Below are 43036 nucleotides of genomic sequence, written 5' to 3'. Positions count from 1 at the left end.
CAGAGTGTGTCAAGCGTTTATTTTGAAGTTTTTCGTTTAACTTCAACCACTTGACTCGCTGCGATCTCTCGTCAGCGGGAGGCGAATTCTACAGCATTTCAAACCGCTGTCAACTACCTTTTCACCGCTGCCGATCTTTCGATCGAAGCCCTTCCGGCACCACCTGAAACATTTAACTCGTTGATTTTCAAGGAGTTTTCCGTTTCGACTACGCCGGAAGTGGGGCGAATTATAGAGAGATTAAATCGAGCGTCAAGCGCTAATTCAAAAAAGAGTCAGCCAAAAGAAAAATGCGCACTATATTGCTCAACATTATGACTTTGCGCATCATAAGCCTCCGCATCCAGCGCAAGTCCCTCTCTATAAGGAACACCGATCCCCAATGAACGCCCAACCCCGCAGCCTGGCCGCCACGCTGTTTCCCATCGGCCTGCTGATGATCGCCATGGCTTCGATACAATCCGGCGCCTCCCTGGCCAAGAGCATGTTCCCCGTGGTGGGCGCACAAGGCACCACCGCCCTGCGCCTGGTCTTCGCCAGTATCATCATGCTGCTGCTGTTGCGCCCCTGGCGGGCGCGGCTGACTGCCAGCACCCTGCGCACCGTGATCATCTATGGCGTGGCCCTGGGCGGCATGAACCTTCTCTTCTATATGTCCCTGCGCACCGTGCCTTTGGGAATCGCCGTAGCGCTGGAATTCACCGGCCCTCTCGCAGTGGCGCTCTATGCCTCGCGCCGGGCAGTGGACTTCCTCTGGATCGGACTTGCCGTGGTGGGGCTGTTGCTGCTGGTCCCGGTTGGACAGACCGGCAGCGGTATCGACCTGCTGGGTGCAAGTTACGCATTGGGCGCCGGAGTGTGCTGGGCGCTGTATATCCTGTACGGCCAGAAAGCGGGGGCCGAGAACGGCATACAGACCGCAGCGCTGGGCGTCATGATCGCAGCACTCTTCGTTGCGCCGATCGGCATCGCCCACGCCGGCAGCGCCTTGCTCACCCCGGCACTGATCCCGATCGCCCTGGGTGTTGCGATACTCTCCACGGCCCTGCCCTACAGCCTGGAAATGGTCGCCCTGACACGTATGCCCGCCAGGACCTTCGGCACCCTGATGAGCATCGAACCGGCCTTCGGCGCACTGAGCGGGTTACTGTTCCTCGGGGAAGTGCTGACCCCTGCGCAGTGGTTGGCCATTGGTGCAATCATTACCGCGTCGGTAGGCGCCACCTTATCGATGCGCAAGGAAAGCCCGGCCCTGGTAGCGGCCGACTGATTTGAGAATTATTTTCATTTAAAACCAAACTGGCCATTGTGCCGCGCACCCACCCTCTTTAAGCTGTCATGTAACGTCAACCTTGAAGTTATCTAATTGACAAGACAGGGACGCGAAAGCATCAGGAAGACGCAACAGAAATTAGACCCGGGCGCCAGATCCGGAACCTATTAAGGACGGGAATGAAACGAATTTTGCTCATTCTGGCCGTATTGGCCATCGCCGGGTGCGCGGCGACTGCAAAGACTGAAGTCAAGCACGGTAAAAAGGGCCTGCACATCAACTGCTCCGGCCTCACCTCATCCTGGGACAAGTGTTATGCCAAGGCTACCACTGCCTGTGGCAGTAAAAACTACAAGGTGATCGCCCGCTCCGGTAATGACGACACCGAGCCCGGCGACTACCCGTTCGGGCTCAATCCCGCCGGGTACACCAGCCGCAGCATGATCGTCATTTGCAAATAGCGATCATCTGACACAAAGGGCAGCCCATGGGCTGCCCTTTGTGCTTTCACCTTCGTTTGCGGCTCAGAGCGCCACGGTTCGCTCGCGCAACCACTGCAGCGCCTCACCCTCGAGCAAGGGTGCCAGACGCTCGCAAACCTGTTGATGATAGGCATTGAGCCAGGTGCGTTCCTGCTCGCTCAACAGTTCCGGCAGCAGGCAGCGCGTGTCGATCGGACACAAGGTCAGGGTTTCGAATTGAAGGAAGTCGCCGAACTCGCTGCTTCCTGCCTCACGATTGAACACCAGGTTTTCGATCCGCACACCCCACTGCCCCGGGCGATAGGTGCCAGGCTCGATCGAGGTGATCATGCCGGCCTGCATCGCGGTCTGCGGCGCAGGCGCTGCCTGGTAGGCAATCACCTGCGGGCCCTCATGCACATTCATGAAGTAACCCACCCCATGCCCGGTACCATGCCCATAATCGACCTGGTCAGCCCAGATCGGCGCCCGGGCAATGGCATCGAGCAACGGCGAAAGAATGCCCCGCGGGAAGCGTGCCCGCGACAAGGCGATCACCCCCTGCAGTACGCGTGTACAGTCCTGCTTCTGCGCAAGGCTCGGCGTGCCTACCGGTACCATGCGGGTGATGTCGGTCGTGCCACCCAGGTACTGACCGCCCGAGTCGATCAGCAGCAGGCCATCGCCTTCGATTCGCGCATGAGATGCTTCGGTTGCCCGGTAGTGCGGCATGGCGCCATTGCCATTGAATGCGGCAATGGTCGAAAAGCTCAGCGAGACGAAACCCGGGCGCCGGGCACGGGCAGCACTGAGCTGTTCGTCGATGGTAAGCTCAGTGACCGTCTCACGCCCCAGGTTCGCCTCCAGCCAGGCGAAGAACTCGCACAAGGCCGCGCCGTCCTGCTCCATCACCTTGCGGATGTGCAGCAGATCCTCGGCACTCTTCTGTGATTTGGCCAGGGTCGTGGGGTTCAGCCCTTCGACCAGACGCACCTCGCCTCCCAGGCTGGCAGTCAAGCCACGGGTGACCCGCGCCGGGTCGATCAGCAAGCTTTGGCCGGCCTGGATGGCCGCCAGCGCCGAATGGATGGCCTCGTAATCGCGCACTTCGATGCCATCACTCTCCAGCACCTGACGCAGGTGCGGGTCGAGCTTGCCCGGGGCAACGAACAGCAGTGCCTGGTCCTGGCTGACCAGGGCGAAGGAAACGAATACCGGGTTGTAGGAAACATCGCTGCCACGCAGATTGAACAGCCAGGCGATATCGTCCAGGGTGGCAATGAAATGCCAGTCGGCGCCACGTTCGCGCAGCACCTGGCGCAACTGCGCCAGCTTCTCGGCGCGGCTCACTGTCGCTTCGGGTGGCAGATGCTGATACACCGGGTTGAGCGGCAGCTCGGGACGATCGCTCCAGACCTGTGTCAGCAGGTCCTTGTCGGTCAGCAGCCGGGCATTGCGAACAGCCAGGCGCTGCTCCAGCTGGCGCGCCGAAGCCAGCGCCATGACAGCACCATCGACCGCCACCGTACCGCCCTGCGGCGTTTGCTCGGCCAGCCAGTCCAGCGGCCCCGGCTTGCCCGGTTGCAGCTTCATGAGTTCGATGGTGCTGCCGGCCAGCTCCAGCTCGGCCTGCTCCCAGTAGCGGCTGTCGGCCCACAATCCGGCGAAATCCGCCGTCACCACGAGGGTGCCGACCGACCCCTGGAAACCGGAGAGCCATTGCCTGCCCTGCCAGTAGCCCGGCAGGTATTCGGAAAGATGTGGATCCGCCGACGGTACCAACAGGGCGTCGACCCCCTCGCTGTTCATTACCTGGCGTATGGCCGCCAGGCGTGCGCTGACCGGCACCTGGATTGAAGACTGAGTGTTCATGCTGACTCCTGCTACCACGGCATCCATTGTTATCGCCGCAGATAATGGAACAGGCGTCAGTCCCCGGCAACCGTCCAGAAGGGCCGGGACTGTAACGCGGCTTTAATTGCCCCGGCCGCCTGTTCGACATCCTGGACCTGGGTGTAGCGGCCAAGGCTCAAGCGGATCGTCTGGCGTGCGGCTTGTGCCGACAGGCCCAGTGCCAGCAGCACATGGGAGGGCTGGCTGCTGGCCGAGTTGCACGCCGAGGTCGAAGAAAACGCCAGGTCGGCGGCAAGGCTCGCCAGATCGGGGCTTTCTGCGCTGAACGTCAGGCTCAGGGTATGTTCGATGCGTTGACTGGCACTGCCATTGAGCACCAGACCAGGGATGTCACCCAGTCGCTCCAGCAACAGCCGATGCAACTGGCCGATCCGCTGGACCTCTTCACCCTGCAACTCGCCCGCCAGGGCGAAGGCCGCCCCCATGCCGACGATCTGGTGGGTGGCCAGGGTACCAGAGCGCAAGCCGCCCTCATGACCGCCCCCGTGAATCTGTGCCTGGAGCTGGGGCCTGGCCCGGTCGCCGACATACAAGGCACCGATGCCCTTGGGACCATAGACCTTGTGCGCCGAGAACGACATCAGGTCCACCGGCCACCGGCCGAGGTCGATCCCGAGCTTGCCCGCCCCCTGGGCGGCATCGACATGCAGCAATGCGCCGTGGCGGCGGACCAGGGCGCCGAGGGTGGCAACATCGTTGACCGTGCCCAGTTCGTTGTTGACCAGCATCAGCGACACCAGAAAGGTATCCGGGCGAAAGGCTGCGGCCAGCGCCTGGGCACTGATCAGGCCTTGGGCGTCGGGGGCCAGGCGCGTCACCTCGAACCCGTCCCGCTCCAAGTGCGAAACCGTATCGAGCACCGCCTTGTGTTCGATCTGGCTGGTGATGATATGGCCTCCCTGACGTCCCCGGGCCAGCCCCTTGAGCGCAAGGTTGTTGGATTCGGTGGCACCTGAAGTCCAGATGATCTGCCGGACATCGGCGCCGACCAGACCGGCCACCTGGGCCCGGGCCTGCTCCACCGCCATCCGCGCCTGCTGCCCATAGTGATGGGAACCGGAGGCCGGGTTGCCGAAGTTGCCCGAGGCGCCCAGGCACTGGACCATCGCCTGGATGACTCGCTCGTCGACAGGTGTCGTGGCGGCGTAGTCGAAGTACAACGGGAAATTGTTCATTGCTGCAGGATCTCTGGTTGTCCATGCCTGGAAAAGCAGACTCTTCCTTAAGAAGAGTAGGCAAAAGGTGAAGCTATCCTGCCCTAGCCATCATAGAACCATAAATTATTAATTTTTATATTTATATAATCAAAATACAATTACGTTCACTCGCACTGAACTTCCCGGCCTCCAGACCTTCTCATGAGTACAGCCCTGGTACGGGAGAACTGTTCATGCCCCGATCGACCGACCGCAAGCAAGGCGTTGTGCTGCTCGACACCCGCCCCCACACCCCGGAGCACGAGCACAGCGTGCACCTCAAGCTTGCCGAGCGTCTGGCACAGTTGCTCCATACCCAGGTCGTCGAGCCGCTGAAGGAACCCACGGCACGGGAAAACTTCTACTACCTGCCAACCGAAACCCTGATCGATGCGGACCGCTGCCTGAAGATGGGCATCGGCTCGTGCGATGACCTGTTCGGTGGTGTGGTGAGCCGGCCCTATATGGCGACCAAGGCCATCTCCCATCCGTTGCCCGCTGACGCCCGTTTCCCGCTCGGCTGGACCGACACCTTTGCCCGCAAGGCCAGCGATGCCCTGCTGCGTGGCTACACGGTGTTCAGCCTGGACGATGCTGCCCGGGCGGCGGCATTGCTGCTGCGCGACGGTCCTGTGCGGATCAAGCCGGTGCGGGCCACGGCCGGTCGCGGGCAGACTGTGGTCACTTCGATGAGAGGCGTGGAGCAGGCGCTGACCGGCATGAACGAGAGCGAACTGGCGCTCTGGGGGCTGACCCTGGAAGAGAACCTGACCCAGGTGCAGACCTTCAGTGTCGGCCAGGTTCAGGTAGCGGGCATTCTCTGCAGCTACTACGGCTCCCAGCAATTGACCCGCGACCATGCTGGCGAAGAGATCTACGGCGGGTCGGACCTGACCCTGGTCCGCGGCGGCTACGACACCTTGCTGCAACTGGCGCTCGAAGAGCACCTGCGCCTGGCTATCACCCAGGCCATGACCTACGAGCAGGCGGCGCTGCAGAGCTTTCCCGGCTTCATCGCTTCGCGCCGCAACTATGACGTCGCCCGCGGCCTGAACAGCCAGGACAAGCCCTGCAGCGGCGTGCTCGAACAATCCTGGCGCATCGGCGGCGCCAGCAGCGCCGAGATCCTGGCCTTGCAGGCATTTGCCGCAGATCCTGGGCTCAGGCGTGTCTGCGCCTCTACCCATGAAGCCTTCGACGCCGCCGAGCCACCTGCCGATGCAACCATCTTCTATCAGGGGGACGACCGTGAACTGGGAAGACTCTGCAAATATGCACGGATCCGCGACTATGAGCATCCATAGCGAGCCCATCGAGATCCCTGTCGATGGCGAGTGCATCGCCGGCACCATCGTCAGCCCCGGCGACAAGGTGCCGGGCATTCTGTTCGTCCACGGCTGGGGCGGCAGCCAACAGCGCGACCTGGCGCGGGCCAAGCAGATCACCGGGCTTGGCTGTGTGTGCATGACCTTCGACCTGCGCGGCCATGAGAAGACCGAAAGCCAGCGCCTGAGCGTCACCCGCGCGCAGAACCTGGCGGACCTGGTGGCTGCCTACGACCGGCTGGTCAGCCATCCGGCGGTCGATACCAGCGCCATCGCCCTGATCGGCAGCAGCTATGGCGGCTACCTGGCGACCCTGCTGACCGCCTTGCGCCCGGTCAAGTGGCTGGCCCTGCGGGTGCCGGCGCTGTACTGGGACGACGAGTGGACCCTTCCTAAACACGGACTCGACCGCCAGCGGCTGACCGATTACCGCCAGCGTCCATTGGGCCCGGCCGATAATCGTGCCCTGGGTGCGTGCGCCGAATTCGCCGGAGATGTGTTGCTGGTGGAATCAGAACAGGACGCCTATGTCCCCCACAGCACCCTGATGAGTTACCGCTCGGCCTTCGTCAGTGCCCACTCCCTGACCCACCGGATCGTCGATGGCGCCGACCACGCCCTGTCCAGCGACCGCAGCCAGAAGGCCTACAGCTCGATCCTCAGTACCTGGATCAGCGAAATGGTCATCGGTGCGCGTCTTGACCACTACCCCTACCACTCACCCTGGTATTCCTGACCCCTGCAGTTGGCAGTGCAGGCCGTCGGCGGCGTTGCGGTTCAGACTGCTCAAGGTCTGGAAGGCGGCAAAGTTCACCCCTTTGGCCTGATGCTGCTGAATCAGTTGCAGGAAGGGTTCCTGCTCGAAGCTGCTGACCGCCGCCTCCCAGGCACTGCGCGACTGCCACTGCAGGCACTGCAGCACGCGACTGCCATCCTCACTGGCCTGGACACTGGCGCCCACCAGCCCCGCGTGCTGCACCGCCAGTTCCTCGCTGCGTTCGGCGAGCGCCCGGGCCAGGGCGTGCTGGTAGGTGGGCGTCACTTCGAACTCGATCATCTGGGTAAAGCACTGGCTGCGCGGTGAAACCATCATGGGGCACTCTCTCCCTGCCATTGAACTTGCTGTACGACGGCAGGCAGGGTAAAACCTCTAGTTAACTCAAGGTCAAGAGGTTTTTCAGCATGACGCCCAGCCCGACCGACAAGGTCATGACCGTCGGCCAACTGGCTGCCCGCAGCGGTGTCGCAGTCACCGCCCTGCACTTCTACGAAAGCAAGGGGCTGATCCACAGCACCCGCAGCAGCGGCAACCAGCGACGCTACCCGCGCGAAGCCCTGCGTCGCGTGGCGGTGATCAAGATGGCACAGCGCCTGGGCATCCCCCTGGCGACCATTCATGACGCCTTGAAAACCCTGCCGATAGGGCGCGCGCCCACTGCAGCGGACTGGCAACGCCTGTCCGAACAGTGGCGCCAGGACCTGACCCTGCGCATCGACAAGCTGCTGATGCTGCGCGACCAGCTGGACGGCTGCATCGGCTGCGGCTGCCTGTCTTTGCAGAGTTGTCCGCTGCGCAATTGCGACGACCAGTTGGGTGTGCAGGGACCGGGCCCGCAACTGCTGGAACCCGGTGCCGACCCTGCCCTCTAGCGCTGCAGGGTCGCCAGGCGCAGCGCCAGGGCCTTGGCCTGCAAGGCAACATCGGTGACGGCCGTGCTTTCCCACCACAGACCGCGCAAGGGCGGGCCCATGGCAAACAGACGCTCGCTGAACTGACCGTCGGCGTGCTGCACAGCGCCACCGGGGTCGGCGGCAATCCCCAGGGCCAGCGGCCCGGGACGGATCAGACGGCGGTGCAGCAGTTGCCGGGGCAAAGGGCGATCGACACGGCGCCAGTCGTATTCGATACCACTGGAATTGATCAACGCCGCGCCAGCCACTTCGGTCGTCTGCGACTGCCCCCGAAAACGCACGCTGATCACCGGCGACTCACCCGGCACTGATGCCAGGCCTTGCAGGGATGCAGCATGAATCCGCAAGCGACCCTCTTCCACCAGCCTTGCCAGCAATGCCGCGCCCTGGGGTGGCGAGCGATGATGATGGCTCTCCCACCAGGGCCGTACATGGCGCACGAACTGCCGGCGCTGGCGATCGCTGGCCTGGCTCCAGAGCCGTGCGATGTGCACACGCACGGTGTCCAGGGGTGCCTGCCAGTCGATGCCCAGGGCCTGGGCCTGCCGACATTGCCCACGTAAGGCACGAAGCAATTGCAAGGGACTGCGAAGGTCGGGATCGGCGGCGAGAAAATCGCTCCAGTCCGGCGGCTGGCGGCGCACCTGCGGCAGCAGGCCATGGCGGGAGAACACCTCGATCGGACCTCGATGCCCTGCCTGTTCGAGCGACACCACCGCATCGACCATGGTCAGCCCGGCGCCGATGATCAACACCCGCCCCCGGGGATCGATCCTGCCCATTGCCGACACATCCCAGGGATCGACCGCTGCAGCATTGAAACGATCGTCGTCGATCCGGGCCGTGCGTGCCGCAGCGAACATACCGGTGGCGAGCACAGCGCGCGCCCCGTGCACGATACGACCATCATCCAGGTCAAGGCGCACGCCCCGCTCATCGACCTGCAGGTCTACGACTTCAGCCCGTACATGCGCAAGGCTCGAACCCTGGCACTCACCCAGGGCCTGCGCCTGCGCCAGTCGCTGGCGGGCATAGACACCGAACAGGCCACGCGGCGGGAACAGCTCTGCGACCGGTACAGCCTGCAGGGCGGATTCGGGCCAGCCGCCAGCGGCGATGTGTTGCTCCAGCCAATGCGTGAGGTCGTCGGCGTTATCCGGATCGACGCTCATGCGCGCCGCGTTACCGTTCAAGGTGTGGCCCAGATGTGTCGCGCTGTAGGCCTCGCCACGGCCCAGTTCGGAGCGTGGCTCGATCACCAGCAGGCGACGACGACCAGGTTGGCGCAACAACTGTGCGGCCAGCAGGGCACCACTCAGGCCACCGCCGATGATCAGCACATCGGCGGCAGGATACTCCGGTTGCGGATGAACACTCATGGGCTGCTCCGTCTTGTTTGACGGCCATGATAGGCAGCAGCTGGCGGGAAAAGCAGCCGTACCGGTACCAAAGTAGGATCAGCCGACACCGGGCGCCACGCGACGACGATAGTCGCTGGGCGCAAGGCCGGTGACCTTGTGGAAGACCTTGCGAAACGCCCCCGGGTCCTGGTAGCCGACGCCCCAGGCGATCTGGTCGATGCTGCGGTTGGTGAACTCGAGCATCCGGCAGGCCCGTCCGACCCGCACCTGCTGGCAGTACTCGGTGGGTTTGAAGCCCGTGGCACTGCGAAAGCGCCGCAGGAAGGTACGGGATTCGAGCCCGGCACACTCGGCCATGGCCGACAGGTTCACATCCCGGGCGCCGCTGCTTTGCAGCCAGTGCTGGACCTTGAGCACCGCTTCGTCGCCGTGGTCCAGGCGCGGGCTGAAGCCGGTGCATGGCCGCTGTCCGGCGCCGACATGCTCCACCGCCAGAAAACGCGCGGTCTCGGCAGCCAGGGTCTGGCCCAGGTAGCGCTCCACCAGTTTCAGCCCCAGGTCGGTCCAGGCCATCAGACCGGCGGAGGTGATGATGTCGCCATCGTCGAGCAACGGCAGGTTGGCCTCGACCTTGACCGCGGGAAAGCGCTCGGCCAGGGACTGGGCGAAATTCCAGTGGGTGGTGGCCGGCCTGTCGTCGAGCAGGCCGCTGGCGGCGATGAAGAACACCCCGACGCACACCGACACCAGCAAGATACCTTCGCGGTGCCATTGGCGCAGGTCCTGGCAGAAGCGTTCGAGCAGTTCGGGCGTGGGGGCCTGGGTCAGGCTCGGCGGAATGATCATGACCCGGGGTTGATGATGGCCATCCGGGTGGCTGTCGAACGTCACCGCCAACCGTCTGTTGTCATCGTGCCCCCAGTGACTGATTCGCAGCAGCGGCCGGTCGAGCGCCCCCAGCTCATGACGCAAGCGGTTGGCCACGGCGAACAGGTCGGTCAGGCCATGCACGGCCGCCGTCTGCGCACCGGGATAGACCAGTAGACCGATTTCCAGCATGTCGCCCTCTTTGGCCATTGTCAGTTTTTCCCGCCCTTTTGTCGTTCGCGCCAATGCGCAAGCGCACCGTTCAAGCCTATAACTATCACCACGCCACAACCACTCCCCCACAAGAGGCTTTTGCAATGAGCAAGCAGGCACTGATCGTCATCGACATCCAGAACGACTACTTCCCCGGCGGCAAATGGACCCTGGACGGCGCCGACCCTGCCGCCGACAACGCCGGCAAAGTACTGGCCGCCGCCCGCGCCAAGGGCGACCTGGTGGTGCACGTGCGCCACGAGTTCGAATCCGCCGACGCGCCCTTCTTCGCCCCCGGTTCCGAAGGCGCGCAGATCCACCCCAAGGCCGCGGCGCTGCCCCATGAGCCGGTGGTGCTCAAGCACAAGGTCAACGCCTTCCTGGATACCGGTCTCAAGGCCTTGCTGGACGAGCACCACACCGAGGCGGTGACGGTGATCGGCAGCATGAGCCACATGTGCATCGACGCCGCCACCCGCGCCGCCGCCGATTTCGGCTACCACACCACGGTCATCCATGATGCCTGCGCCACCCGCGCCCAGGAATTCAATGGCGTGACCATTCCGGCGGCCCAGGTGCATGCCACCTACATGGCGGCCCTGGCCTTTGCCTATGCCCAGGTCATTTCCACCGAGGACTACCTGAACGCCAATACCCGCTAACCTCAATGGGCTTGCCTGACCCTCTGGCGTTTCACCCAACAGGAGATAGCAGTCATGAGTACCTTCACCACCCGCGACGGCACCACGATCTACTACAAGGACTGGGGCAGTGGCCAGCCGGTCGTGTTCAGCCACGGCTGGCCACTGTCGTCCGACAGCTGGGAATCCCAGATGCTGTTTCTCGCCGACCACGGCTATCGCTGCATCGCCCATGACCGACGCGGTCATGGACGCTCCAGTCAACCCTGGCACGGCAACGAAATGGACACCTACGCCGACGACCTGGCGCAGTTGTTCGAGCACCTGGACCTCAAGGACGCGATCCTGTTCGGTTTCTCCACGGGCGGCGGCGAAGTCAGCCGTTATATCGGTCGCCACGGCACCGGACGCCTGGCCAAGGCCGGGCTGATCTCGGCGGTGCCACCGCTGATGCTCAAAACTGCGGACAACCCCCTGGGTACGCCGATCGAGGCCTTCGACGGCATTCGTGCCGGGGCACTGGCCGACCGTTCGCAGCTGTACAAGGACATCGCCGGCGGGCCGTTCTTCGGCTTCAACCGCCCGGGCGCCAAGGTGTCCCAGGGGTTGATCGATTCATTCTGGATGCAGGGCATGATGGCCGGCCACAAGAACGCCTATGACTGCATCAAGGCCTTCTCGGAAACCGACTTCCGCCAGGACCTGCGCAAGTTCGACATTCCAACCCTGGTGATTCATGGCGACGACGACCAGATCGTACCGATCCAGGCGGCGGGGCCGGAGTCGGCCAAGCTGATCAACGACGCGACCCTGATCGTCTATCCGGGGGCGCCCCATGGTTTGACCGATACCCACAAGGACAAGGTCAATGCGGATCTGCTGGCGTTTATCAAGGGGTGACTGAATGCTGTGGTGGCCTTATCGCGGGGCGAGCCCGCCCCTGCGATAAGGCCATCGCATCAGATCACGACGTTGCGTACGAAGCGTGTCGCCACCTCGCCTTCGTTGCGATAGGCGTGCATGCGGTTGCTGGCGAAGCTGAAGAAGTCACCAGTCTGCAGGTGGTGATGCCGATCCTCGATGATCAGGGTCAGGCAGCCTTCGAACACATACAGTTGCTCGCTCCAACCATCGGCATCGGCTTCGGACAGGTAGGTCTCGCCCGGCTCCAGGCGCCACTCCCAGAGTTCCACCTCGCGGCTGGCAACCGAGCTTGCCAGCAGCACGGCCTTGCTGCCAGGACGCTCACCGGTCCAGGCCAGCTCGTTGATCCGGCTGGGGTCGCGATTGTCCGGTGCCTGGATCAAGTCGGTAAAGGCAACCTCCAGCGCCTCGGCCAGACGGTCCAGGGTGGTCAGGCTGACATTCTTCTCGCCCGCTTCGATGGCCACCAGCATGCGCCGGCTGACCCCGGATTTTTCCGCCAGGGCACTCTGGCTGAGGTCCGCGGCGTGGCGCAGGCGACGGACGTTCTGACTGACGTGTTGCAGCACCGAGGCGCGCTGGCTGGATTCTTTGTGCACTATATTGCTCACAGGTAGGGATTGCGCAGTATACTGCCCACTTTCGCCGCAATTGTGCGTCGCCCCACTTCCGTGTGCAAGCCATGAACCCAAACAGCAACGCAGAACGCCCGTCCGTTTCTTTGCGGCTCAGCAAGGCCGAACTTGTCCTGGTGTTCATCACCATGCTCTGGGGCGGCACCTTCCTGCTGGTGCACAACGTCATGACCGTCAGCGGACCGATGTTCTTCGTCGGCCTGCGGTTTGCCGCCGCCGCCCTGTTCGTCGGTTTGGTCTCGGCCCGTGCGCTGTCGGGCCTGACGGCCATCGAGCTCAAGGCCGGCGTGCTGATCGGCGCCTCGATCATGCTCGGCTACGGCTTGCAGACCTACGGGCTGCAAACCATCAGCAGCAGCCAGTCGGCGTTCATCACCGCGTTGTACGTGCCGTTCGTGCCCTTGCTGCAATGGCTGGTGCTGGGTCGCCGTCCCGGCCTGATGCCGAGCCTGGGCATCGGCCTGGCCTTCGTCGGCCTGATGCTGCTGGCCGGACCCGAAGGCGGCTCACTGCAGATGAGCGAGGGCGAGATCGTCACCCTGGTCAGTGCCGTGGCCATCGCCGCGGAAATCATCCTGATCAGCCGCTACGCCGGCAAGGTCGATGTGCGCCGGGTCACCGTGGTGCAACTGGCGACCGCCTCGATCCTGTCGTTCCTGATGATGGCCCCGACCCGGGAAACCGTGCCGGACTTCTCCTGGTTGCTGCTGCTCAGCGCCCTGGGCCTGGGCGCCATGAGCGCGGTGATCCAGGTGGCGATGAACTGGGCGCAGAAGTCGGTATCCCCTACCCGTGCGACCCTGATCTACGCCGGTGAGCCGGTGTGGGCCGGCATCGTCGGACGCATCGCCGGTGAACGGCTGCCAGGCATCGCCCTGCTGGGCGGTTTGCTGATCGTGATCGCTGTGATCATCAGTGAGCTGAAGTTCAAACGCCGGGAAGCGCAACCTGAAGCACTCCAGGTGTCCGGACAGGCGCCCGAGACCGGTCGCTAGCCGCCGGATCTCGTCTATCCTTTGAAAAAAACTGTTATAAAAAAATCATTTGATACAGCCTGTTTGTAGGATTCTGCCACAGCTTCACGGTTGGTGATCGACGGTGCGCCACGTATGATCCCTTACAAACTCCTGCAGATTAGAAATCTATGTCCTTGATAGTGCTACTGCTTCTGCCGTTTCTCGGCAGCTGCCTGGCGGCTGTCTTGCCGCACAATGCACGCAATAGCGAGTCGCTGCTTGCCGGACTCGTCGCCCTGGTCGGCACCGTCCAGGTCGCCTTGCTGTACCCGCAGATCGCCCATGGCGGCGTGATCCGCGAGGAATTTCTCTGGCTGCCAAGCCTCGGGCTGAACCTGGTCCTGCGCATGGACGGCTTCGCCTGGCTGTTCTCCCTGCTGGTGCTGGGCATTGGCACCCTGGTGTCGTTGTATGCCCGCTACTACATGTCGCCACAAGATCCGGTGCCACGCTTCTTCGCCTTTTTCCTGGCGTTCATGGGCGCGATGCTGGGCCTGGTGATTTCCGGCAACCTGATCCAGATCGTGTTCTTCTGGGAGCTGACCAGCCTGTTCTCGTTCCTGTTGATCGGCTACTGGCACCACCGCGCCGATGCCCGGCGCGGCGCGTACATGGCCCTGATGGTCACCGGCGCCGGAGGCCTGTGCCTGCTGGCGGGGGTACTGCTGCTCGGCCATGTGGTCGGCAGCTACGACCTGGACAAGGTCCTCGCTGCCGGCGATCAGATTCGCAACCATGCCCTGTACCCCGTCCTGCTTCCCCTGATTCTGCTCGGTGCCCTGAGCAAGAGCGCACAATTTCCCTTCCACTTCTGGCTACCGCACGCCATGGCCGCGCCCACGCCGGTCTCGGCCTACCTGCACTCGGCGACCATGGTCAAGGCCGGGGTTTTCCTGCTGGCACGCCTGTGGCCGGTGTTGTCCGGCAGCGAAGAGTGGTTCTGGATCGTCGGCGGCGCCGGGGCCTGCACCCTGTTGCTCGGCGCCTTCGCGGCCATGTTCCAGAACGACCTCAAGGGCCTGCTGGCCTACTCGACCATCAGCCACCTGGGCCTGATCACCCTGCTGCTGGGCCTGAACAGCCCGCTGGCCGCGGTCGCGGCGGTGTTCCACATTCTCAACCACGCCACGTTCAAGGCCTCGTTGTTCATGGCCGCCGGCATCATCGACCATGAGAGCGGCACCCGCGATATCCGGCGCCTGAGTGGCCTGTTCCGGCTGATCCCGTTCACCGCGACCCTGGCCATGGTGGCCAGTGCCGCCATGGCCGGGGTGCCGTTGATGAACGGTTTCCTGTCCAAGGAAATGTTCTTCGCCGAGACCGTATTCATCAGCTCCAGCGCCTGGATCGAAGCCTCGCTGCCGGTGATCGCCACCCTGGCCGGGACCTTCAGCGTGGCCTACGCCCTGCGCTTCACCGTCGATGTGTTCTTCGGCCCGCAGGCCACCGACTTGCCCCATACCCCTCACGAGCCGCCGCGCTGGATGCGCGCACCGGTCGAACTGCTGGTGCTGACCTGCCTGGTGGTGGGCATGTTCCCGGCCCAGTCCGTCGGCCCGCTGCTGGCCGCCGCCGCCCTGCCGGTGGTCGGCGGTACGCTGCCCGAGTACAGCCTGGCCATCTGGCACGGTTGGAATGCTCCGCTGATCATGAGCCTGATCGCCATGACCGGCGGCGTCGTGCTCTACCTGTTGCTGCGCAACCCGCTCAAGCTCGGTCGCTTCCCTCACCCGCCACTGATCGGGCGCCTCAATGGCAAGCGCCTGTTCGAACACGGCCAGGTGCTGCTGATGCGCCTGGCGCGCCGTTTCGAACGCCTGATGACCACCAAGCGCCTGCAGAAGCAGATGTTCATGCTGGTGCTGGTGGCCCTGCTGGCCGGCCTGCTGCCCATGCTGCACAGTGGTTTGAGCTGGGGTGACCGGCCGAAGATTCCGGGCTCCGGGGTCTTCGTCATACTCTGGCTGATCGCCATCGCCTGCGCCGTGGGTGCGGCCTGGCAGGCCAAGTACCACCGCCTGGCAGCCCTGACCATGGTCAGCGTCTGCGGCCTGATGACCTGCATCACTTTCGTCTGGTTCTCGGCCCCGGACCTGGCCCTGACCCAACTGGTGGTCGAGGTGGTCACCACCGTGCTGATCCTCCTCGGCCTGCGCTGGCTGCCACGGCGTATCGAAGGCGTGTCGCCCCTGGCCGGCACCCAGGAGCGGGCGCGCCTGCGCCGCCTGCGCGACCTGATCCTGGCGGTGCTGGTGGGCGGCGGCATGGCACTGCTGTCCTATGCCATGCTGACCCGCCCGACACCGAACTTCATCTCGTCGTTCTACCTGAGCCGGGCCCTGCCCGAGGGCGGTGGCAGCAACGTGGTCAACGTCATGCTCGTGGACTTCCGCGGTTTCGACACCCTGGGTGAAGTCACGGTGCTGGTGGCCGTGGCCCTGGCGGTGTTCGCCCTGCTGCGCCGCTTCCGGCCGCCGCGCGAGAGCATGCAATTGCCGGCCCAGCAGCGCCTGCTGGCCCCCGACGTGGTCACCGACCTGATCAACCCGCGCCAGGCCGCCGATACGGCGCTGGGCTTCATGATGGTCCCGGCGGCGCTGGTGCGCCTGCTGCTGCCGATCGCCATGGTGGTGTCGATGTACCTGTTCATGCGCGGTCACAACCAGCCCGGCGGCGGCTTTGTCGCGGGCCTTGTGATGTCGGTGGCGTTCATCCTGCAGTACATGGTCGCCGGCACCCAGTGGGTCGAAGCACAAATGAGCCTGCGCCCGCTGCGCTGGATGGGCACCGGCCTGCTGTGCGCCACCCTCACCGGTGGTGGCGCGATGCTGCTGGGCTACCCGTTCCTGACCACCCACACGGCCCACCTGCACCTGCCGCTGCTGGGTGACATCCATGTCGCCAGCGCACTGTTCTTCGATATCGGCATCTTCACCGTTGTCGTCGGCTCGACCCTGTTGATCCTTACTGCCCTGGCTCACCAATCGGTGCGTGGCCACCGTCCGGCGAGCCAGCCCAGAACCACCCAGACAGGAGCCGCCTGATGGAAGAAGTCATTGCAATTGCCATTGGTGTGCTGGCCGCCTCCGGGGTCTGGCTGATCCTGCGGCCACGGACCTTCCAGGTGGTGATGGGCCTGTGCCTGCTGTCCTACGCCGTCAACCTGTTCATTTTCAGCATGGGTAGCCTGTTCATCGGCAAGGAGCCGATCATCAAGGACGGCGTGCCCCAGGACCTGCTCCACTACACCGACCCGCTGCCCCAGGCCCTGGTGCTCACCGCCATCGTCATCAGCTTCGCGATGACCGCCTTGTTCCTGGTGGTGCTGCTGGCGTCGCGTGGCCTGACCGGCACCGACCATGTGGATGGCCGGGAGAGCAGCGAATGAGTGCGATGAACCAGTTGATCATTGCACCGATCCTGCTGCCGCTGCTGACCGCCGCCCTGATGTTGCTGCTGGGCGAAAAGCGCCGGCCGCTCAAGGCGCGCCTGAACCTGTTTTCCAGCCTGCTGGGCCTGGCCATCTCGGTCTGCCTGCTGCTGTGGGTGCAGGCCCAGGGCCAGGCCAGCTCGATCGGCGTGTACCTGCCAGGCAACTGGCCGGCGCCGTTCGGCATCGTGCTGGTGCTCGATCGCCTGTCGGCCCTGATGCTGGTGCTGACCGGGATCGTCGGCGTCAGCGCCCTGCTCTTTGCCATGGCCCGCTGGGACGGTGCCGGCGCCAGCTTCCACGCCTTGTTCCAGATCCAGCTGATGGGCCTGTACGGCGCGTTCCTGACCGCCGACCTGTTCAACCTGTTCGTCTTTTTCGAAGTGTTGCTGGCGGCCTCCTACGGCCTGCTGCTGCATGGGTCGGGACGAGCGCGGGTCAAGGCCGGGCTGCATTACATTGCCATCAACCTGTTCGCCTCGTCGCTGTTCCTGGTGGGCGCGGCCATGCTCTATGGCGTCACCGGCACCCTGAACATGGCCGACCTTGCACTGAAGATCCCACTGGTGCCGGAGGCCGACCGCGGCCTGCTGCACGCGGGGGCGGCGATCCTGGCCATCGCCTTCCTGGCCAAGGCCGGGATCTGGCCGTTGAACTTCTGGCTGGTGCCCGCCTACTCCGCTGCCAGCGCACCCGTCGCAGCGCTGTTCGCGATCATGACCAAGGTCGGCTTCTACACCGTGCTGCGCCTGTGGACCTTGCTGTTTTCCGGCCAGGCCGGTGCCTCGGCCTTCTTTGGCGGTGATTGGCTGATCTATGGCGGCCTGGCGACCCTGGGCTGTGCGGCGGTATCGATTCTGGCCGCCCAGCGCCTGGAGCGCATGGCCAGCCTGAGCATCCTGGTTTCGGCGGGCACCCTGATGGCCGCCATCGGTTTCGGCCAGGTGGCACTGACGGCCGGGGCGCTGTTCTACCTGGTCAGCTCGACCCTGGCGCTGTGCGCCCTGTTCCTGCTGGCCGAGTTGATCGAGCGTTCCCGTTCGGCCAACGAACTGCCACTCGATGACGACGACTGCCAGCCTTCGCCGCTGGAATCGCTGCACCCGCCCAAGGGGATCAACCTGGATGACGAGCAGAAAGCCGTGATCGGCCAGGTGATTCCCTGGACCATGGCCTTCCTGGGCCTGAGCTTCATCGCCTGCGCCTTGCTGATCATCGGCATGCCGCCGCTGTCGGGTTTCATCGGCAAGGTCAGCCTGATCGCCGCGCTGTTCAATCCCCAAGGGCTGGGCATGGCTGCCGACCAGCCGCTTTCCATTGCCGGCTGGGCCCTGGTGGCACTGCTGGTACTGTCGGGCCTGGCCTCGCTGATCGCCCTGACCCGGGTCGGTGTCCAACGCTTCTGGACGCCGCAGGAACGTCCCTCGCCATTGCTGCGCCGCTACGAGTGCATCCCCATCGTCGCCTTGCTGGGCCTGTGCATCGCCCTGAGCGTGCGCGCCGAACCGCTGCTGCGCTACACCCAGGACACCGCTGCCAGCCTGCAGACCCCTGAACAGTACGTCAGCGCCGTACTCGGCACCCGGCCTGTCCCCGGCCCCACCAGCCAGGCCGCCAACGCCCAGGTGCAACCATGAAACGCCTGTTCCCCGCTCCCTTGCTGTCCCTGGCCCTGTGGTTGCTGTGGCTGGTGCTGAACGTCTCGATCAGCCCGGGCAACCTGTTGCTCGGCGCCCTTTTCGCTGTTCTGGCGCCGCTGCTGATGGCGCCGTTGCGCCCGCTGTCGGTGCAGATCCGCCGCCCTGGAACCATCCTGCGCCTGATCCTGCGGGTCGGTATCGATGTGCTGGTTTCCAATCTGCAGGTGGCGCGCGGCGTCTGGTCAGCCGGGCGCCGGGCGCCACGCTCGGGGTTCGTGCACATCCCCCTGGAGCTGCGGGATGCCCACGGGCTGGCGGCCCTGTCGATGATCACCACGGTGATCCCGGGCACCATCTGGTCGGAGCTGGCGCTGGATCGCAGCGTCCTGTTGCTGCACGTGTTCGACCTGGACGATGAGGCGCACTTCATCGAGCACTTCAAACAGACCTATGAACGCCCGCTGATGGAGATCTTCGAATGACTGGCCTTTTAGCCCATGCCATTCTCGCCAGCCTGTTCATCTTTGCCCTGGCGATGGCCCTGACCCTGTACCGGCTGTTCCACGGCCCTTCGGCCCAGGACCGGGTCCTGGCACTGGACTACCTGTATATCCTGGCGATGCTGATGATGCTGGTACTGGGTATCCGTTATGCCAGCGATACCTACTTCGAAGGTGCGCTGCTGATCGCCCTGTTCGGCTTTGTCGGTTCCTTCGCCCTGGCCAAGTTCCTGCTGCGCGGCGAGGTGATCGAATGAGCAACTTCAATGAACTGCCACTGTGGATTGAAGTGCTGGTGGCGGCGCTGCTGCTGTTGGGCAGCCTGTTCGCCTTCAGCGGCGCGCTGGGCCTGATCCGCCTGAAGGATTTCTTCCAGCGCATGCACCCCCCGGCCCTGGCCTCGACCCTGGGGACCTGGTGTGTGGCGCTGGCCTCGATCCTGTACTTCTCGTCCCTCAAGGAAACACCGGTGCTGCACGCCTGGCTGATTCCGATCCTGATGGCGATCACCGTGCCGGTGACCACTCTGCTGCTGGCCCGGGCCGCGCTGTTTCGCAAGCGCATGGCCGGTGACAAGGTGCCAGAAGAGGTCAGCAGTGGACGTGAACGGGGTAACTGACGGCTATTGGCTGAGCTTCTGCAACTCGCGGCGGACCATGGCCGCGTATTCGGGCGGACTTAGCTGATACAACTGCGTGGCCACCCAGGAAAGCCAGGCACCTTGCAGGCTGGAGCGTTGCGCCAGCCACTGCTCGGCCTGTTCGCGGGCCTGATCCTGATTGCGCGCATGAAAATCGGCGCGTCCGGCGGGCTTGGTCACTCGCTGGCCTTGAAGGTAGTCATTTCACCCTTGCGCCACTTGGCCACCTTGCCGGTTGCGCCCTTGAGAATCTTGCCCAGGCCTTCCTGCAGTTGCTCACGGGCGGCAAAGATCATCACCACACCCTGGCCTTCACGCAGGACGATACCCTCACCTTCGGGCACGGATACAAACGCGTAGTCGCCCAGGCCATACACCGTCAGTTTGATTTCACGATAGCGAACTTCCAGCTTGCCACCTTCGCGGCTGGGCAATACGGCGGCGCGAAAATGATCGCCAACCTTGAGCTCCAGTCGCTGTTTGTCATCGACGACCAATGCGGTCTGGGTGTCGATTTCGGCCATGTACAGGCCTTCGGCGTTTTGCTCGGTGACATAGACAAAACGCGATTGAAACTGTTTGACCAATTTGGCCCGCAGATCGCCCAATACGAACAGGGCGTGAGTGTCCAGATTACTGACTGCCAATGAAGAATTCCTCAAAATCGATTACTCATCGCTGCCCACCGGGCGGCGAGGCTCCGTGAAGGCACCGGTACTTCAATTCGAAGTCTGAAAGACTAGTGGATATGCAAACGAAAAGTCTGTGCATACAGGCAGTAGGGCCTGCGGGATTTTTTACCCTTTCATGCCAGCCCTGCTCTGTAGGCGGATTTTCAGTAGATTTCCTAAATCAGAAAAGCTTTTTCTGACAGCACTAGCGCAACAAAAGTGCGATAGATAAATGCAAGCCGTTCAACGGAATGGGCGCCGGAAATCATCCGCACAACACAGGGAAGCGAATATGCACGAAAACACTGAATTGCGTCGAGAGGTCAAGGCTCTTTCCTTTGCAGATTATCCCGCAAGTTCCCCCCGCACCCCACCCCCACGCTTTGTCGTCATCCCGGCCGGCAGAAGCTTTTTCCATATTACCGAGCAGGCCACTGGACAGGTCAAGGGGTTTCGCTGTGAACACACTGAAGCCTGCGCCCTGGCCCGACGACTGGAGAATTGAGTGGGCGAAACCTCAACCGGCCTGACGCTCGACCTCGGGCCGGACGTCACCGCCAAGCTGCTCCAGCCAGGCCGCCCGGCACTCCTGGGCTTCGCTACGGCTGGCAAACGCGGTGCCGCGGCGCTCACCGTTGACCAGCACCACCCAGCACACGCGCTTGCCCATTGCCTGCAACGACAGCGGTACGCCGCTGCCGATCATCACCGCTACATCGACTTGGCTCTGCATCATTCCCTCCGGAATTTATTAGCAACCTAACGATGTAGCCATGATAATGCCTGCCCACGCGCGGAAAAAGCTATCCCGCGCATAGCTGTTTTGCATCAGTGGTAACAAAGCTGAGGCAATTACCCCTGGGCCTGTTGCGGTCGATAACCCAGGCGCAATCCCCCCCAGTGACGCCCCTTGACCCGGATCGGCACCGACAGGTCGTGCATCAACTCACCGGTATCGCGGGTGTAGGTCTGCAGCAACACCGCTTGCTGATGGCTGCCACAACGGATGCCGGTGCGGTCGTCGAACTTGCGCTTGCTGCGGTTATGCGCGGTGTCCGTCGCCTCATCGCCGGTCAGCGGCTGGTTGAACGCCGTGTTGTGGGTCGGAACATAACCTTGCTGCGTGCAGGCAATGGCGAACACCAGGCCTTCATGCTGCTTGAGCAGAGGCTCCTGGATAGCAGGCAGTACCTTGTCGGTGTAGGTGTCGAAGCGGGTCCGGTAGCGCGGCGGCGAGGTGTTCGGCACGAGCTGGTAATGACGGTCGAACAGATCGTCCAGGCCGATGCGCCCCTGCTCGAGGTCGCTATCGAACTGTGCGCCAATCTGCTCGGCACCCTGGCGGGCCAGGTCATAGATGCGCTGGTGGTAGTCATCCAGACCGACCTCGGCCAACCGTTCGCTGATACTTTCGGCCTGCCCTTCCAGCTGCACGGCGGCATCGGCCAGGCGCCGGGTCTGCTGGTCGCTGACCTGCAGATCGCCGCGCATGCGCGCCACCGCCTGAAACAGGCTGTCCAACTGCACCCGGTTGGTCTCGGTGCCTACCGCAATCTCGCCGATCTGCTGCTCCACGCCGGCCGCAAGACCGGCGATACCCTCAAGCTGCTCGCCGGTGTGCTCGACCTGGTCGACACCGCTGTGCAAGTCATCGGACAGCTGGCGAATCTGTTCGACCACCTGCGCGGTGCGCTGCTGGATGTCGGCCACCATCAAACCCACCTCCTCCGTGGCGCTGGCAGTACGCCCGGCCAGGCCGCGCACTTCATCGGCCACCACCGCAAAGCCGCGTCCGTGCTCACCGGCACGGGCCGCTTCGATGGCGGCGTTGAGCGCCAGCAGGTTGGTCTGGCTGGCAATGGACTGGATCACCAGGGTAACCCGGGCGATATCCTCGCCGCGCTGGTTCAAGGCTTCGATCAGTTCGCGACTGGACGTGGCACGGACGCTCAGGTCGTGCATGCGCTGGATCGACTCGGCCAGCACCCTGCGCCCGCTGACGCTGCTCTGGTGGGCACTGCGGGCGGCAATCAGGGCGTGCTGGCTGAGCTGGGAAGTGGCCTTCTCGGTACCGATCATCACCTCGGCGCTGCCGACGATCTGCTCGGCGGCCTCCAGTTGTGACTGCAGCTTGCTCGCCAGCTGCTGTACGGAGAACGCCACCCCGGCGGCCGACAAGGCGTTGTGGCTGGTGGTCCGGGCCAGGTCGCGCGTCAGCTCGCCCAACGGATCGCTTTGGACCTGTTGCACCATGGCGGGCCTGCGCAAGCGCGGTAGCCACAGGGTCAGCCAGGCCAGCGGCAGGCTCAGGTAGAGCGGCAGCCCGGCGAAGGCCATGGCCGCCAACACCCCTGCCAGCGCCAGGCATTGCAGCACCAGGGCGGTCCACGGGGCGGCAACGCCCAAGGAGGATCCGGGCTCGGGCACTGCAGCGGACAACGATCCCTCTCGCATCATAGTCTGGCTCCCACACAACCTGTCGTTATTGTGCGGCCATTAAACGCCACTATAACGCCACCATCTATACGCCCTTGGCACTAAAAGGGTTGTCATTGACGCAGGACAACAAATGCAAAAACCCCGGGGATCACTCCCCGGGGTTCTTGTCGGTCAACGGTGTCGATCAGGCTTGACGCTGGTGCTTGTCGATCTGTTCGTGACGCTCTTGGGCTTCGATGCAGTACTTGGTAGTCGGGCTGATCAGCAGGCGCTTGAGGCCGATCGGCTCGCCGCTGTCGTCGCACCAGCCAAAGCTTTCATCGGCGATGCGGCCCAGGGCCATTTCCAGTTGAGGCAGCAGGCGCTGGTCACGCTCGATCGCATTGACCAGCCAGTGGCGCTCTTCTTCGACCGAGGCGGCGTCGGCAGGATCGGCAGGCGTGTCCAGGCTTTCGATGGTTACACGGCTCTGTTCGATGCGCTCATGGGTCTCGACCTTCATCGACTGCAGCAGCTCGGTGAAGTAGGCCAATTGCTCAGCGTTCATGTAGTCATCGGCCGGCATGGCCAGCAACTTTTCCTTTGTCATTGATTTCTCTATAAAAAATACGTGCATTAAGGCGAATCGGGTGCTCCCGGCGAACGGCTCGCCAACAGCGGAATTCTTCAAGCACCATCCGGCACTCAATTTACAGGGGGCGGAAGTCTACGACCGAGCGTCGTACTGGGCAACAGAAATGACAGTGGATCTGACCGAAAAGCCTTACCTATGCATCCCCTGGCGCGGGTTTATAACAAAAAATAGCCCTGCGCGGCGCTTTCCCGGGGACAAACGGTGCACTATTGGCCAAAGTCTTGTAACAATTCTCTCGAAATACCTGAGAAATCAACCCAGTAGCTGGCTCAACACCGCGCGCAATTTGCCCGGTTTCACCGGTTTGTTCAACAGCGGTGCGCCGAGGCGCTGCATGGCCCGGCGACTTTGCTCGCTGCGGTCGGCAGTGATCATCACCGCCTCGATACGCTGGCCGAAATGCGCACGCAGGTCACGCACCACTTCACAGCCGGTCACCCCATGGTCCAGGTGAAAATCCGCCAGGATCAACTCCGGGGCGTGCCCTTGTAGTCCTTCGAGCGCTTCGCCGAGGTCCGCGGCGGTGACCACCTCGCACCCCCACTGGTGTAGCAACGCGGCCATGCTCTGCTGGATGCTCGACTCATTATCCAGCACCAGCAGGCGACGCCCGGGCAATGGATCGCCCAGCACCGGTTGCGCGTACGCCACGGCGGCAGGCGCCACCGGCATCTGCGCCGATAACGGCACATCGATGCTGAACACCGAGCCACGGCCCGGCCAGGAGCGAACCCTGACCTGGCAATCGAGAATGCGCGCGATACGCTCGACGATCGCCAGCCCCAGCCCTACCCCCTTGCGGTCCGCGGCACGACCGACATCCAGCTGGTTGAACTCGAGGAAGATCGACTCGAGCCGGTCGGCGGCAATGCCCCTTCCTGTGTCCCACACCTCCAGGCGCAAGTGCTCGCCACGCCGACGGGCACCCAGCAAGATGCGCCCGTGCCCGGTGTACCGGCAGGCATTGCTGAGGAAGTTGCGCAGGATCCTGTTCAGCAAGCGCAAGTCGGTACGCACCGCCAGACGACCGCTGCGAACCCGCAGATGCAAGCCGGCCGCTTCGGCCACCGGCTGGAACTCCGACGCCAGGGGCGTCAGCACTTCGTCCAGGCTGTACAGGTCCAGGTCCGGCTTGATCGCTGCCTGGTCCAGGCGCGAGATATCCAGCAGGTCGGTCAACAGCTCCTCGGCCCCCTCCAGGGCCTGATGCGCGCGTTCGACCAGTTGCTGCTCGCTCCCCGGCAAACTGCGTTCGCGCAGGGTGGAGATCAGCAGGCGTGCGGCATTGAGCGGCTGCAACAGGTCATGGCTGGCGGCGGCCAGGTATTTGTCCTTGCTGAGGTTGGCGGCCTGGGCGGCGTCGCGGGCCTCGCTCAGTTCGTTGGTGCGCTCGGCCACGCGCTGTTCGAGCTGGTCATTGAGTTGCTGCAGGCGCTGCTGGGCCAGTTTGCGTTCAGTGATGTCGGCGACAAAACCTTCGACCACGCCCGGCTCGTCCGGACGCAGCAACAGGTTCATCAGCACATCGATGTGACTGCCGTCGCGCCGACGCAAGCGGGTCTCATAACCGAGCAGCGCCTGTTCACGCTGCAGCACCTGGGCGATGCTCAGCAGTTCCTCCTCGCCCCCTTCGAACAGCAGGCCGGCCAGGTCACGGCGCGACAACAACAGGGCCGGCGCATCGGGGTAACCGAGCATGCGCGCCAGGGCCGGATTGGCTGCGCGCATGCCCGCTTCCAGGCTGGCCTGGAAGATGCCGTGCACCGCATGCTCGAACAGCCACTTGTAACGGTTGCGCTCGGCTTCCAGTTCCTCCAGGCGCACCGCCAGTTCCGGATAGTGACTCTTGCGTACCGTGTGGTTGCTCAGCCCCAACAGCCCTGCCAGCGCATCGCTGCGGGGGTCAGAGGGCCTCGCCATAGACCACCTCGACGTCGCGCTGGCTGGAGCTGCGCGGGTTGGTCAGGATGCATGGGTCATGCATGGCGTGCTGGGACAGGAACGGGATGTCCGAAATCCCCACGCCATGCAGGCCGAGGGTTTCATGGAAGCCCACGGCATGCTTGAGGGCGATCAGGTGCTCGACCAGGCGCTGGCTGATCTGCCGGTGATTCAGGCCCCGGCAGTCGATGCCCAGGGTTTGCGCGATGACCTTGAAGCGATCGGGCGCGGCGCTGTAGTTGAAGGCCACCACATGCTCGACCAGCACCGCGTTGCACAGGCCATGGGGCAGGTCGAGGAAACCGCCCAGGCTGTGGGACATCGCGTGCACCGCGCCCAGGATCGCATTGGAAAACGCAAGGCCCGCCTGCATGCTGCCCAGCATGATTTTCTCGCGCAGGGCGATATCCCCCGGGTTGGCGATCATTTCCACCAGGTTGCCGTTGATCAGGCGCATGGCCTCCAGGGCATGGGGGTCGGTCAAGGGGCCGTGGCCGGTGGACACGAACGCCTCGATCGCGTGCACCAGCGCATCGATGCCGGTACAGGCCGACAGGAACGGGTCCATGCTCAAGGTGGTCTGCGGGTCGATCAGGGACACATCGGGCACCACCGCCTTGCTGACGATGGAGAACTTCATGCGCTCCTGCTGGTTGGAGATGATCACGAACTGCGAGACGTCGGCCGAGGTGCCGGCCGTGGTGGGAATGAGGATCAGCGGTGGGCTGGGCACCCGGATGGTGTCGACGCCTTCGAACTCGAGAATATGCCTGCCATGGGCCACCACGATTCCGATGCCCTTGGCGCAATCCATGGGGCTGCCGCCACCGACGGCGACGATCACATCGCATTGCTCGCTACGGTAGCGCTCGGCACCGCTCATCACCTCCTCGACCCGCGGGTTGGGCGAGACATCGGTGTACAGGCAGTAATCGATGCCCTGCCCACTGAGGCTGGCTTCGATATCGGCGACCCAGCCGGCGGCGATCACACCCGGGTCACTGACCAGCAGCACCTTGCGCGCGCCAAAGGTCTTGGCGTAGTTGGCGACATGGTGCCTGCAACCGGCGCCGAAGATGATTTCCGGGGAGACGAATTTGCGCAACTGGCTCAGTTCAGGGCTCATACGACGCCTGTATTCTTGTTGTGGTCGTAAGCGCCAGCCTAAAGCATCCGCAGGTGAAAGCAATCAGACCTTGGAACAGCACAGGCAACAGCGCCGACCGCCCGATAGAGCGGTCGGCGCGGGTGGAGTCAACGGTTGGCGAAATACATGGTGACTTCAAATCCGATACGCAGATCAGTGAACGCAGGCTTTTTCCACATAGGTCCATCCTCTTCTGGCACCACAGGATTGCGGTGCATCTATTAATACACCGTTGCCGGTGCGGGTCGAATGCTACTTTGGAACCGTTTTTTTCCGCCTTTATCCGGCATCAGAAAAAGCCCAGCGGATTGACGTCGTAGCTGACCAGCAGGTTCTTGGTCTGCTGGTAGTGGTCGAGCATCATCTTGTGGGTTTCGCGGCCAACGCCGGATTTCTTGTAGCCACCGAAGGCGGCGTGAGCCGGGTACAGGTGGTAGCAGTTGGTCCAGACGCGGCCGGCCTTGATGCCGCGGCCCATGCGGTAGGCTCGGTTGATGTCGCGGGTCCAGACCCCGGCACCAAGGCCGAACTCGGTGTCGTTGGCAATGGCCAGGGCCTCGGCTTCGTCCTTGAAGGTGGTCACGCCGACCACCGGGCCGAAGATCTCTTCCTGGAACACGCGCATCTGGTTGTTGCCCTTGAGCAGGGTCGGCTGGATGTAATAGCCGCCCTCCAGATCGCCACCCAGGCGTTCGCAGTCGCCCCCGGCCAGTAGCTGGGCGCCCTCTTCCCGGGCAATTTCCAGGTAGGACAGGATCTTGTAGAACTGCTGCTCGCAAGCCTGGGCGCCGACCATGGTGTCGGTGTCCAGCGGGTTGCCACGCTTGATCTGGGTGATCTTCTTCAGCACCTGCTCCATGAAGGGCTCGTAGATCGACTCCTGGATCAGCGCCCGTGACGGACAGGTGCACACCTCGCCCTGGTTGAAGAAAGCCAGCACCAGGCCCTCGGCGGCTTTTTCGATGAACGCAGGTTCGGCCTGCATGATGTCTTCGAAGAAGATATTCGGCGATTTCCCGCCCAGCTCCACGGTCGACGGAATGATGTTCTCGGCGGCGCACTTCATGATGTGCGAACCCACCGGAGTGGAGCCGGTGAAGGCGATCTTGGCGATACGCGTGCTGGTGGCCAGGGCCTCGCCCGCCTCGCGGCCCAAGCCATGCACGATGTTCAGTACGCCAGGCGGCAGCAGGTCGCCGATCAGCTCGGCCAGCACGGTGATCGACAAGGGCGTCTGCTCGGCCGGTTTGAGCACCACGCAGTTGCCGGCCGCCAGCGCCGGGGCGAGCTTCCAGGCCGCCATCAGCAAGGGGAAGTTCCATGGGATGATCTGCCCGACCACGCCCAGCGGCTCATGGAAGTGATAGGCCGCGGTGTGTGCATCGATCTCGGCGGCACTGCCTTCCTGGGCGCGAATGCAGCCGGCGAAATAACGGAAATGATCGGCCGCCAGCGGCACATCGGCATTGAGGGTCTCGCGGATGGCCTTGCCGTTGTCCCAGGTTTCGCTGATGGCCAGCTGTTCGAGGTGCTGCTCGATGCGGTCGGCGATCTTCAGCAGGATCAGCGAGCGCGCCTGAACCGACGTGCTGCCCCAGGCATCGGCAGCGGCATGGGCGGCATCCAGCGCCAGGTTGATGTCCCCGGCATCGGAACGGGGGAATTCGGCAATCGGCTGGCCATTGACCGGCGAGGTATTGGAAAAGTATTGGCCCTTGAGCGGCGCGAGGAACTGGCCGCCAATGTAGTTGCCGTAAACCGGTTTGAAGTTGACCAGGGCACCTGGCGTGCCGGGCGGAGCGTAGATCATGAGGACCTCGTGTGCGCTACGGGCCTGTCGGCATGACAGGCGCTTGGCTCGATGGTAGTGAGCCGCACAGGAGGGGCGAATCGGCCCTTGGCAGGGCCTTTCTCGTCAATTGGTCGTAGCCGTGGGCTGTCCGGGCGCTGGTTGCCAGCGCCCGACGGCCATCAACGATCCTTGAACTGCGCTTCGCGCTTGGAGATGAAGGCGGCCATGCCTTCTTTCTGGTCTTCGGTGGCGAAGGCGGCATGGAACACCCGGCGCTCGAAGCGCACGCCTTCGGCCAGGTTGACCTCGAAGGCACGGTTGACGCACTCCTTGGTCATCATGGTGATCGGGATGGATTTGCTGGCGATGGTCGCGGCCACCTTCAGCGCCTCTTCCAGCAATTCGGCCTGGGGGATTACGCGAGCGACCAAACCGGCGCGCTCGGCTTCCTCGGCGCCCATCAGGCGGCCGCTCAGGCACAGTTCCATGGCCTTGGCCTTGCCCACCGCGCGGGTCAGGCGCTGGGTGCCGCCCATGCCCGGCAACACGCCGAGGTTGATTTCCGGCTGGCCGAATTTGGCATTGTCGGCGGCGAGGATGAAGTCGCACATCATCGCCAGCTCGCAACCGCCGCCCAGGGCGAAACCGGACACTGCAGCGATGATCGGCTTGCGACGGTTGGCGATGCGGTCGGAATCGCTGAACAGGTCATCGACATAGATCTGCGGGTATTGCAACTCGGCCATTTCCTTGATGTCGGCACCGGCGGCAAAGGCTTTGGCCGACCCTGTCAGCACCACGCAGCCGATGTTCGGATCGGCTTCGAGCTGGTCCAGGGCGGTGTTGATCTCGCCGACGATCTGGGCGTTCAGCGCGTTGAGCGCCTGGGGCCGGTTGAGGGTGATCAGGCCGACCTTGCCGTGGATGTCCAACAGAATGGTTTCGAAACTCATGCAAGCTGCTCCCTTCAAAGATTGCGCGCAATGACCATGCGCTGAATGTCACTGGTGCCTTCGTAGATCTGGCAAACCCGCACGTCACGATAAATCCGCTCCAGCGGGAAGTCGCTCAGATAGCCATATCCGCCCAGGGTCTGCAAGGCATCCGAGCAGACCTTTTCGGCCATTTCCGAGGCGAACAGCTTGGCCATCGAGGCTTCGACCAGTGCCGGACGTCCAGCATCACGCAGCGCAGCGGCATGCAACACCATCTGCCGGGCCACCGCGATGCGGGTGGCCATGTCGGCCAGGCGGAAGGCCACGGCCTGGTGTTCGATCAAGGGTTTACCGAAACTCTGGCGCTCGCGGGCATAGTCGCGGGCCACTTCGAAGGCGGCACGGGCCATGCCCACCGACTGCGAAGCGATGCCGATACGGCCGCCTTCAAGGTTGGCCAGGGCGATCTTGTAGCCTTCGCCCTCCTCGCCCAGGCGGTTGGCCACCGGGATGCGTACGTCTTCGAACACGATCTGACAGGTATCGGAGGCATGCTGGCCCAGCTTGTCCTCGACCCGGGCTACCTGGTAGCCCGGCGTATCGGTCGGCACGATGAACGCACTGATGCCGCGTTTACCCGCCTCAGGGTCGGTGACGGCGAAGACGATCACCACCCCCGCGTTCTGCCCCGAGGTGATGAATTGCTTGCTGCCATTGAGCACGTAATGGTCGCCGTCGAGGCGAGCGCGGGTCTTCAGGCTGCTGGCGTCGGAGCCGGCCTGGGGTTCGGTCAGGGCGAAGGCGCCGAGCATCTGGCCGCTGGCCAGCGGCGTCAGGAACTGCTGCTTCTGGGCATCGTTGCCGAACTTGAGGATCGGCACGCAGCCCACCGAGTTGTGCACACTCATGATGGTCGAGCAGGCACCGTCGCCGGCGGCGATTTCTTCCAGGGCCATGGCATAGGCCACATAGCCGGTATCGCTACCGCCCCACTGTTCCGGCACCAGCATGCCGAACAGGCCCAACCCGGCCATCTCTTCGATCGCTTCCTTGGGGAAGCGGTGCTCGCGGTCCCATTGCTCGGCAAAGGGGCGCAGGCGCTCCTGGGCGAACTGGCGTACCGCGTCGCTGATTTGCTGTTGTTCGTCATTGACTAGCATGGGACACCTCAGTACAGACACTCGACGGCCATGGCCGTGGCTTCACCGCCGCCGATGCAGATCGCCGCCACACCACGGCGCAGGCCTTTCTGACGCAAGGCTGCCAGCAGGGTGACGAGGATCCGTGCACCCGAGGCGCCGATCGGATGGCCCAGGGCGCAGGCGCCACCGTGGACGTTGACCTTGTCATGGGGCAGGTCCAGGTGCTTCATCGCCGCCAGGGTGACCACGGCAAAGGCTTCGTTGATTTCGAACAGGTCGACTTCGGCCAGGTTCCAGCCGGTACGCTTGATCAGCTTGTCGATTGCACCGATCGGGGCGGTGGGGAACAGCGCCGGGGTGTCGGCAAAGGCGGCGTGGCCATGGATCACGGCCAGCGGCTTGAGGCCCTGCTTCTCGGCCTGAGAACGGCGCATCAGCACCAACGCCGCAGCGCCGTCGGAAATGGAGCTGGAGTTGGCCGCCGTGACGCTGCCGCCATCACGGAAGGCCGGCTTGAGCTGCGGGATTTTGTCCAGGCGGGCCTTGGGCGGCTGCTCGTCATCGGTGATCAGGCGCTGCTGCTTGCCCTCGGTGACTTCCACCGCAACGATCTCGCTGGCGAAGCTGCCGTCCTTGATCGCCTGCTGCGCACGGGTCAGCGAGGCAATGGCGAAATCGTCCTGCTGTTGGCGACTGAAGCCGTTGTGCTCGGCGCAGTCCTCGGCAAAGGTGCCCATCAGGCGGCCCTTGTCATAGGCGTCCTCCAGGCCGTCGAAGAACATGTGGTCGATGATTTTGCCGTGGCCCATGCGGTAGCCGCTGCGGGCCTTGTCCAGCAGGTAGGGGGCATTGGACATGCTTTCCATGCCGCCGGCCACCACCACATCGGCGGTACCCGCCAGCAGCAGGTCGTGGGCCATGATGGCCGCCTGCATGCCCGAGCCGCACATCTTGTTCAGGGTGGTGCAGGTGGTCGACTTGTTCAGGCCGGCGCCCAGGGCCGCCTGACGCGCAGGCGCCTGGCCGAGGCCTGCGGGCAGCACACAGCCGAACAGCACCTGCTCGACGCTGCCTGGGGCTACACCTGCGCGCTCCACGGCCGCACGAATGGCGGCCGCACCGAGTTGCGGCGCGGTCAGGCTTTTCAGGTCGCCCTGCAGGCCACCCATTGGGGTGCGCACGGCGCTGACGATTACGATCGGGTCATTGGCGAGGGTCATGATCTGCTTACTCCTGCAATTACTTGGCGGCCATGCGCAAGGCGCCGTCGAGACGGATCACCTCGCCATTGAGCATGCTGTTTTCGATGATGTGGCGCGCCAGTGCGGCGTATTCCTGCGGGCGGCCCAGGCGCGGCGGGAATGGCACCCCGGCGGCCAGTGAATCACGCACTTCCTGGGTCATGCCGGCCATCATCGGGGTTTCGAAAATACCGGGAGCGATGGTCATCACGCGGATGCCGAAGCGCGCCAGTTCACGGGCGGCCGGCAGGGTCAGGCTGGCGATGGCGCCCTTGGACGCGGCATAGGCGGCCTGGCCGATCTGGCCGTCGTAGGCCGCAATCGAGGCGGTGTTGATGATGACCCCGCGCTCGCCGTCGGCGCTCGCCTCGCCTTCGGCCATGGCCGCAGCGGCCAGGCGAAGCAGGTTGAAGCTGCCGATCAGGTTGACGTTGATCACCCGGCTGAAGCTGTCCAGGCCATGCGGGCCGTTCTTGCCCAGGACTTTTTCGGCGCCGACGATGCCGGCGCAGTTGACCAGGCCGTGGATGCTGCCGAACGCCGTCACAGCGGCATCGATGGCTGCCTTGGCGGCGGCTTCCTGGCTGATGTCCGCGACCGCGAATCGTGCCTTGGTACCCAGCTCCTGGGCCTTGGCGGCTACCGCATCGGCATTGAGGTCGACCAGCATGACCTGGGCACCTGCTTCGATGAGCATCTGCGCGGTGGCGGCACCCAGCCCCGAGGCTGCGCCGCTGACAATGAAGTTCTTGTTGGCAATTTGCATGATGATATTTCCTCAGGCGCTGGTGGTCTGGGCCAGCGCCGCTTGTTGTTTGGCGATTTCCTGGTTGCGCAGGATGAAGCGCTGCAGCTTGCCACTCGGGGTCTTGGGCAGTTCGCTGACGAATTCGATTTCACGTGGGTAGGCATGGGCGTACAGGCGCTGGCGCACGTGCTGTTTCAGGGCTTCGGCCAGCTCATCGCTGGCGACCTGCCCCTTGGCCAGCACGACGAAAGCCTTGATCAGCTCGGTACGCTCCGGATCCGGCTTGCCGATCACGGCAGCCTCGATCACCGCCGGATGCTCGATCAGCGCACTCTCCACGTCGAAGGGGCCGACCCGGTAACCGGAGGTAGTGATGACATCGTCGCTACGGCCGACGAAGCTGATGCTGCCGTCAGGGTTGAGCTCGACGGTGTCGCCACTGAGGTAGTACTTGCCGACGAAGGATTTGGTCGGCATATCCTTGTAGCCGCCGAACCAGCACAGGGGCGACTGCTCGCGGTCCACGGCAAGAATGCCAGGGTGCCCGGCCGCCAGTTCATTGTGCTGTTCATCGAGCACGACGATGCGGTGTCCGGGGATGGCGTATCCGGCCGAGCCCAGGTGCACCGGATGCTCCAGACCATGATGGTTGCACAGCACCATGCCCAGTTCGGTCTGCCCATAGTGGTCGTGAATGGTCACCTGCAACGCATCGGCAAACCAGCGAATGACTTCCGGATTGAGCGGCTCGCCAGCACTGCTGACCACCCGCAGGCGACCTTTGATCGGCGCCGAGAACGCATCGCCTGCGGCAATCAGCATGCGGTAGGCCGTGGGTGAACCGGCAAGGTTGGTGATGGCGTACTTGTCGATGACCCGACAGGTGTTCTCGACACTGAACGGACCATCGAAGAACGTTGTGGCATGCCCCAGTGCCAGTGGCCCGGTCACCGCGTAATACAGACCGTAAGCCCAGCCCGGATCGGCCAGGTTCCAGAAGTTGTCTTCTTCACGCAGATCGATGGCATCGCGCATATAGCCTTTGAAGGCGACAATGGCGCGCAATGGGACTTCCAGCGGCTTGGCAGGCCCGGTGGTGCCAGAGGTGAACATCAGTAGGAACGGGGCGTCGGCATCCAGCATCACCGGCTCACATTCACTGCTGGCGGTGTCCAGTGCGGTATGAAAATCCACGTCATCCGATCCGGGCTGCGCCGAAACACAGATGATCCGGGGACAGTGCTGCACTTCATCGAGCTTGCTGCGGTTGACCGGATCCGTCACCACCACCTTCGCTGCGGATTGCTCCAGGCGATGTTCGATGGCCTTGGGGCCGAACGCGGTAAACAACGGTTGGTAAACAGCACCCAGGCGCCAGGTGGCCAGCACGGTGATCAGCAACTCGGCGGTGCGCGGCATCAGGCCCGCCACGCGATCACCCGGTGTTACCCCCTGGTCCTTGAGCACATTGGCCAGGCGCGAGGCTGCTTGCTGCAGTTGTTCGAAACTGTACTGCGCACTGCGGCCATCACTGCTTTCGTAGTTGAGTGCAACCCGCTCGGCGCCGACATGCCGGTCGCAGCACTCGACACAGGCGTTCAGCGCTTCAAGGCTGCCCTGCAGGACAGCGGCGGCGGTAGCGCAATAGTCGAATCCGGAAACCGCGGCACGGTAGTCACGCATCGTCGAACTCCTTTCTTGTTGTTGGAATGAAACGAACGATGCCTTGATAGTCGCGCCACGGCGCCTCCCGGACAATGGCCAAAGCCGTCAATCTGGATGACTGGTTTGGCCCTTGTCCAGAGCGGTCAGGGGGCCTGGGTTGCCAGCGCGGCCAGCGCCAGGCGGGTCAGGCGCAGGATCAGCGCGTCGATCGCTGCCTGGCGCTCACTGCCCAACTGATTCATGCGTAGCAGGTACTCGCCCTCGTTGATCTCGGCCGCCGCTTCGGTCAAGTCGTCCAACTGCTCGATGAAAGGCTGCTCGACCTGCTCGAACGCCAAGGGCTGTTGTTGGCGCAGATAAGCACGCCAGAAGTCCCGGGTGCTGATGGAGAGTGGCAGCGCATCGGTACGTTCGGCCGCCTCCACGGTGCTGGCCGCCGTTGCGAGTTGTCCTTCACTGACGTTGGCCAACGTCGTGAATCTGTAGCTCGAGGGTTGCCCTGGCAAGTCGAGCGTCCTGGCCAGGCCTACCCGGAATGCCAGGCTGATTTCGACAGCATCGACCCCACCTTCGGAGCCGGAACGGACTCGCTCCGCCACGGTATCCCGGGCAATCTGCTCGACCAGATCGAGGCGGAACAGCCGCCGCGCCAGTTTGAGCAAAGCTGCCGGCTGACGTCCCGCGCGTCCGTCGGCCAGCGCCTCGGTGACCAGCACCTGGGTTTCCAGATGGCTGAAACGGGAAATAAAACCGTCAACGCAGGTATGCCCCTCGATCGCCATGGTAAACAACCGACGCCGAAGCTCACCATCACTGCGTGCTGCATCAATGACCTGCCAGACCCTGCGGGAGAGATCGTCACGGGTGCGCTCGTAGTCGGACGTGCGTGTCAACTCACCGAGCAAGTTGAAGAACTCGTCGCTGCCCGGCTCGTTACGCAGCAAGTCCCATTGCTCACCTCGCTCGCCCCGGTCGGCTTCGGTCAGCGTAGCCAGCCAAAGGCTTCGCGAGTCCGCCGCGGCAGTTGCTACAGCACCGCCCGGTGCGAGCGCAACCTGCCGCCAGCTCTGCACTACCTCGGCCGGCAGCGGATTGCCATCCAGCACCAGCGCTTCGCGAAGGTAGGCCGGAGCCTCAAGCACTGCGGCCGGAAGGATGTCGATCTGGTTGTAACGCAGGTCGGCATGCTCCAGAAAAGGGCATCCGAGGATCCCTGACGGTACCAGCCGCAAGCCGGTACGGCGCAGGAACAGCTCACGCAGACGGCGCAGCGTGCGCAACTCCAGCCGCACCCTGCCCAGTGGGTTGTCGGCCAGGTCAAGCCGGCGCAGCTGATGAAGTCCGGCGATGACGTTCACCCCGATCGCATCCAGAACGACGCGATTTCCGTTGAGTCGCAAGCTGCGTAGCCGGGAAAGATGTGTCAGTCCTCTGGGAACACGACTGAAAGCATTATTGCTCAAGTTGAGCCAGCGCACGTGCGGGAAGTGACGCAGAAAATGCTCCGGAAGCCGCTGCAAACCAAGCCCCACCAGTACCAGATCGGAAACATGCGAGAAGTCTACCTGCTCTGGCAGTGTCGGCAGGCTTTCCACACGCATACCCACCAGGCTCAAGCGCATCCCCAAGTCCAGGCCGGCATTGTCGGTCATTGGCTCACCCAGGCGGCGCCAGCAGCGACGCAACTCATCGGCGACCCGCTGATGTACAGAAGTCACCAGCGTGCGGCTACTGCTCGCCACCGGTGGCTGGCTGGCCACCCAACTACTCAGTGCCCGGTCGAGGCTACGGTACTCATCCTCGCGTCGGAGCAAGGTGGCCATTGCCTGACCCGGTTGTGCGCGCAGGGTCAGCAGATAGGCATCCACCTGCGTTTCGCTGAAGCCGGGAAACAGTGCGCGAATGCGCTCACGCAAGGTCGCTACACTGGGGGGCGCCATGCCCCGACCACTGAGCAGGTAGCCTACACGGCCATCGGCAAGTCGTTGTCCCGGATTGAACCAGGGGCGCATGTCGGGCAGGCCCAGGAGATAGGTCAGTTTTTGCCGGTCGCCCGGCAACCACCCGACCAACGCTGTACTCATTTGCCTGGCTCCGTCGGCTGCGCCCCAACCCAGACGCTCCCGGCTTGCTGTTGGCAGTACTGCCAATAACACATCGACCAATTGCGCAGGATCGGTAACCTCCAGGTCAATAGCCTGGCCATCGGCCCCGTATACGCTGTACAGACCCGCTTCGTACACCAGGCGCTTGACCGGATGTCCACTCGACGGACTTGCAAGACGGGCCAGCATCGAACCGCTGAAGCGATTCTCATACAGCGCCAGGCTTGCCGAGTCGGGCCAGCCCGCATGGCGCTGCAACAGTGCAAACACCAGGCGTACCGTATCAAGGTTGTGGCTGTTGTGCAGGTAGAGCCCTTCAAGCATCCGGTTCAGTGTCGCTGCGCGCAGCAACGGCCGAACCTGCTCGGCAACCCTCAAGGGCAAGCGGGCGTTTTGCAGCATGAACAGGCGTGTACCTTCGTCCAGCTGTTGTAGCAGGTGCAGGGCATAGGCTTGAGGTAGCGTCGGAAAATCACGACGGAGCAATGACAACAACGAATCGCCTGGCAGATAACGGCTGGCCAGATGCTCGAACAACGCCGGACGCAAGCTTGCGCCATGATCGAGCAGTTCAGCCTGGATCTCGCTGTCATCAACCGCCCGCAGGTCGAACTGGCCAAGGCAGTATTGGTAACACGTCTGATCCAGCCCTTCAGGTTCGCCCGTTGCCAACCGGTCAAAAAACGCCGTCACCCTGCGGTCGGCTTCAAAACGTTCGAGGGTGTCGCGCAAACTGACCGGCAGCGGGCGGTTCTCCACCAGCAGACCGCGCAGCTGATCCTCATCGACATCCGCCACCTGCAGAATCTGTCGAATGGTTTCACTGCCCCATACCTCAGCCTGTGGCCACACCGTGGATAACAACAAGGACTGCCCTGCCCATTCCAGCGGGCTGCTCCAACCCAACCGCCAGCCGCGCTGGCCATTGAACTGCAACACAGGTTGATAAGTATCCGTCTCTGTCGGATGCAGGATGCGCCACTGCCCCTGGGCCTGGCGCACTTCGTAGACCGCACCACGGTGCGCCAGCCATTGCCGGCCGGCAAGCGCATACAACCCGTTTTCCTCTCGCGTGACGCCCTCTGGCAGGGCGGTCTGCTGATAAGCGCGCAGATCATTGCTCCACAACCGTTTTTCGCCGTTGTCCAGTTCGACGGGATGCAAGCCCTCGACAAAGCCACTGCGGGCAAATGCCCTGGCCACCACCTGCGCGCCCCCCGCCACAGCGACGCTCACCGCCACGGTTTCGGCAACACCCAGAAGATGGTCAAGCGCTTCGTGCTGCCGCCCACGTACCCAGTCCGATACACCGGCAAAGGCTTCACCCAGGGTTTGTACAACCAGCTGCGTCACCAGCACCGCGCCCAGCGTCGGCACAAACACGCCTGCCAGGTTGAGCACGGTGAGCCCCACCGCTTCCAGTGCCCGGACCCGTGCACGGTGGCTGGAGCTTTCAACTTCAGCGGTGGGTACTGCGATGATCCGCGCATCCTCACGAATGCGCTTCACCTGTTCCTCGGCAAGGTGCGCAAAAGGCTCGCCCGTCAGCAGCGTACCCGCCAGTTGCAGATCGGGTGTGGCATCCATCAAGCGTTGCTGCATCAACGATACAAAAGCAGGGCGCTGCCTGAGCGCAACCCGCTGAATGAGAAAGGCCTGGCTTTCATCCAGTTTGATCCAGTTGCGCAACTGAATTGCCAGTTCGCTCCAACTCTCACAGCGCCGGAGCATCAGACCAGGTGCATCCGGGAGGTAGAGCATCACAGCGAGTACGGGGCCCTCGATGGTGAGCAAGACATTGAGGTGGTTTGGCGCCCCGCGCACCTCGAACAGCAGCGCCCCTTCCACCGGACAACCGAACAGGTTCAAGGTGAAGACATTTACCCGATTCCAGCCATGTATGATCGGCGAGCGTCGATTAGCGGCCATTTCCAGCATGCGCAGATCCGTGGCGTCGATGTGCCCCTTCAGATAGGCAATCGTCGAGGCCAGAAGCAAATGGCTGGCTTTGTCCTGGGCCAAATCAGTCAGCAGCCCTTTGTCAAATACGTCCTTCAGATGCGCCTGGTAGCGTTGACCCACATCGAGTGCACGACACATGCGTGCCAGCCGCTCGGGCAGATCGAACAACACCTGTTCGTGGTTCTTCGTAACCAGCGCTGTCCCCAGGTAAAAGCCATCGTCCTCACCATCGCTCGTCCCGAAGTTCTTCAACAGGCGGTGTAGCGCGGGCTGAAAGACAAATTTCGTTTGATCCTCGGGCAACGGGGCCCCCAGGGTGAGGTTGAAATCCCGTAGCACGTCTCGCCAGTCGGTCTGACGCAAGTCGACCTGTACGCCCAGCTGGTCGTACAGGGCCTGCTCGTACAACGGCTGGGCAAATTCGCTGATTGACGCCAGCCGGCCTAACGCCTGATGCACCTTGTCCTGGCTGGCTTTGTGTTTGTCGAAACACTGGCGCAGCACCGACAATTGCACAGGTGTTGCATCCTTCAGCCAACCCGGCAGGTTCTGTCCGAGAAAGTCATCCGTGTCGTTGCCGCTGGCTGCCTGCTTGATCTCGCTCATTGTCGTTCCCTTGTCATGGCTCGAAAGCCACAACTTAAGGATCCCTCGGGGAGCTTGGGCAGTCGGAACCTTGTCCGGGATCAGGACGACTTGCCGTCACCGATCAACGAACGCAGGTGCCCGGGATTGCAGCCGAACCATTTGCGAAAGGCCTTGTAGAAGGAACTGCTGTCAGCAAAGCCCAGGCGTTCTGCAATTTCGGCAAAACTCAGCTCAGGCTCGCCCAACCAGGCCACAGCCAGCTCCCGGCGCACGCTGTCCTTCAATCCCTGGTAGGTCTGCCCTTCCTCTGCCAGGCGCCTGCGCAAGGTCGATGCCGAGAGGCACAGGCGCTGGGCAAGGTGGGTGGTTTCCGGCCACAGCACAGGCGGCATTTGCAGCAGATCCTGGCGAATGCGCCGTGCCAGGCTGGCCGGATCGCGGTACTTGACCAGGATGTTGCCCGGCGCTTGGGCAAGAAACCGCTGCAACTCTTCCTGCGTGCGCTTGAGCGGCAGGTCCAGGCAATCGGCGGCAATGATCATCCGCGTGCGAGGTCGGTTGAACTGCAGGTTCTCGGAAAACATCACGCGGTAATCATCACAGAACGGCGGCTCGGCGCAGCGCAGTTCGATCGCCAGGATCGGGATCCGCCGACCGGCCAGCCAGCAGGCTACACCGTGGACGATCATCCAGAAGGTGAAATAGGTGAACGCGCGGCGCGGCTGTTCCCGCGGTTCGCCGATGACGATTTCCGCCAGGCTTTGCTGGCGTACCAGCGTCGGTTGCATATCCTCGAGCATCAAGCCGAGAAAGGCCAACGCCGTCTCCAGGCCCTCGCCCAAGGTCGCCTGGGCCATGGATGCACGACAGAGGAACGCCAGGCTGCCGCTACGCAGGCCGCGCGGGTCCATGCTGAAAAACTCGTCGTTGTAGCGTCGTGCCAGCAATCGCCAGAGCCGCGCATAGGCACTGGCCGGGACACGCGCCTCTGGCTGCTCGAACAGCGCCGGATCGATGCCCACCCGCTTCAGCAGGTCGCCACTGGCAATGCCTGCGGGACACGCTTGCAACAGCGCTTCACGGATCAGTTGAATCGAGATGGTGTCTTTTTCCGCCATCGGCCGTGGATCGTCTTTCCGCTTCATGGATGCGGCCATCTTAGGGGCCCGGAGAAAAAAAGACAGCGCTGTTTCATGCTGTCGGGGCCAATGCCAGAAACGCCTGGATCAGCCGTAGTTCCCGACGCCGCTCCAGGCAACCGACCATGTGCTGGTTGATCAGTCCCTCCCCCGCGATGGGGCGGGTTGCCACCCGCGGATCATGGGCGACCTCGACCGAGGACACGATGCCGATGCCCAGTTCGGCAGCCACCGCCTCGGTCACCGCCTCTCGACTGTCCAGTTCCAGCAGCACCCGGGGCTGCACCTGCGCCAGGTTGCAGGCCTGGTCGAAGGTGCGACGGGTAATCGAAGACGGTTCGCGCAGCACCATGATCTGCCGATTCAGCTCGGCCAGGGGCAGTTCCTCACGGCTGTCCGCCCAGGGATGCCCCACCGGCAACAGCGCACAGATGCGCGAGTCGCCAAGGCTTTGCAGGTGCAGCCCCTTGCGCGGTTCGACTTCGGTCAGGACCGCCACATCAGCGTGCTCGCTGAGCAGCGCCGCCAGCGTTTCCTGCGCATTGCCCAGGCGCAGATTGACCGTGATGCCTGGGTAGCGTGCCCGCAACTGCGCCAGCATCGGCATCACCCGGTGCGGGCCGTCGGCGGCCACTTCCAGGCGCCCGGTCAGCAACTGGCGATTGGCTTCGAGCATGGCCTGGGCCTCTTCGGCCAGACCAAACATGGCACGGGTGATCGCCGCCAGGCGCGTGCCCTCTTCGGTCAGTTCGACCCGACGCGCGGTGCGGCGCAGCAGGGTGATCTGGTAGTGCTCCTCCAGCGCCTTGACGTGCCCGGTCACCGCCGGCTGGCTGATGAACAGGCGACTGGCGGCACGGGTGAAGCTGCCTTCACGGGCCACGGCATCGAACGCACGCAACTGGAACAGATTCATATCTATCGGCCTTACTTATGGCTGGCATAACAACAAACAATTTGATTGATGGAGCGCGGAATTGCAACTTAGGTCTCGTAGATTCAGCCCACCGCACCGCCCGTGAGGATTACCGGAATGAGTAACGCCCCTATCCTGCTGACCCCCGGCCCCCTGACCACTTCGGCCCGCACCCGCCAAGCGATGCTGGTGGACTGGGGCTCCTGGGACCGCGACTTCAACCAGCTGACCGCCAGCCTGTGCGAACAACTGCTGGCCATCGTCAACGGTACCGACAGCCACCACTGCGTGCCCCTGCAAGGCAGCGGCACCTTCGCCGTGGAAGCGGCCATCGGCACCCTGGTGCCTCGTGACGGCAAGGTCCTGGTGCTGATCAACGGCGCCTACGGCCAGCGCCTGGCGAAGATCTGCAAAGTACTGGGCCGCGCCTACAGCACCTTCGAAACCGCGGAAGACGAGCCGACCACCGCTGCCGACGTCGACCGCCTGCTGGCCACCGACAGCAGCATTACCCACGTGGCGCTGATCCACTGCGAAACCAGCACCGGCATCCTCAACCCGCTGCCGGAAATCGCCCAGGTCATCGCCCGTCACGGCAAGCGCCTGATCATCGATGCCATGAGCTCCTTCGGCGCCCTGCCAATCGATGCCCGCGAAGTGCCGTTCGACGCCCTGATCGCCGCCTCCGGCAAATGCCTGGAAGGCGTGCCCGGCATGGGCTTCGTCTTCGCCAACAAGGCCTCTCTGGCTGCCGCCGAAGGCAACTCCCCATCCCTGGCCATGGACCTGCAGGACCAACATGCCTACATGGCCAAGACCGGCCAATGGCGCTTCACGCCGCCGACCCACGTGGTGGCGGCGCTGCACGAAGCCCTGCTGCAGTACAACGAGGAAGGCGGCCTGCCCGCCCGTCACCAGCGCTACGCCAGCAACTGCAAGGCCCTGCTCGACGGCATGGCGGCCATTGGCCTGCGCAGCTTCCTGCCCGCCGAGATCCAGGCGCCGATCATTGTCACCTTCCACGCGCCGAAAGATTCGCGTTACCAGTTCAAGGACTTCTACGAGCGGGTCAAGGCCAAGGGCTTCATCCTCTACCCGGGCAAGTTGACCCAGGTCGAAACCTTCCGCGTCGGCTGCATCGGCTGCGTTGGCCCGCAGGGCATGCAAGCCGCCGTCGATGCCATCGCCCAAGTGCTGCAGGAAATGGAAGTGCTGGACATCTGAAACCCGACCTTTACCCGATCAGCGACCCTATTTCGCTCAAGGACACCTGCACATGAACTACAGCAACCCGACTCAACTGCAAGCCGCCATCCTCGACTGGGCCGGCACCGTCGTCGACTTCGGCTCCTTCGCCCCGACCCAGATCTTCGTCGAAGCCTTCGCCGAGTTCGACGTCGAAGTTTCCATCGAAGAAGCCCGCGGCCCGATGGGCATGGGCAAGTGGGACCACATCCGCACCCTGTGCGACCAGCCGCAGATCGCCGAGCGCTACCGCAAGGTGTTCGGCCGCACCCCGACCGACGATGACGTCACCGCCATCTACGAGCGCTTCATGCCGCTGCAGATCGAAAAGATCGCCGTGCACTCGGCGCTGATTCCGGGCGCCCTGGACACCCTGACCGGCTTGCGCCAGGACGGCCTGAAGATCGGCTCCTGCTCGGGCTACCCGAAAGTGGTGATGGACAAGGTGGTGGAACTGGCGGCGCAGAACGGTTATGTCGCCGACCATGTGGTGGCCACCGACGAAACCCCCAACGGTCGCCCGTGGCCGGCCCAGGCCCTGGCCAACGTGATTGCCCTGGGTATCGACGATGTGGCGGCCTGCGTGAAGGTCGACGACACCGTGCCGGGCATCCTCGAAGGTCGCCGTGCCGGCATGTGGACGGTGGCGCTGGTCTGCTCGGGCAATGCCCTGGGCCTGACCTACGAAGGCTACCGCGCCCTGGCGTCGGATAAACTGGACAGCGAACGCAAGCGCATCCACGCCCTCTTCGAAGGCTCGCGCCCGCACTACCTGATCGACACCATCAACGAACTGCCGGAAGTGATCGCCGACATCAACCGGCGCCTGGCCCGGGGCGAGATGCCTCAGGCGGTGTAAGACCTGGCAGTGTTATCGCGGGGCAAGTCGAGTCGTGGGGGGGGGGGGGGGCCCGGGGGGGGGGGGGGGGGGGGGGGGGGGGGGGGGCCGGGGGGATACAACAACGAAGACGCCGGGCCCCCCCACACTCAGAAGGTGG

38 protein-coding genes and 1 pseudogene are annotated in these 43036 nt (G+C 63.5%); 16 read left to right on the top strand and 23 right to left on the bottom strand.

Going from position 1 to position 43036, the window contains the following annotated elements; genetic code table 11:
* The first annotated feature begins 382 nt into the window (after window positions 1-382).
* Together rhtA and ACIQUS_RS21800 are read left to right on the top strand one after the other, a co-directional pair.
* The gene (gene rhtA / locus ACIQUS_RS21805) at window positions 383-1270 is read left to right on the top strand and encodes a threonine/homoserine exporter RhtA (RefSeq protein ID WP_403051294.1); all 888 of its coding nucleotides are present in this window, start codon (window positions 383-385) and stop codon (window positions 1268-1270) included.
* A gap of 182 nt (window positions 1271-1452) precedes the next feature.
* The gene (locus tag ACIQUS_RS21800) at window positions 1453-1734 is read left to right on the top strand and encodes a hypothetical protein (protein WP_403051291.1); all 282 of its coding nucleotides are present in this window, start codon (window positions 1453-1455) and stop codon (window positions 1732-1734) included.
* A gap of 63 nt (window positions 1735-1797) precedes the next feature.
* Here ACIQUS_RS21800 and ACIQUS_RS21795 read toward each other — a convergent pair whose 3' ends face one another.
* Both ACIQUS_RS21795 and ACIQUS_RS21790 read right to left on the bottom strand, forming a co-directional pair.
* The gene (locus tag ACIQUS_RS21795) at window positions 1798-3606 is read right to left on the bottom strand and encodes an aminopeptidase P family protein (RefSeq protein ID WP_403051288.1); all 1809 of its coding nucleotides are present in this window, start codon (window positions 3604-3606) and stop codon (window positions 1798-1800) included.
* Between the two features lie 56 nt (window positions 3607-3662).
* Window positions 3663-4823, bottom strand: coding sequence for a cysteine desulfurase family protein (locus ACIQUS_RS21790; protein ID WP_403051285.1), 1161 nt, complete (start codon window positions 4821-4823; stop codon window positions 3663-3665).
* Window positions 4824-5038: 215 nt separating this feature from the next.
* Between ACIQUS_RS21790 and ACIQUS_RS21785 the strand changes: the two genes are divergently transcribed.
* Together ACIQUS_RS21785 and ACIQUS_RS21780 are read left to right on the top strand one after the other, a co-directional pair.
* Window positions 5039-6148: a DUF3182 family protein gene (locus ACIQUS_RS21785; RefSeq protein ID WP_403051282.1), complete on the top strand. Its 1110-nt coding sequence runs from the start codon at window positions 5039-5041 to the stop codon at window positions 6146-6148.
* A complete protein-coding gene (locus ACIQUS_RS21780; protein WP_403051279.1) occupies window positions 6135-6905 on the top strand; it encodes an alpha/beta hydrolase family protein in 771 nt (256 codons plus the stop codon). The genes ACIQUS_RS21785 and ACIQUS_RS21780 overlap by 14 nt, the downstream gene beginning before the upstream one ends.
* Here the strand turns inward: ACIQUS_RS21780 and ACIQUS_RS21775 are convergent.
* Window positions 6881-7262 (bottom strand): annotated as a pseudogene (locus ACIQUS_RS21775) (antibiotic biosynthesis monooxygenase). The gene ACIQUS_RS21780 and the pseudogene ACIQUS_RS21775 overlap by 25 nt on opposite strands.
* An 89-nt stretch (window positions 7263-7351) precedes the next feature.
* Here ACIQUS_RS21775 and soxR point away from each other — a divergent pair.
* Window positions 7352-7819: a redox-sensitive transcriptional activator SoxR gene (soxR, locus tag ACIQUS_RS21770; RefSeq protein ID WP_403051276.1), complete on the top strand. Its 468-nt coding sequence runs from the start codon at window positions 7352-7354 to the stop codon at window positions 7817-7819.
* Here soxR and ACIQUS_RS21765 read toward each other — a convergent pair.
* The gene (locus ACIQUS_RS21765) at window positions 7816-9240 is read right to left on the bottom strand and encodes an FAD/NAD(P)-binding protein (protein ID WP_403051273.1); all 1425 of its coding nucleotides are present in this window, start codon (window positions 9238-9240) and stop codon (window positions 7816-7818) included. The two genes, soxR and ACIQUS_RS21765, sit on opposite strands and share 4 nt — an antisense overlap.
* Window positions 9241-9318: 78 nt before the next feature.
* Window positions 9319-10299, bottom strand: a complete 981-nt coding sequence (locus tag ACIQUS_RS21760; RefSeq protein ID WP_403051270.1) for a GlxA family transcriptional regulator — start codon at window positions 10297-10299, stop codon at window positions 9319-9321.
* Between the two features lie 107 nt (window positions 10300-10406).
* Between ACIQUS_RS21760 and ACIQUS_RS21755 the strand changes: the two genes are divergently transcribed.
* Both ACIQUS_RS21755 and ACIQUS_RS21750 read left to right on the top strand, forming a co-directional pair.
* Window positions 10407-10964 carry a cysteine hydrolase family protein gene (locus ACIQUS_RS21755; protein ID WP_403051267.1) on the top strand — a complete coding sequence of 186 codons (558 nt, stop codon included), beginning with the start codon at window positions 10407-10409 and terminating at the stop codon, window positions 10962-10964.
* 54 nt (window positions 10965-11018) lie between these two features.
* Complete coding sequence (locus ACIQUS_RS21750) at window positions 11019-11843, top strand: alpha/beta fold hydrolase (protein ID WP_403051264.1); 825 nt, start codon at window positions 11019-11021, stop codon at window positions 11841-11843.
* A 59-nt stretch (window positions 11844-11902) separates the two neighbouring features.
* On the opposite strand, the gene ACIQUS_RS21745 is transcribed toward ACIQUS_RS21750, so the two are convergent.
* Window positions 11903-12466, bottom strand: a complete 564-nt coding sequence (locus ACIQUS_RS21745) for a helix-turn-helix domain-containing protein (protein ID WP_403051261.1) — start codon at window positions 12464-12466, stop codon at window positions 11903-11905.
* An 83-nt stretch (window positions 12467-12549) separates the two neighbouring features.
* Between ACIQUS_RS21745 and ACIQUS_RS21740 the strand changes: the two genes are divergently transcribed.
* The 7 genes from ACIQUS_RS21740 (at window position 12550) to ACIQUS_RS21710 (ending at window position 19707) form a co-directional block, all read left to right on the top strand.
* The gene (locus tag ACIQUS_RS21740; protein ID WP_403051258.1) at window positions 12550-13497 is read left to right on the top strand and encodes a DMT family transporter; all 948 of its coding nucleotides are present in this window, start codon (window positions 12550-12552) and stop codon (window positions 13495-13497) included.
* A 149-nt stretch (window positions 13498-13646) separates the two neighbouring features.
* The gene (locus tag ACIQUS_RS21735; protein ID WP_403051255.1) at window positions 13647-16562 is read left to right on the top strand and encodes a monovalent cation/H+ antiporter subunit A; all 2916 of its coding nucleotides are present in this window, start codon (window positions 13647-13649) and stop codon (window positions 16560-16562) included.
* Window positions 16562-16906 carry a Na+/H+ antiporter subunit C gene (locus ACIQUS_RS21730; protein WP_403051252.1) on the top strand — a complete coding sequence of 115 codons (345 nt, stop codon included), beginning with the start codon at window positions 16562-16564 and terminating at the stop codon, window positions 16904-16906. Before ACIQUS_RS21735 ends, ACIQUS_RS21730 begins: the two co-directional genes overlap by 1 nt.
* On the top strand, window positions 16903-18585 hold the full coding sequence (locus ACIQUS_RS21725; protein WP_403051249.1) for a monovalent cation/H+ antiporter subunit D: 1683 nt from the start codon (window positions 16903-16905) through the stop codon (window positions 18583-18585). The genes ACIQUS_RS21730 and ACIQUS_RS21725 overlap by 4 nt, the downstream gene beginning before the upstream one ends.
* Window positions 18582-19070, top strand: a complete 489-nt coding sequence (locus tag ACIQUS_RS21720) for a Na+/H+ antiporter subunit E (RefSeq protein ID WP_403051246.1) — start codon at window positions 18582-18584, stop codon at window positions 19068-19070. Before ACIQUS_RS21725 ends, ACIQUS_RS21720 begins: the two co-directional genes overlap by 4 nt.
* Window positions 19067-19345 (top strand): K+/H+ antiporter subunit F, encoded by a 279-nt coding sequence (locus tag ACIQUS_RS21715; RefSeq protein ID WP_403051243.1) that lies wholly within the window; start codon window positions 19067-19069, stop codon window positions 19343-19345. Before ACIQUS_RS21720 ends, ACIQUS_RS21715 begins: the two co-directional genes overlap by 4 nt.
* A complete protein-coding gene (locus tag ACIQUS_RS21710) occupies window positions 19342-19707 on the top strand; it encodes a Na+/H+ antiporter subunit G (RefSeq protein ID WP_403051240.1) in 366 nt (121 codons plus the stop codon). Before ACIQUS_RS21715 ends, ACIQUS_RS21710 begins: the two co-directional genes overlap by 4 nt.
* A 3-nt stretch (window positions 19708-19710) precedes the next feature.
* Here the strand turns inward: ACIQUS_RS21710 and ACIQUS_RS21705 are convergent, their stop codons facing one another.
* The 17 genes from ACIQUS_RS21705 to ACIQUS_RS21625 form a co-directional block, all read right to left on the bottom strand.
* On the bottom strand, window positions 19711-19908 hold the full coding sequence (locus tag ACIQUS_RS21705) for a hypothetical protein (protein WP_403051237.1): 198 nt from the start codon (window positions 19906-19908) through the stop codon (window positions 19711-19713).
* The gene (locus ACIQUS_RS21700; protein WP_403051234.1) at window positions 19905-20375 is read right to left on the bottom strand and encodes a hypothetical protein; all 471 of its coding nucleotides are present in this window, start codon (window positions 20373-20375) and stop codon (window positions 19905-19907) included. The genes ACIQUS_RS21705 and ACIQUS_RS21700 overlap by 4 nt, the downstream gene beginning before the upstream one ends.
* Before the next feature lie 541 nt (window positions 20376-20916).
* Window positions 20917-21132 carry a hypothetical protein gene (locus ACIQUS_RS21695; RefSeq protein WP_403051231.1) on the bottom strand — a complete coding sequence of 72 codons (216 nt, stop codon included), beginning with the start codon at window positions 21130-21132 and terminating at the stop codon, window positions 20917-20919.
* A 119-nt stretch (window positions 21133-21251) separates the two neighbouring features.
* The gene (locus ACIQUS_RS21690) at window positions 21252-22478 is read right to left on the bottom strand and encodes a methyl-accepting chemotaxis protein (protein WP_403051310.1); all 1227 of its coding nucleotides are present in this window, start codon (window positions 22476-22478) and stop codon (window positions 21252-21254) included.
* Between the two features lie 544 nt (window positions 22479-23022).
* Entirely contained in the window at window positions 23023-23427 is a 405-nt protein-coding gene (locus tag ACIQUS_RS21685; RefSeq protein ID WP_285864385.1) for a TraR/DksA C4-type zinc finger protein, read from the bottom strand.
* A 297-nt stretch (window positions 23428-23724) separates the two neighbouring features.
* On the bottom strand, window positions 23725-25392 hold the full coding sequence (locus ACIQUS_RS21680; protein WP_403051227.1) for a NahK/ErcS family hybrid sensor histidine kinase/response regulator: 1668 nt from the start codon (window positions 25390-25392) through the stop codon (window positions 23725-23727).
* The gene (gene ercA, locus ACIQUS_RS21675) at window positions 25376-26539 is read right to left on the bottom strand and encodes an alcohol dehydrogenase-like regulatory protein ErcA (RefSeq protein WP_403051224.1); all 1164 of its coding nucleotides are present in this window, start codon (window positions 26537-26539) and stop codon (window positions 25376-25378) included. Before ercA ends, ACIQUS_RS21680 begins: the two co-directional genes overlap by 17 nt.
* A 128-nt stretch (window positions 26540-26667) precedes the next feature.
* A complete protein-coding gene (gene pqqA / locus ACIQUS_RS21670) occupies window positions 26668-26739 on the bottom strand; it encodes a pyrroloquinoline quinone precursor peptide PqqA (RefSeq protein WP_009394664.1) in 72 nt (23 codons plus the stop codon).
* Window positions 26740-26849: 110 nt separating this feature from the next.
* A complete protein-coding gene (locus ACIQUS_RS21665; RefSeq protein ID WP_403051221.1) occupies window positions 26850-28370 on the bottom strand; it encodes an aldehyde dehydrogenase family protein in 1521 nt (506 codons plus the stop codon).
* A 161-nt stretch (window positions 28371-28531) separates the two neighbouring features.
* Entirely contained in the window at window positions 28532-29305 is a 774-nt protein-coding gene (locus ACIQUS_RS21660) for an enoyl-CoA hydratase (RefSeq protein WP_403051218.1), read from the bottom strand.
* A 14-nt stretch (window positions 29306-29319) separates the two neighbouring features.
* The gene (locus ACIQUS_RS21655) at window positions 29320-30447 is read right to left on the bottom strand and encodes an acyl-CoA dehydrogenase (protein ID WP_403051215.1); all 1128 of its coding nucleotides are present in this window, start codon (window positions 30445-30447) and stop codon (window positions 29320-29322) included.
* 8 nt (window positions 30448-30455) lie between these two features.
* On the bottom strand, window positions 30456-31649 hold the full coding sequence (locus tag ACIQUS_RS21650; protein WP_403051212.1) for an acetyl-CoA C-acyltransferase: 1194 nt from the start codon (window positions 31647-31649) through the stop codon (window positions 30456-30458).
* Window positions 31650-31668: 19 nt separating this feature from the next.
* Window positions 31669-32436 (bottom strand): SDR family NAD(P)-dependent oxidoreductase, encoded by a 768-nt coding sequence (locus ACIQUS_RS21645; protein WP_403051209.1) that lies wholly within the window; start codon window positions 32434-32436, stop codon window positions 31669-31671.
* A gap of 12 nt (window positions 32437-32448) precedes the next feature.
* Window positions 32449-34101, bottom strand: coding sequence for an AMP-binding protein (locus ACIQUS_RS21640; protein ID WP_403051206.1), 1653 nt, complete (start codon window positions 34099-34101; stop codon window positions 32449-32451).
* Window positions 34102-34226: 125 nt separating this feature from the next.
* A complete protein-coding gene (locus ACIQUS_RS21635) occupies window positions 34227-38756 on the bottom strand; it encodes an NEL-type E3 ubiquitin ligase domain-containing protein (RefSeq protein ID WP_403051203.1) in 4530 nt (1509 codons plus the stop codon).
* 80 nt (window positions 38757-38836) lie between these two features.
* Complete coding sequence (locus ACIQUS_RS21630) at window positions 38837-39856, bottom strand: AraC family transcriptional regulator (protein ID WP_403051306.1); 1020 nt, start codon at window positions 39854-39856, stop codon at window positions 38837-38839.
* Between the two features lie 73 nt (window positions 39857-39929).
* The gene (locus ACIQUS_RS21625) at window positions 39930-40793 is read right to left on the bottom strand and encodes a LysR substrate-binding domain-containing protein (RefSeq protein WP_403051200.1); all 864 of its coding nucleotides are present in this window, start codon (window positions 40791-40793) and stop codon (window positions 39930-39932) included.
* Window positions 40794-40910: 117 nt separating this feature from the next.
* On the opposite strand from ACIQUS_RS21625, the gene ACIQUS_RS21620 reads away from it, so the two are divergent.
* Together ACIQUS_RS21620 and phnX are read left to right on the top strand one after the other, a co-directional pair.
* The gene (locus ACIQUS_RS21620) at window positions 40911-42017 is read left to right on the top strand and encodes a 2-aminoethylphosphonate--pyruvate transaminase (RefSeq protein ID WP_403051197.1); all 1107 of its coding nucleotides are present in this window, start codon (window positions 40911-40913) and stop codon (window positions 42015-42017) included.
* Between the two features lie 52 nt (window positions 42018-42069).
* Complete coding sequence (gene phnX, locus ACIQUS_RS21615) at window positions 42070-42897, top strand: phosphonoacetaldehyde hydrolase (RefSeq protein WP_403051194.1); 828 nt, start codon at window positions 42070-42072, stop codon at window positions 42895-42897.
* Window positions 42898-43036: the final 139 nt, after the last annotated feature.

Source organism: Pseudomonas sp. NPDC090755, from assembly GCF_044769005.1.
Taxonomy (GTDB): Bacteria; Pseudomonadota; Gammaproteobacteria; order Pseudomonadales; family Pseudomonadaceae; genus Aquipseudomonas.
This window is presented reverse-complemented; position numbering and strand designations above follow the sequence as displayed.

Coding starts and splice junctions, on each gene's coding strand:
- rhtA (WP_403051294.1), top strand. CDS start 383: ATGAACGCCCAACCCCGCAGCCTGGCCGCCACGCTGTTTCCCATCGGC.
- ACIQUS_RS21800 (WP_403051291.1), top strand. CDS start 1,453: ATGAAACGAATTTTGCTCATTCTGGCCGTATTGGCCATCGCCGGGTGC.
- ACIQUS_RS21795 (WP_403051288.1), bottom strand. CDS start 3,606: ATGAACACTCAGTCTTCAATCCAGGTGCCGGTCAGCGCACGCCTGGCG.
- ACIQUS_RS21790 (WP_403051285.1), bottom strand. CDS start 4,823: ATGAACAATTTCCCGTTGTACTTCGACTACGCCGCCACGACACCTGTC.
- ACIQUS_RS21785 (WP_403051282.1), top strand. CDS start 5,039: ATGCCCCGATCGACCGACCGCAAGCAAGGCGTTGTGCTGCTCGACACC.
- ACIQUS_RS21780 (WP_403051279.1), top strand. CDS start 6,135: ATGAGCATCCATAGCGAGCCCATCGAGATCCCTGTCGATGGCGAGTGC.
- soxR (WP_403051276.1), top strand. CDS start 7,352: ATGACGCCCAGCCCGACCGACAAGGTCATGACCGTCGGCCAACTGGCT.
- ACIQUS_RS21765 (WP_403051273.1), bottom strand. CDS start 9,240: ATGAGTGTTCATCCGCAACCGGAGTATCCTGCCGCCGATGTGCTGATC.
- ACIQUS_RS21760 (WP_403051270.1), bottom strand. CDS start 10,299: ATGGCCAAAGAGGGCGACATGCTGGAAATCGGTCTACTGGTCTATCCC.
- ACIQUS_RS21755 (WP_403051267.1), top strand. CDS start 10,407: ATGAGCAAGCAGGCACTGATCGTCATCGACATCCAGAACGACTACTTC.
- ACIQUS_RS21750 (WP_403051264.1), top strand. CDS start 11,019: ATGAGTACCTTCACCACCCGCGACGGCACCACGATCTACTACAAGGAC.
- ACIQUS_RS21740 (WP_403051258.1), top strand. CDS start 12,550: ATGAACCCAAACAGCAACGCAGAACGCCCGTCCGTTTCTTTGCGGCTC.
- ACIQUS_RS21735 (WP_403051255.1), top strand. CDS start 13,647: ATGTCCTTGATAGTGCTACTGCTTCTGCCGTTTCTCGGCAGCTGCCTG.
- ACIQUS_RS21730 (WP_403051252.1), top strand. CDS start 16,562: ATGGAAGAAGTCATTGCAATTGCCATTGGTGTGCTGGCCGCCTCCGGG.
- ACIQUS_RS21725 (WP_403051249.1), top strand. CDS start 16,903: ATGAGTGCGATGAACCAGTTGATCATTGCACCGATCCTGCTGCCGCTG.
- ACIQUS_RS21720 (WP_403051246.1), top strand. CDS start 18,582: ATGAAACGCCTGTTCCCCGCTCCCTTGCTGTCCCTGGCCCTGTGGTTG.
- ACIQUS_RS21715 (WP_403051243.1), top strand. CDS start 19,067: ATGACTGGCCTTTTAGCCCATGCCATTCTCGCCAGCCTGTTCATCTTT.
- ACIQUS_RS21710 (WP_403051240.1), top strand. CDS start 19,342: ATGAGCAACTTCAATGAACTGCCACTGTGGATTGAAGTGCTGGTGGCG.
- ACIQUS_RS21695 (WP_403051231.1), bottom strand. CDS start 21,132: ATGCAGAGCCAAGTCGATGTAGCGGTGATGATCGGCAGCGGCGTACCG.
- ACIQUS_RS21690 (WP_403051310.1), bottom strand. CDS start 22,478: ATGATCGGTACCGAGAAGGCCACTTCCCAGCTCAGCCAGCACGCCCTG.
- ACIQUS_RS21685 (WP_285864385.1), bottom strand. CDS start 23,427: ATGACAAAGGAAAAGTTGCTGGCCATGCCGGCCGATGACTACATGAAC.
- ACIQUS_RS21680 (WP_403051227.1), bottom strand. CDS start 25,392: ATGGCGAGGCCCTCTGACCCCCGCAGCGATGCGCTGGCAGGGCTGTTG.
- ercA (WP_403051224.1), bottom strand. CDS start 26,539: ATGAGCCCTGAACTGAGCCAGTTGCGCAAATTCGTCTCCCCGGAAATC.
- ACIQUS_RS21665 (WP_403051221.1), bottom strand. CDS start 28,370: ATGATCTACGCTCCGCCCGGCACGCCAGGTGCCCTGGTCAACTTCAAA.
- ACIQUS_RS21660 (WP_403051218.1), bottom strand. CDS start 29,305: ATGAGTTTCGAAACCATTCTGTTGGACATCCACGGCAAGGTCGGCCTG.
- ACIQUS_RS21655 (WP_403051215.1), bottom strand. CDS start 30,447: ATGCTAGTCAATGACGAACAACAGCAAATCAGCGACGCGGTACGCCAG.
- ACIQUS_RS21650 (WP_403051212.1), bottom strand. CDS start 31,649: ATGACCCTCGCCAATGACCCGATCGTAATCGTCAGCGCCGTGCGCACC.
- ACIQUS_RS21645 (WP_403051209.1), bottom strand. CDS start 32,436: ATGCAAATTGCCAACAAGAACTTCATTGTCAGCGGCGCAGCCTCGGGG.
- ACIQUS_RS21640 (WP_403051206.1), bottom strand. CDS start 34,101: ATGCGTGACTACCGTGCCGCGGTTTCCGGATTCGACTATTGCGCTACC.
- ACIQUS_RS21635 (WP_403051203.1), bottom strand. CDS start 38,756: ATGAGCGAGATCAAGCAGGCAGCCAGCGGCAACGACACGGATGACTTT.
- ACIQUS_RS21630 (WP_403051306.1), bottom strand. CDS start 39,856: ATGGCGGAAAAAGACACCATCTCGATTCAACTGATCCGTGAAGCGCTG.
- ACIQUS_RS21625 (WP_403051200.1), bottom strand. CDS start 40,793: ATGAATCTGTTCCAGTTGCGTGCGTTCGATGCCGTGGCCCGTGAAGGC.
- ACIQUS_RS21620 (WP_403051197.1), top strand. CDS start 40,911: ATGAGTAACGCCCCTATCCTGCTGACCCCCGGCCCCCTGACCACTTCG.
- phnX (WP_403051194.1), top strand. CDS start 42,070: ATGAACTACAGCAACCCGACTCAACTGCAAGCCGCCATCCTCGACTGG.